The organism is Kitasatospora sp. NPDC088346, from assembly GCF_044740765.1.
Lineage (GTDB): Bacteria > Actinomycetota > Actinomycetes > Streptomycetales > Streptomycetaceae > Kitasatospora.
Genome location: NZ_JBIURH010000009.1, coordinates 170,035 through 225,032, shown reverse-complemented (window position 1 = coordinate 225,032; position 54,998 = coordinate 170,035). Strand labels below are relative to the sequence as shown.

56 protein-coding genes and 1 pseudogene (2 of these 57 only partly in view) are annotated in these 54,998 nt (G+C 74.0%); 38 read left to right on the top strand and 19 right to left on the bottom strand.

All coding sequences use genetic code 11. The annotated features are described in order from the left end of the window. The 5 genes from ACIOFR_RS15625 to ACIOFR_RS15605 form a co-directional block, all read left to right on the top strand. A protein-coding gene (locus ACIOFR_RS15625) for a zf-HC2 domain-containing protein (protein ID WP_400996903.1) crosses the window boundary here: on the top strand, nt 1-247 show its final stretch. It extends 584 nt beyond the left edge of the window; the window shows 247 of its 831 coding nt (coding positions 585-831); its start codon lies beyond the left edge, outside the window; it ends in the stop codon at nt 245-247. A 32-nt stretch (nt 248-279) separates the two neighbouring features. Then, nucleotides 280-1,089 carry an ABC transporter ATP-binding protein gene (locus ACIOFR_RS15620; RefSeq protein ID WP_400996901.1) on the top strand — a complete coding sequence of 270 codons (810 nt, stop codon included), beginning with the start codon at nt 280-282 and terminating at the stop codon, nt 1,087-1,089. Then, the gene (locus ACIOFR_RS15615) at nt 1,086-2,486 is read left to right on the top strand and encodes a hypothetical protein (protein ID WP_400996898.1); all 1,401 of its coding nucleotides are present in this window, start codon (nt 1,086-1,088) and stop codon (nt 2,484-2,486) included. Before ACIOFR_RS15620 ends, ACIOFR_RS15615 begins: the two co-directional genes overlap by 4 nt. After that, nucleotides 2,483-3,049, top strand: a complete 567-nt coding sequence (locus ACIOFR_RS15610) for a hypothetical protein (RefSeq protein ID WP_400996895.1) — start codon at nt 2,483-2,485, stop codon at nt 3,047-3,049. The genes ACIOFR_RS15615 and ACIOFR_RS15610 overlap by 4 nt, the downstream gene beginning before the upstream one ends. A gap of 199 nt (nt 3,050-3,248) precedes the next feature. Beyond that, nucleotides 3,249-4,187, top strand: a complete 939-nt coding sequence (locus tag ACIOFR_RS15605) for a phospholipase (RefSeq protein WP_400996893.1) — start codon at nt 3,249-3,251, stop codon at nt 4,185-4,187. 93 nt (nt 4,188-4,280) lie between these two features. Here the strand turns inward: ACIOFR_RS15605 and ACIOFR_RS15600 are convergent, their stop codons facing one another. The 4 genes from ACIOFR_RS15600 to ACIOFR_RS15585 form a co-directional block, all read right to left on the bottom strand. Continuing rightward, complete coding sequence (locus ACIOFR_RS15600) at nt 4,281-4,502, bottom strand: helix-turn-helix transcriptional regulator (protein WP_345704599.1); 222 nt, start codon at nt 4,500-4,502, stop codon at nt 4,281-4,283. Then, nucleotides 4,502-4,987 (bottom strand): DUF2975 domain-containing protein, encoded by a 486-nt coding sequence (locus ACIOFR_RS15595; RefSeq protein ID WP_400996890.1) that lies wholly within the window; start codon nt 4,985-4,987, stop codon nt 4,502-4,504. Before ACIOFR_RS15595 ends, ACIOFR_RS15600 begins: the two co-directional genes overlap by 1 nt. A gap of 144 nt (nt 4,988-5,131) precedes the next feature. Continuing rightward, nucleotides 5,132-5,497 (bottom strand): darcynin family protein, encoded by a 366-nt coding sequence (locus ACIOFR_RS15590; protein WP_400996888.1) that lies wholly within the window; start codon nt 5,495-5,497, stop codon nt 5,132-5,134. Between the two features lie 38 nt (nt 5,498-5,535). Then, nucleotides 5,536-6,429, bottom strand: coding sequence for an NAD(P)H-binding protein (locus ACIOFR_RS15585; protein WP_400996885.1), 894 nt, complete (start codon nt 6,427-6,429; stop codon nt 5,536-5,538). A 103-nt stretch (nt 6,430-6,532) separates the two neighbouring features. Between ACIOFR_RS15585 and ACIOFR_RS15580 the strand changes: the two genes are divergently transcribed. After that, nucleotides 6,533-7,510, top strand: coding sequence for a LysR family transcriptional regulator (locus ACIOFR_RS15580; protein WP_400996883.1), 978 nt, complete (start codon nt 6,533-6,535; stop codon nt 7,508-7,510). A gap of 288 nt (nt 7,511-7,798) precedes the next feature. On the opposite strand, the gene ACIOFR_RS15575 is transcribed toward ACIOFR_RS15580, so the two are convergent. Further along, a complete protein-coding gene (locus tag ACIOFR_RS15575) occupies nt 7,799-8,161 on the bottom strand; it encodes a hypothetical protein (RefSeq protein WP_400996880.1) in 363 nt (120 codons plus the stop codon). 547 nt (nt 8,162-8,708) lie between these two features. Beyond that, nucleotides 8,709-9,092, bottom strand: a pseudogene (locus ACIOFR_RS15570) (serine/threonine protein kinase); the annotation flags it as partial. Between the two features lie 325 nt (nt 9,093-9,417). Here ACIOFR_RS15570 and ACIOFR_RS15565 point away from each other — a divergent pair. The 3 genes from ACIOFR_RS15565 to ACIOFR_RS15555 all read left to right on the top strand — a co-directional run bounded on the left by ACIOFR_RS15565 (nt 9,418) and on the right by ACIOFR_RS15555 (nt 12,724). Beyond that, a complete protein-coding gene (locus ACIOFR_RS15565; RefSeq protein ID WP_400996877.1) occupies nt 9,418-9,996 on the top strand; it encodes a TetR/AcrR family transcriptional regulator in 579 nt (192 codons plus the stop codon). A gap of 318 nt (nt 9,997-10,314) precedes the next feature. Next, entirely contained in the window at nt 10,315-11,502 is a 1,188-nt protein-coding gene (locus ACIOFR_RS15560) for an agmatine/peptidylarginine deiminase (protein ID WP_400996874.1), read from the top strand. Between the two features lie 100 nt (nt 11,503-11,602). Beyond that, the gene (locus tag ACIOFR_RS15555) at nt 11,603-12,724 is read left to right on the top strand and encodes an agmatine/peptidylarginine deiminase (protein ID WP_400996967.1); all 1,122 of its coding nucleotides are present in this window, start codon (nt 11,603-11,605) and stop codon (nt 12,722-12,724) included. Nucleotides 12,725-12,795: 71 nt separating this feature from the next. Here ACIOFR_RS15555 and ACIOFR_RS15550 read toward each other — a convergent pair whose 3' ends face one another. After that, complete coding sequence (locus ACIOFR_RS15550; RefSeq protein WP_400996871.1) at nt 12,796-13,389, bottom strand: TetR/AcrR family transcriptional regulator; 594 nt, start codon at nt 13,387-13,389, stop codon at nt 12,796-12,798. Between the two features lie 259 nt (nt 13,390-13,648). Here ACIOFR_RS15550 and ACIOFR_RS15545 point away from each other — a divergent pair, with 259 nt between their 5' ends. From ACIOFR_RS15545 to ACIOFR_RS15510, 8 genes are all read left to right on the top strand, one after another. Continuing rightward, on the top strand, nt 13,649-14,839 hold the full coding sequence (locus tag ACIOFR_RS15545; protein ID WP_400996869.1) for an agmatine deiminase family protein: 1,191 nt from the start codon (nt 13,649-13,651) through the stop codon (nt 14,837-14,839). Between the two features lie 84 nt (nt 14,840-14,923). Then, on the top strand, nt 14,924-15,937 hold the full coding sequence (locus ACIOFR_RS15540) for an agmatine/peptidylarginine deiminase (RefSeq protein ID WP_400996867.1): 1,014 nt from the start codon (nt 14,924-14,926) through the stop codon (nt 15,935-15,937). A 76-nt stretch (nt 15,938-16,013) separates the two neighbouring features. Beyond that, nucleotides 16,014-17,672, top strand: a complete 1,659-nt coding sequence (locus ACIOFR_RS15535; protein WP_400996864.1) for an ABC transporter substrate-binding protein — start codon at nt 16,014-16,016, stop codon at nt 17,670-17,672. Beyond that, nucleotides 17,669-18,628, top strand: coding sequence for an ABC transporter permease (locus ACIOFR_RS15530; protein WP_400996862.1), 960 nt, complete (start codon nt 17,669-17,671; stop codon nt 18,626-18,628). Before ACIOFR_RS15535 ends, ACIOFR_RS15530 begins: the two co-directional genes overlap by 4 nt. Beyond that, on the top strand, nt 18,625-19,479 hold the full coding sequence (locus tag ACIOFR_RS15525; protein ID WP_400996860.1) for an ABC transporter permease: 855 nt from the start codon (nt 18,625-18,627) through the stop codon (nt 19,477-19,479). The genes ACIOFR_RS15530 and ACIOFR_RS15525 overlap by 4 nt, the downstream gene beginning before the upstream one ends. Then, a complete protein-coding gene (locus ACIOFR_RS15520) occupies nt 19,476-20,528 on the top strand; it encodes an ABC transporter ATP-binding protein (protein WP_400996858.1) in 1,053 nt (350 codons plus the stop codon). The genes ACIOFR_RS15525 and ACIOFR_RS15520 overlap by 4 nt, the downstream gene beginning before the upstream one ends. Continuing rightward, nucleotides 20,521-21,351 (top strand): ABC transporter ATP-binding protein, encoded by an 831-nt coding sequence (locus ACIOFR_RS15515; RefSeq protein ID WP_400996856.1) that lies wholly within the window; start codon nt 20,521-20,523, stop codon nt 21,349-21,351. The genes ACIOFR_RS15520 and ACIOFR_RS15515 overlap by 8 nt, the downstream gene beginning before the upstream one ends. Before the next feature lie 177 nt (nt 21,352-21,528). Continuing rightward, nucleotides 21,529-22,716 (top strand): agmatine deiminase family protein, encoded by a 1,188-nt coding sequence (locus tag ACIOFR_RS15510; RefSeq protein ID WP_400996854.1) that lies wholly within the window; start codon nt 21,529-21,531, stop codon nt 22,714-22,716. A gap of 69 nt (nt 22,717-22,785) precedes the next feature. On the opposite strand, the gene ACIOFR_RS15505 is transcribed toward ACIOFR_RS15510, so the two are convergent. Continuing rightward, nucleotides 22,786-23,421, bottom strand: a complete 636-nt coding sequence (locus ACIOFR_RS15505) for a TetR/AcrR family transcriptional regulator (protein WP_400996852.1) — start codon at nt 23,419-23,421, stop codon at nt 22,786-22,788. A gap of 219 nt (nt 23,422-23,640) precedes the next feature. Here ACIOFR_RS15505 and ACIOFR_RS15500 point away from each other — a divergent pair, with 219 nt between their 5' ends. Continuing rightward, the gene (locus tag ACIOFR_RS15500) at nt 23,641-24,816 is read left to right on the top strand and encodes an agmatine/peptidylarginine deiminase (protein WP_400996849.1); all 1,176 of its coding nucleotides are present in this window, start codon (nt 23,641-23,643) and stop codon (nt 24,814-24,816) included. A 109-nt stretch (nt 24,817-24,925) separates the two neighbouring features. On the opposite strand, the gene ACIOFR_RS15495 is transcribed toward ACIOFR_RS15500, so the two are convergent. The 4 genes from ACIOFR_RS15495 to ACIOFR_RS15480 form a co-directional block, all read right to left on the bottom strand. Beyond that, nucleotides 24,926-26,611 carry a SulP family inorganic anion transporter gene (locus tag ACIOFR_RS15495; protein ID WP_400996965.1) on the bottom strand — a complete coding sequence of 562 codons (1,686 nt, stop codon included), beginning with the start codon at nt 26,609-26,611 and terminating at the stop codon, nt 24,926-24,928. Between the two features lie 136 nt (nt 26,612-26,747). Next, nucleotides 26,748-27,512, bottom strand: coding sequence for a response regulator (locus ACIOFR_RS15490; RefSeq protein WP_400996847.1), 765 nt, complete (start codon nt 27,510-27,512; stop codon nt 26,748-26,750). Next, nucleotides 27,509-28,738 carry a sensor histidine kinase gene (locus ACIOFR_RS15485; RefSeq protein ID WP_400996845.1) on the bottom strand — a complete coding sequence of 410 codons (1,230 nt, stop codon included), beginning with the start codon at nt 28,736-28,738 and terminating at the stop codon, nt 27,509-27,511. Before ACIOFR_RS15485 ends, ACIOFR_RS15490 begins: the two co-directional genes overlap by 4 nt. A 70-nt stretch (nt 28,739-28,808) precedes the next feature. After that, nucleotides 28,809-29,120: a hypothetical protein gene (locus tag ACIOFR_RS15480; RefSeq protein ID WP_400996843.1), complete on the bottom strand. Its 312-nt coding sequence runs from the start codon at nt 29,118-29,120 to the stop codon at nt 28,809-28,811. A gap of 281 nt (nt 29,121-29,401) precedes the next feature. On the opposite strand from ACIOFR_RS15480, the gene ACIOFR_RS15475 reads away from it, so the two are divergent. The 3 genes from ACIOFR_RS15475 (at nt 29,402) to ACIOFR_RS15465 (ending at nt 31,612) form a co-directional block, all read left to right on the top strand. Further along, complete coding sequence (locus tag ACIOFR_RS15475) at nt 29,402-29,941, top strand: hypothetical protein (RefSeq protein WP_400996840.1); 540 nt, start codon at nt 29,402-29,404, stop codon at nt 29,939-29,941. Next, entirely contained in the window at nt 29,848-30,564 is a 717-nt protein-coding gene (locus tag ACIOFR_RS15470; RefSeq protein ID WP_400996838.1) for a hypothetical protein, read from the top strand. The genes ACIOFR_RS15475 and ACIOFR_RS15470 overlap by 94 nt, the downstream gene beginning before the upstream one ends. A gap of 112 nt (nt 30,565-30,676) precedes the next feature. Then, nucleotides 30,677-31,612, top strand: a complete 936-nt coding sequence (locus ACIOFR_RS15465) for an oxygenase MpaB family protein (protein ID WP_400996835.1) — start codon at nt 30,677-30,679, stop codon at nt 31,610-31,612. A 33-nt stretch (nt 31,613-31,645) separates the two neighbouring features. On the opposite strand, the gene ACIOFR_RS15460 is transcribed toward ACIOFR_RS15465, so the two are convergent. Then, entirely contained in the window at nt 31,646-32,656 is a 1,011-nt protein-coding gene (locus ACIOFR_RS15460) for a helix-turn-helix domain-containing protein (protein WP_400996833.1), read from the bottom strand. Nucleotides 32,657-32,962: 306 nt separating this feature from the next. Between ACIOFR_RS15460 and ACIOFR_RS15455 the strand changes: the two genes are divergently transcribed. The 5 genes from ACIOFR_RS15455 (at nt 32,963) to ACIOFR_RS15435 (ending at nt 38,150) form a co-directional block, all read left to right on the top strand. Continuing rightward, nucleotides 32,963-34,240 (top strand): S8 family serine peptidase, encoded by a 1,278-nt coding sequence (locus ACIOFR_RS15455; protein WP_400996831.1) that lies wholly within the window; start codon nt 32,963-32,965, stop codon nt 34,238-34,240. Between the two features lie 143 nt (nt 34,241-34,383). Further along, nucleotides 34,384-34,533: a hypothetical protein gene (locus ACIOFR_RS15450; RefSeq protein WP_400996829.1), complete on the top strand. Its 150-nt coding sequence runs from the start codon at nt 34,384-34,386 to the stop codon at nt 34,531-34,533. A gap of 370 nt (nt 34,534-34,903) precedes the next feature. Continuing rightward, complete coding sequence (locus ACIOFR_RS15445) at nt 34,904-35,818, top strand: alkaline phosphatase family protein (protein WP_400996827.1); 915 nt, start codon at nt 34,904-34,906, stop codon at nt 35,816-35,818. Nucleotides 35,819-35,820: 2 nt separating this feature from the next. Further along, a complete protein-coding gene (locus tag ACIOFR_RS15440; RefSeq protein WP_400996824.1) occupies nt 35,821-37,128 on the top strand; it encodes an MFS transporter in 1,308 nt (435 codons plus the stop codon). Continuing rightward, on the top strand, nt 37,125-38,150 hold the full coding sequence (locus ACIOFR_RS15435; RefSeq protein ID WP_400996821.1) for a TolB-like translocation protein: 1,026 nt from the start codon (nt 37,125-37,127) through the stop codon (nt 38,148-38,150). Before ACIOFR_RS15440 ends, ACIOFR_RS15435 begins: the two co-directional genes overlap by 4 nt. Here ACIOFR_RS15435 and ACIOFR_RS15430 read toward each other — a convergent pair. The 3 genes from ACIOFR_RS15430 to ACIOFR_RS15420 all read right to left on the bottom strand — a co-directional run bounded on the left by ACIOFR_RS15430 (nt 38,143) and on the right by ACIOFR_RS15420 (nt 41,029). Further along, nucleotides 38,143-39,141 (bottom strand): hypothetical protein, encoded by a 999-nt coding sequence (locus ACIOFR_RS15430; RefSeq protein ID WP_400996819.1) that lies wholly within the window; start codon nt 39,139-39,141, stop codon nt 38,143-38,145. The two genes, ACIOFR_RS15435 and ACIOFR_RS15430, sit on opposite strands and share 8 nt — an antisense overlap. 194 nt (nt 39,142-39,335) lie before the next feature. Beyond that, nucleotides 39,336-40,145, bottom strand: coding sequence for a hypothetical protein (locus ACIOFR_RS15425; protein WP_400996817.1), 810 nt, complete (start codon nt 40,143-40,145; stop codon nt 39,336-39,338). Next, on the bottom strand, nt 40,142-41,029 hold the full coding sequence (locus ACIOFR_RS15420) for a hypothetical protein (RefSeq protein ID WP_400996815.1): 888 nt from the start codon (nt 41,027-41,029) through the stop codon (nt 40,142-40,144). The genes ACIOFR_RS15425 and ACIOFR_RS15420 overlap by 4 nt, the downstream gene beginning before the upstream one ends. A 97-nt stretch (nt 41,030-41,126) precedes the next feature. Between ACIOFR_RS15420 and ACIOFR_RS15415 the strand changes: the two genes are divergently transcribed. From ACIOFR_RS15415 to ACIOFR_RS15400, 4 genes are all read left to right on the top strand, one after another. Continuing rightward, entirely contained in the window at nt 41,127-42,410 is a 1,284-nt protein-coding gene (locus tag ACIOFR_RS15415) for an MFS transporter (protein ID WP_400996813.1), read from the top strand. A 161-nt stretch (nt 42,411-42,571) separates the two neighbouring features. Beyond that, nucleotides 42,572-43,867, top strand: coding sequence for an extracellular solute-binding protein (locus tag ACIOFR_RS15410; protein WP_400996811.1), 1,296 nt, complete (start codon nt 42,572-42,574; stop codon nt 43,865-43,867). Between the two features lie 63 nt (nt 43,868-43,930). Next, nucleotides 43,931-44,863 carry a carbohydrate ABC transporter permease gene (locus ACIOFR_RS15405; protein ID WP_400996809.1) on the top strand — a complete coding sequence of 311 codons (933 nt, stop codon included), beginning with the start codon at nt 43,931-43,933 and terminating at the stop codon, nt 44,861-44,863. Then, on the top strand, nt 44,860-45,711 hold the full coding sequence (locus tag ACIOFR_RS15400) for a carbohydrate ABC transporter permease (protein ID WP_400996807.1): 852 nt from the start codon (nt 44,860-44,862) through the stop codon (nt 45,709-45,711). The genes ACIOFR_RS15405 and ACIOFR_RS15400 overlap by 4 nt, the downstream gene beginning before the upstream one ends. Nucleotides 45,712-45,741: 30 nt before the next feature. Here ACIOFR_RS15400 and ACIOFR_RS15395 read toward each other — a convergent pair whose 3' ends face one another. The 3 genes from ACIOFR_RS15395 to ACIOFR_RS15385 all read right to left on the bottom strand — a co-directional run bounded on the left by ACIOFR_RS15395 (nt 45,742) and on the right by ACIOFR_RS15385 (nt 47,574). Continuing rightward, nucleotides 45,742-46,032: a PRC-barrel domain containing protein gene (locus tag ACIOFR_RS15395; RefSeq protein WP_400996804.1), complete on the bottom strand. Its 291-nt coding sequence runs from the start codon at nt 46,030-46,032 to the stop codon at nt 45,742-45,744. A gap of 167 nt (nt 46,033-46,199) precedes the next feature. Then, complete coding sequence (locus tag ACIOFR_RS15390; RefSeq protein WP_400996802.1) at nt 46,200-46,721, bottom strand: hypothetical protein; 522 nt, start codon at nt 46,719-46,721, stop codon at nt 46,200-46,202. Between the two features lie 157 nt (nt 46,722-46,878). After that, complete coding sequence (locus tag ACIOFR_RS15385) at nt 46,879-47,574, bottom strand: alpha/beta fold hydrolase (protein ID WP_400996799.1); 696 nt, start codon at nt 47,572-47,574, stop codon at nt 46,879-46,881. A gap of 525 nt (nt 47,575-48,099) precedes the next feature. On the opposite strand from ACIOFR_RS15385, the gene ACIOFR_RS15380 reads away from it, so the two are divergent. The 8 genes in view from ACIOFR_RS15380 to ACIOFR_RS15345 are tightly spaced (at most 3 nt apart) and all read left to right on the top strand, a layout consistent with a single transcriptional unit that may run on beyond the window. After that, nucleotides 48,100-49,050 carry a SagB/ThcOx family dehydrogenase gene (locus ACIOFR_RS15380; RefSeq protein ID WP_400996797.1) on the top strand — a complete coding sequence of 317 codons (951 nt, stop codon included), beginning with the start codon at nt 48,100-48,102 and terminating at the stop codon, nt 49,048-49,050. A 3-nt stretch (nt 49,051-49,053) separates the two neighbouring features. Then, nucleotides 49,054-50,142, top strand: coding sequence for a hypothetical protein (locus ACIOFR_RS15375; protein WP_400996794.1), 1,089 nt, complete (start codon nt 49,054-49,056; stop codon nt 50,140-50,142). Beyond that, complete coding sequence (locus ACIOFR_RS15370; protein ID WP_400996792.1) at nt 50,139-51,503, top strand: YcaO-like family protein; 1,365 nt, start codon at nt 50,139-50,141, stop codon at nt 51,501-51,503. Before ACIOFR_RS15375 ends, ACIOFR_RS15370 begins: the two co-directional genes overlap by 4 nt. Beyond that, on the top strand, nt 51,478-52,239 hold the full coding sequence (locus ACIOFR_RS15365) for a type II CAAX prenyl endopeptidase Rce1 family protein (RefSeq protein ID WP_400996789.1): 762 nt from the start codon (nt 51,478-51,480) through the stop codon (nt 52,237-52,239). The genes ACIOFR_RS15370 and ACIOFR_RS15365 overlap by 26 nt, the downstream gene beginning before the upstream one ends. After that, nucleotides 52,236-52,997 (top strand): type II CAAX prenyl endopeptidase Rce1 family protein, encoded by a 762-nt coding sequence (locus ACIOFR_RS15360; protein ID WP_400996786.1) that lies wholly within the window; start codon nt 52,236-52,238, stop codon nt 52,995-52,997. The genes ACIOFR_RS15365 and ACIOFR_RS15360 overlap by 4 nt, the downstream gene beginning before the upstream one ends. Then, nucleotides 52,994-53,986: an ABC transporter ATP-binding protein gene (locus ACIOFR_RS15355; protein WP_400996784.1), complete on the top strand. Its 993-nt coding sequence runs from the start codon at nt 52,994-52,996 to the stop codon at nt 53,984-53,986. The genes ACIOFR_RS15360 and ACIOFR_RS15355 overlap by 4 nt, the downstream gene beginning before the upstream one ends. Before the next feature lies 1 nt (nt 53,987). Beyond that, nucleotides 53,988-54,737, top strand: coding sequence for an ABC transporter permease (locus ACIOFR_RS15350; RefSeq protein WP_400996782.1), 750 nt, complete (start codon nt 53,988-53,990; stop codon nt 54,735-54,737). Continuing rightward, nucleotides 54,728-54,998, top strand: the 5' portion of a protein-coding gene (locus ACIOFR_RS15345) for a class I SAM-dependent methyltransferase (protein ID WP_400996780.1). The gene runs 566 nt beyond the window's last position; 271 of the gene's 837 nt are visible here — the first part of the coding sequence; its start codon is at nt 54,728-54,730; the stop codon falls past the right edge of the window. The genes ACIOFR_RS15350 and ACIOFR_RS15345 overlap by 10 nt, the downstream gene beginning before the upstream one ends.

Genomic DNA, 54,998 nt, shown 5'->3' with positions numbered 1-54,998 from the left:
CCTGCCCTCCCTGGCCTTCACCTCCACCGCCCTGGCCCTGGGCAGCGTGTTCGGCGTGACCCGCGCCGCCGCCGGGCTGGCGCTCGCCTGGGGCGTCGTCGTGGTGGCCCCCGGGTGGGTCACCGGCCGCGTCCCGTCGGCCCTCACCTACCTCCTGCAACCGGACCAACTGCCCCTGTGGGGCCTGCTCCTCGCGCTCGGCACCGGCGCCGTGATCGCCCGCCGGGACGCGTACTCGACGCTGTGAAACCATCCCCGACCCCCGAGAGGGACCACCGCATGACACCCATGACGAGCGCGGCCGACACCGCGCCGAAGACCTACGCCTGGGAGATCCGGGCCGACGGCCTGAGAGTACGGGTCGGACGCAGGAAGATGGCCGTCGACGGGCTCGACCTCTCCCTGGGCCGCGGCGCCCACGGCCTGCTGGGGCCCAACGGCGCGGGGAAGACCTCACTGATCCGGGCACTGGCGACCGTGCTGCGACCGGCCGACGGCGAACTGGAGCTGCTCGGCACCTCCGTGCGCACGCTGGGCGACCACCGGGCCCTGCGCCGTCGGATCGGCTACCTGCCGCAGGACTTCGGCTACTACAAGCGCTTCACCGTGCGCGAGTTCGTCGAGTACATGGCCTGGCTGAAGGAGGTCCCCAAGGCCGACGTCCCCGCAGCCGTCCAACGGGCCGTGGAACGGGTGGGACTGGCCGACCGCGCCGACCACCGGATGAAGACCCTGTCCGGGGGCATGGTGCGGCGGGCCGGCATCGCCCAGGCGATCGTCAACGACCCCGAACTGCTGCTGCTGGACGAGCCGACGGCCGGCCTCGACCCGGCGCAGCGGCTGCGCTTCCGTGAACTGCTGCAGGAACTTGGCCGCGACACCTGCGTGGTGGTCTCCACCCACCTGGTCGAGGACGTCGCGGCCGCCTGCTCCGACGTGGTGCTCTTCGCCGAGGGCCGCCTGGTCTTCCAGGGCACGCCGGACGACCTCGCCGCCGCGGGCGGCCCCGAGTTCCCCGGCGACAGCCCCCTGGAGCGCGGATACTCGGCGCTGCTCCGCACCTCCGGGCAGCAGGGGGGCACCTGGTGAACTCCCGTGTGCTGCGCATCGAACTGAGGCGCTCGGTCGCCCCGTGGGCCGGTGTCGTCGTGCTGGGCGGCAGCCTGGCGGTGTTCTGCCTGATCGACGGCATCTGGTGGAAGGGCACCGCGGGCTGGTCGGCCCAGTGGACCACCATGGCCATGTGGACCCGCTACCTGCTGGCCTTCTGGTGGCCGCTCACGGTGGGCCTGGGGGCGGTGTACGGGCTGCGCGAATCCCGTTCCCGCACAACCGAGTTGCTGGCGACCACACCGTTGCCGGCCTGGCGTCGCGCGGCGCTGCCGGCCGGGGCGGCGGCGCTCTCGCTGGCGGCAGGCTTCGGCCTCCTGGTCCTGGTGGGCGGGGTCCAGGTGGCGCTCGGCCCGACCACCTACACGTCCCTCGGCTGGCTGCCGATCTCGCTGGTCGCGGCGCTGGCCCTGGTCGCGGGGGCGGTGTTCGGCATGGGCGTCGCGCGGACCCTGCCGTCCGTGCTCACCCCGCCGGCCCTGGTGGTGTTCTTCCTGATGCTGACCAGTCTCCTCCTGCGGGAGAACAGCGACGGGGCCCTGCCGTCGAGCGTCGCGCCGAACCGGCTTGCCCAGCTGTCCCCGGTGACCACGGAGCCCCGGGAGATGCTGCTGACGCTGTCCGGTTCCGTGCACGTCGGTCAGACGCTCTGGCTGCTCGGCCTGCTCGCCACCGGCTTCGCCCTGCTGGCGGCCACGACCCCGCGGGCCCGGCTGCTCGCCGTGGTCCCGGTGCTGGCCGGCGCGTTGCTGGCCCTGCTGGTCCTGCCGGCGGCGGCGCGCGACACCTATGTGGTCGACAGGGCCGCCGCGGCCCCGGTCTGCGACGGACCGGTGTGCGTGACGCGGGCGAACGGCGCCCGCCTGCCCGAGCTCGCGACGCGCGGCAAGGACGCGCTGCGCGTGCTGCACGACGTCCTGGGCGGCGACGCACCGGCCTCGGTGCGGGAGGACACCGTGCTGCGCGCACTCGGCGGGGAACGCTCGCTCTCCGGGGACGTTGTCCTGGTGGACTTCGACGAACGGCTGTTCGTCGACGCGACGGGCGAGCGGCTGACCCGCGCGCTGATCGGCCAGGGGCTGGTCCCGAACTGCTACGGGAACAGCGACCGGGAGGGCGGCGGGCAGGGCACGGTCGCCTCCCAGAGCATCGCCGTGAGCTGGGCCTTGCATGATTCCCGGCTCCAGCCGCTGCAGGACAAGGGCAGCGACACGTACTCGCTGCAGACCTGGGCGGCCGCCGAGGTGGGCTGGCAGCGGCTGACTGCGCTGCCACCGGCCGAGCAGCGGGCCCGGATCGCCGCCGTGCACGACGCCGCGCTCGCCTGCTCGGTGGGCGACGGGCTGCTGGCGCCGGCGGGGGAGGGGCCGCGATGAAATGGCTGACCCTGTACGCCCGTTCACGGCAGGTGCCGGTCTCGGCCGTCGCGGTCGCGCTCGTCGCGCTGGCGGTGTGGGTCTTCGACGGCCCGGGCCCGGAGGACCTGGCGACCGCCGTCCTGGTCCTCACCGCGAGCGTGGCGGCGGCCTCCGTGGGACTCGGCGGTCCGGACGTCGTGCTGGAGCGGACGGCCGCGATCCGGTGGCTGCCCCGCCGGGCGGCGCACGTGCTGCTGATCGGGGTGTGCGCCGGTGCGGCGCTGCTGACGGTCCAGGCGGCGGGAGCGGAGCTCGCCCCGTCCGGGGTCGTCGTCCGGGACAGCGCAGGCCTGGTCGGCCTGGCCGCGCTGGGCGCCACGGTGTTCGGGGCGCAGTTCGCCTGGACCCTGCCGACGGGCTGGCTCGCGGTCACCCTCGTCGTCCCGACGCCGGGCGGCAGGGTGGGAGAGGTGGTCAACTGGATGATCTTTCCCTCGGACACGACGGCGTCCGGCGCGGTCGCGTGGGCCCTGCTGGCGGCCGGCACCGTGGTGTACGCCGTGGCCGGCCCGAGGCGGTGACGGGCGCGCCCCGATGGTCATCTTCGGTCCCTGTCACGGAAGTTAGGGGTTGGACGGGGACTGGATGGCATGTTCATTACTCGTGTGCCGACGTACAGTTGGTCCATTCCACTGTCCGCTCAGCGGACATCGTCCAGGAGGAGTGCTCTTGTCGACCACGCAGCACAAGCGGGGCGCCGGACGGGTGTTATCGGCGCTGATGGCGGCGGTGTGCGGGATCATCACCGCCGTCGCGCTCGGCACCACCCCCGCGGCGGCCGCCGACCAGCGCCACGCGATCTACGCGATCGCCCACCGCGTCGACACCCTGGCCGGTGTCGACGCCGCGCTCGGCCACGGCGCCAACGCCATCGAGATCGACGTCTGCGCCTGGTGGAACCCGAACGAATGGCGCGCGTACCACGACTGTTCCTCGGCCGGTGACAACAGGCTGGGGCCGAGCTTCGACAGCATGATCGACCGGATTGTCTCCAACGCCAACTCCGGACGCCGGCTGGCCCTGGTCTGGCTGGACATCAAGGACCCCAACTACTGTGGGGAGCAGGAGAACCGCGGGTGCAGCGTCGCCGGACTGCGTGACAAGGCGCAGCGGCTGACCGCCGCCGGGATCCAGGTCCTCTACGGCTTCTACGAGTACCACGGCGGCAACACGCCGGACGTCGGCGGCCGGGGCTGGAAGAGCCTGGAAGGCAGGCTCGGCGCCCTGGAGGGCATCACCACGACCGGCAGCCGCGACCAGGTCCGGGGTGCCTTCAACCGCTCCGGTTCCGGATTCCCCAACGGCCGCCGGGTGATGGACTACGGCGACAGTGACATCACCAAGGGCTTCGGCAACTGCACGGAGGCCGGCCGCAACACGTGCGCCGAGCTGAAGAAGGGCGCCGCCGACCGCGCCGCCGGACAGCTCGCCGCCACGCTCTCCTGGACGACCACCTACAACGACCCGTGGTACGTCGACAAGCTGCTCGGCGACGCCCGCGTGGACGGCATCATCGCCGGCTACGGTGCGTTCACCGGGGTGCGCGAGTACGACAACGGCTGGCAGTGTGCCAACGCCGTCAATCTCGTCCGCGACTGGGTGAACCGCCACAGCGGCACGCACCGCATGGCCACCAGCGGCGACCGTCTGTTCAGGTGACGGACCGCCCCGCCCCCGGCATCGCGGGGGCGGGGCGTCCTCCGCGTCCCGGTCGCCGGGTGCGTGTTCCACGCCCGGCGCCGGGTACGGGCGTCATCCGCTCGCGGCGTCGTCGGCCTCCCAGCGCAGCAGGTCGCCCGGCTGGCACTTGAGCACCTCGCAGAGGGCGGCGAGCGTCGCGAAGCGCACCGCCTTGGCGCGGCCGTTCTTGAGGACGGCCAGGTTGGCCGGGGTGATCCCGACGCGGTCGGCGAGCTCGCCCACGGACATCTTGCGCCTGGCGAGCATCACGTCGATGTCGACGGTGATCGGCATCAGATCACCTCGTCCAACTCGGCCTTCAGCTGGGCCGCTTCGGTGTCGCGCGCGACGGCCTGGGCGAGCAGCATCCGCAGCACGAGCACGATGAGCGCGACCCCCAGGATGGCCACTGCGATGCCGGCCATGATGACGGTGACGCCCGGGTCCTCCCGCTGGCCCGGCGCGTTGACGGCGGTGACCGCGAACCACAGCAGGGCGATCGCCACGATCGAGCCGATCACGCCGTCCACGTACCGGAAGGCGGCGTGGGAGAACACGGTTCCGCGCCGCACCATCGCCACCAGCCGCCAGACGCAGACCAGTGCGACCTGGGCCGACACCATCCCCAGGATCGTGATCACCCGCAGCGAGGTCAGCGGCAGCGACCCGTCCTCCGGATCGGTGGCCAGGGCCCACACCAGGCCCGCCTGCACGAACACGGTGCCGGCGAGCACCACCACGAGCACGGCGCGCAGCGCGCGCACTGTCAGTCTTCCCACGGCCCATCCCTCCATCGAGTTGCGATGGGAATCTATCGAATTTCGATAGGCCGGGCAAGCGCGGACGTGCTTCCGTGCCGCTGCCCTCCGGCGGTCGTCCGCGGGAGGGCAGCAGCGCACGGACCCGGGCGGGCCAGGGGCCGGTCAGGTGGTGATGGTGGCGACGGGTTCGAGACCGTACGTCCGGGCGTAGCCGTTCTCGGTGCCGACCAGGAGGTCGACGACCTCGAAGTAGCGGTCCCAGAAGGGGGTTTCGCGCAGGGCGTCGACGAGGAGCCGGTAGGCCCGGTGGTCGTCCGCCTCCCAGACCCAGACGTCGGTGACGCGGGCGGAGTAGAACTCCGTGTCGTAGAAGCGCGAGCGGACACCGGTGGTCCGGGCCTTGATGACCGGCAGGACCTGGGTGGTGAAGGCGTGCGCGCGTTCCTGGACGGTCAGGGCGAGCCACTCGGGTGTGGTCTTGACCAGCATGAACGCCGTGACCGGCGGTTCGGTGAGGTCCGTGGGCATCGGGGTGCCTCCAAGGGGCGGGTGGTGGTCCGCGGGCTTCAGGAGAGGACGGCGGGCTTGAGGGTCTCGGCGCACCACTGCGCGAAGCCGGTAGGTGAGCCGGTGGCCGGGGTGCGGGCGACGCCGGCGTCGAGGCCCGCGTCCTTGGCCCGCTTCATGTCGACGAGGGCCTGCACGAACTCCTCGTTCAGGCCGTAGCCGACGAGGGTGGTGTACATCTCGTCGAGCGGCTCGCGTTCGTAGCGGACCGGGCGGCCGAACTGTTCGGTCATGATGCGGGCCAGGTCGTTCGGGGACAGGTCCTGCGGCCCGAGGACCGGGACGCTGCCCGTGCCGGTCCACGAACGGTCCAGCAGCAGGCGGGCGGCCGCGGCCGCGATGTCGGCGACCGCGACCAGGGGGGCCTTGCGGTCGGCGTCGACGACATCGGTGAAGACACCCCGCTCGCGGATCGACTCGGCCTCCTCCAGCAGGTTCTCGAAGAACGACGGGTTGGCCAGGGCCCGGTAGGCGACGCCGCTGCCGGCGATCAGGTCGTCCATGGCGAGGGACGCGGTGACGAGACCGGCCCGGTCGGCGAACGGGGTGCCGCGGCCGAGCGCGGAGACGCCGACGACATGGCCGACGCGGTGGGTGGCGAGCGCCTCGACGGCGGGGCGGGTGAAACCGCTGAAGCCCTCCTCCGGAGTGAGGGACGCGTCCGGGGGGACGAGCCAGAAGACGGCGTCCGCACCCTCGAAGGCCCGGTCGAGGACCCCGGCGTCGCCGTGCGAGCCGGTGACCACCTCGACGCGGCCCCGCGCCGCGTCCGGGAGCCGGGCGGGATCGCGCACGATCACCCGCAGGTCCTCACCCGCGGCGGGGGCGGACTCCAGGAGCCGGGAGAGCAGATGACGGCCGATGTTCCCGGTGGGAGCAGTGATGACGATCATGAAAACCTCGTGGGTCGTGCCGGTTCGGTATGACCTCATCCTGCTGAGAACCTCCGTGCTGCCACAATGGGAACTTCAGCACGGAATCATTGACGGAAATGGAATGATGCTGGTGAGCAGCCCGGATCCGATCATCGACGCCAATCTCGCCATCGCGCTGGACGCCCTGCTGGCCGAGCACAGCGTCACGCGCGCCGCGGCGCGCCTGCACACCTCGCCCGCCGCCATGAGCCGCACCCTCGCCCGGCTGCGCCGCGTCCTCCAGGACCCGGTCCTCGTCCGGGCCGGACAGACCATGGTCCCCACCCCGCGCGCCCAGGCCCTGCGCGAGGAGGCCGCCTCGGTGGTACGCAGCCTCGCGGCGCTGCTCAGCCCCGGCGCGAGCGTGGACCCCGCCAGCCTCCGCAGCACCTTCACCCTCCAGGCCGCCGACCTGGTCGGCGCGGCCCTGGCCCCCGGGCTGCTGGACCTGGCCGGGCACGAGGCGCCCGGGGTCTCGTTCCGGATCCGGGCCGAGGAACTGGAGGCCGGCCCGGCCCTGCGCGACGGCCGGATCGACCTGGAGATCGGATGCATCGACCACGTGGACCCCGAGACCCAGGTCGAGGAACTGGTCAGCCTCCGCATGGTGGCGGCCGTCCGGCCCGGCCATCCGCTCACCGAAGGGCCGCTGACCCCGGCCCGGTTGGCCGCCGCCCGGCACGTCGCGGTCAGCCGCCGCGGCCGGTTCACCGGCCCCCTCGACGCCGCCCTGGCCGAGCACGACCTCCACCGGCGGGTCAGCGTCGTCCTCCCCAGCCACCTGGCCGCGATGACCCTCGCCGCCCGCAGCGACATCGTCTGCCTCGTCCCCGCCGCACCCCCCGGCGCCGCCCCCTCACCGCTCTCCCACGACGCCGACGCCCTCGGGCTGCACCTCCTCGACATCCCGCTCACCCTGCCACCGCTGACCATCGGCATGGCCTGGCACCCCCGGCACACGGCCGACGGTGGGCACCGCTGGCTCCGTGACGCCGTCCGCCGGACCCTCTGCCCACCGGCGGAGCAGCCAACTCACCGACCGGCAGGGGGAGGTGGGTGATCGTGCCCGCGACGGTCGCCGGCCTCGCCTTCACCCGGCCGACCGTCGACTGGGTGCTGTGCCTCCTCGGCATCGCCGGGTTCTGCGACGTCGGACACCTGGCGGGCGCTGGCGATGACGGTGAGCGGCCTGTTCGTCCTGTGGGGCCCGCTGGTGCTCGACCAGGCGGAACCGCAGGCCGCGCCCGCGGAGCTGCCACCCCCGCGCACCGGGAACGCCCGGGCCCACGCCGCCCCCGCCCACGTCCACGTCCGAGCCCACCCCGACGCCTCCGTCCGGCACGGTCGGTCAGTTCCCGCTCCGGCGGTAGTAGTCGACGGAGACCCTGACCGGGCCGTCGCCCGGTGCGGCGGAGAGCAGGCGGACGACGGCGAGGTCCCGGCCGTCCTGGCCGCGGACGCAGAAGGCGCGGCCGGCGAGGTCGGCGAAGCCGAGGCGGGTGGTGGGCCGGGTCTCCAGGCCCTTGAGGCAGTCGGCCGTGCCCAGGCGGGTGTCCTGGCCGAGGTGGGCGTCGTTGTTGTCGGCGACCAGGAACTCACCGGCGGTGCGGCTGACGTACCAGGTGGCGGTCTCCTCCGGGGTGACCGTCCCCGATGCCAGATCGAACTCGTAGCCGTGGTCGGGCGAGACGAGTTCCCGCCCGGTGTACACCGCCGTGTAGCCAAGGGCGGCCGCCGGTGTGCTGGGGGCCGGTGACGGCCCGCCGGTGGGGGTCGGCGCGGGTGTGCCGCCGGTGGCCGGTGCGCTCGCGGCCGTCGGGGCCTCGGCCGGGTACGCGTCGTCCGCGCCGTCGTCGGATCCGTCGGGGGGCAGCGCGTAGGTCCCGGCGATCCCGAGGAGCAGGGCCAGGGCGGCGATCACGGCGAGGGCGGCGGTCGGCTGCCGGGAGCCGGGAGCCGCGGCGGGCCGAACGCCGGTCGGCGCGGGACGCCGGCGTCGTCGGCCGCGCCTGCTCGGCCGCTTCGAGGCGGGTCGGGGTGGGGAGCACGGCGGTGAGTGCTTCGGCGGGGGCCTGCGGGAGGTCGGTGCGCCGGCGGATCTCGGCGCGGACGTGCTGCGGCAGCCAGCCGTCGGTGAAGCGGGGCTGCCCGCCGAGGGCGGGGTGCCGGTGGATCGCCTCGATCAGCTGGGCGGTGGTGGGACGGTCCTCGGGCCGCTTCGCGAGGCAGCGCCGGACGAGGTCGACCAGGCCGGGCGGGAGGACGGTCTGTTCGGGCAGCGGACCGTGCCGGTGCACCACCTCGTGGAGGGAGGGGCCGGGGACGTACGCGGTGGCGAGCCACGGCACGGCGTCGTCCGGGCCGGCGTCGACGACCTGGGCGGTGTAGAGGCCGTGGATGAGGCGGGCGCTGGCCACCTCCTGGGCGAAGCGCTGCCGGAACTCGGGGTCCTCGGCGAGTTCGGGCCGGACGACCTTGAGCGCCACGGGACGGCCGCCGCGGGTGTGGGACAGGTACACCCGTCCCATCCCGCCCGCCCCGAGACGCGCGGCCAGGCGGAATCCGCCGACCTCGGCGGGGTCGTCGGCGGTCAGGGGCTGGAAGGCGGCGGCGGGTGCGGTGCCGGCTCGGTGTGGGTGCATGCGGTGCTCTCTCGGCAGGATCGGGGTGGGGCGGCCGGGGAGGACCCCGCCGCCGGGAGGGCGGTCCCGCCGGACGCTCCTCGCGTCCGACCGCCGGGGTGGGGTGCGGTGTGCGGCGGTGGCCGGATGTCACGGCAGTTTATAGACGGCGTCAGGAATTTCGACCACCACCTCGCGTCGAGCGCGGCTGGATTGGAGTGGTCGCCGGGCGGTTGTGCCACAAACGTCCTGGTCGGGTGGTCGGAACAGGGTAGCAAGGTTACTGACGAAACGATCAGATCACGGCGGGGACAGTGGCCGGCGCGGCCGAGTAGGGTGGTGGGCCGTGGCCAGTCGCAGAACATCAATCCTGGAAGCCTCCGCGCGGGTGATCGCGCGCCGCGGTGTCCGCGGCCTGCGGGTCGAGGAACTCGCCGCCGAGGCCGGCGTGTCGACCGCGCTGATCTACTACCACTTCAAGGACCGCACGGGGATCCTCCGCCAGACGCTGGAGTTCATCAACGACCGGGCGGAGCGCTACACCACCGAGCGCGATCCGGGTGCGCCGCCGCTGACCGCGCGCGAGGAGCTCGACCGGACGCTCCTGCTGGAGTTCCAGGACTCGCCGGAGGTGCGGGAGAACAGCACCGCCTGGGGCGAGCTCCGGGCCAGCGCCGTCTTCGAGGACTCGCTGCGCGAGGACCTCGCCAGGGCGAGCCTGGTCTGGGTGCAGGAGGTCGCCGAGCTGCTGGGCCAGGTGCGGCCGATGACCCCGGCCACCGCGCTGGCCTCCTCGGCGGAGCGGCTGACGGCACTGGTGGAGGGCCTGAGTGTGCGGTGGCTCAGCGGCAGCCTGCCGCTGACCCACGCGCGCGCGCTGATGGCCGAGGCGATCGAGGTCGAGGTGGAGCGGCTGGGCCGCTGACCGCGGCCGGTGAGGTGCGCCCGGGTTGCCGACCGCGTCGGCGGCCCGGGCGTTCGGCTGTGTCGGGACATCGAGCTTGACTGATTTTTCAGTCAGTGCGACGCTGAGGCCATGAGCAGGGACGGCAGCCGCTCGGCGCCCTCCCGTCGGCCCCGGGCCGTCCGGCACCGCGTGACGGGTGCCCCGGCCTCCCGGCTTCGCCCCCGCCTGCGCTCCCGGCCCGGCCCGGTCTCCCGACCGCCGGGCCGGGAGCCGCGGCCCCGCGGCCCCCGAGGGCGGCGCGGGCCCGGCGAAGCGACACTTGATCTGGAGAACCCGATGACCGATCACCGCGGCGAGCACTCGCTCGCCGACCGCCTGCTCGGGGCGCTGACCTCCCGCCGTAGCGTCCTGGGTGCGGCCGGCCTCGGTGCGGCCGGCATCGCGCTGGGCGCGCAGACGCTCGCCGCGACCGCCGCGACCGCCGCGACCGCCGCGCCCACCGGCCCCGGACCGGGCGGCGGACGGCCCTGGGTGCCCGCGGACGACGTCCCGCACGCCCGCACCTGGATGTCCTGGCCGTCCCGCAAGTCGGTCTGGGGCCGGCAGCTGTCCGGCGTGCAGGAGGACATCGCCCTCATCGCACGGACCGTCGCGCAGTACGAGCCCGTGGTGATGTGCGTACCCGACGAGTACAGCGCCCGGCAGGCCCGAGGGCGGTGCGGGACGGCGGTGGAGGTGACCACCGCGATCCCCACCGACGACCTGTGGATGCGCGACATCGCCCCGGTGTTCCGCCGCGACGGCCACGGCGGGCTCGACGCGGTCGGCCTGAACTTCAACGGCTGGGGCAACAAGCAGGTCCACTACGACGACGCCCGGGTGGCCGAGCTCGTCGCCCGCCGGCGCGGCCTGCGGCTGACCCACGCGGACCTGGTCGGCGAGGGCGGCGCGGTGGAGACCGACGGGGACGGCACCGTGATGGCCACCGAGAGCAGCCTGGTCAACAAGAACCGCAACCGGGGCATGAGCCGCGACGAGATCGAGGACGCCGTCCTGGACGCGTACGGCGCGGACCGGATGATCTGGCTGCCCGGCGTCCGGGGCGAGGACATCACCGACGACCACGTCGACGTCACCTCCCGGTTCGTCCGGCCCGGCGTGGTCATGGTCCAGCTGCCGCCGCAGGACCGCGACGACGCGTGGGCGCGCGACGCCCGCGAGCAGTTCGCCGTCCTCTCCCGGGCGACCGACGCACGAGGCCGGCGCCTCCAGGTGATCCGGGTCGACGGTCCGGACACCGTCCGCTCCAGGAACTCGACGTTCGTCGATTCCTACCTCAACTTCCACCTGGTCAACGGTGCCGTGATCACCGCGCAGTTCGGTGACCGGGCCAAGGACGAGGCCGCCGCGCGGACGCTCGCCGCGGCGTTCCCGGGGCGCGCGGTCGTCCAACTCGACGTCGACCGCCTGATGGGCGGAGGCGGTGGCATCCACTGCTCGACCATGCACGAGCCGCTGCCCTGAGGGGCGCTGCTCCGACCCGAGCCGCCCCGGCCGGCCCACCCCCGACCACCCGCCCCGCACCGGAGGACCCGTGCCCCTGCCCACCCTGTCCCGCCGTACGATGCTGCGCTCCCTCGCGGGTGCCGGCGTGCTCGCCCTCGGACCGACCGCCTGCACCGACCCGGACGACCCCGGCGACGAGGCGTCCCCGGCTCCGGCCGCCGGCGGCGGGAACGGTCGCCGGTTCGGCGCGGAGTGGGAGAAGCACACCCGTACCTACATGGCCTGGCCCGCCTCGGAGAACGTCTGGGGCGACCAACTCCCGGACGTCCGCAAGGACATCGCCGCGCTCGCGGCCGCCATCGGCGCGCACGAGCCGGTGGTGCTGCTGGCCCGGCCCGAGCAGCAGGAGCAGGCGCAGAAGGCGTGCGGCGGTGACGTCGAGGTGGTCCCGCTCGCCGTCGACGACCTGTGGGCCCGCGACACGGTGCCGGTCTTCGTGGAGGAGGGCGGCCGGGTCAAGGGCGTCGACTTCAACTTCAGCGGGTGGGGTGACAAGCAGGAGCACGGCAACGACGGCAAGGTGGCGCGGACCCTGCTGGCCTCCTACGGCATCGAGCGGATCGAGACGCCGGTCGTCGCCGAGGGCGGTTCCTTCGAGACCGACGGCCTCGGCACCCTGGTGCTCACCGAGAGCTCCGTCGTCAACGCCAACCGCAACCCGGGGATGAGCCGGGACCGGATCGAGGAGGAGCTCAGGAAGGCCCTCGGCGTGACCCGGGTGATCTGGCTCGCCGGCGTCCGCGGCGAGGACATCACCGACGCGCACGTGGACTGCCTGATGCGGTTCGTGGCGCCGGGGGTCGTGCTCCTGGACAAGGCCTTCCCGGGCTCGCCGGCGGACGTCTGGTCCCGTTCGGCCGACCAGGCGAAGTCCGTCCTCAAGGACGCCACCGACGCGCGCGGCAAGCAGATCGAGGTCATCGAACTCCCGCAGCCCGATCCGGACCGGATCACCGGGCGCGGTGACGCCTTCGTCTCCTCGTACATGAACTTCTACCTCGGCAGCAACGGCGTCTACCTGCCGAAGTTCGGCGACACCAGGGCCGACGACCGCGCCCGGCAGCTGATGAAGGAACACTTCCCCGACCGTGAGGTCGTCTCCGTGAGGATCGACGCGATCGCCGGGGGCGGCGGCGGCATCCACTGCGCCACCCACGACCTGCCCGCGGTCGGCGGCTGATCCCGGCGCCCGCCGCGTCCCGAGCCCGCCGTCGGCGTCCCGCCGATGACTGACGGTCCGGTCGGTGCGGATCAGTCGGCCCGTCCGCCGCGGCCCGCGTGGGCCGTCTCCACGTCGATCGCCTCCCGGAGCAGGCGGCGCGCGTGCGCCAGCGGCAGGGATCCGCTGAGCCAGCGGACGCTGAGGCCTTCCAGCAGCGCGGTCAGCCGCTCGGCGGCGGCCGCGTGCGCCGGCGCGGTGCCGGCCGGGTCGGCCCGGCCGAGCAGCTCCGCGATCTCGTGCACCCAGGTGTGGGTGGCGCGGGCGAGGTCGTCGCGGAGCTCGGGCTCGAAGACCGCACTGGCCCTCAACTCGCCCCAGGCCGTGCTGTTCTCGCGCACCTCGGTGACGTCCTGGAGCTCCAGCAGGAGGATCTGCTCCAGGTCGCGTCGGGGGTCGGTCGGGCCGTCCTGGGGGGCCGGTCCGGTGGTGTAGCGGTCGGCCCGGTCGCTGATGAACTCCAGGGTGCGGTGGAGGATCCCGGCGCGGTCGTTGAAGTGGTAGTAGATCAGCGACGTGGAGACCCCCGCCTCTGCTGCCAGTTCCTCCACGCGCAGTCCGCGCACGCCCCGGCGGGCGATGACGCGGGTCGCGGCCCTGAGTATCTCTGTTCGACGATCCGACATGGGCGCTCACTCTACCCGGATCCGCGCGCGTGCGAGCGATTTCCTGATGGAATTATCAGCATGCGGTCCCTGCGTGCTCATGGCCAGAAGGCCTGATCAGCCTGGGTCGATGGTCGTCCGGGCAGGTCGGCCTTCCGGTCATGTGGTCCATCCCTGATGCTCCGGGCGATCCGATCCGGTCGAAGCCTTGACTGAATTTTCAGTTCAGTGGAGGATGTGCGGCACCCCACACCTCCCGCCCCACCCGAGGGAGATCCCGATGACCCACCCCGAAAGCTCCCGGCGCAGCCTCCTCAAGCTCGGCGCGGCGGCCCTCCCCGCACTCGCCCTCGGCGCGGCCCTCCCCACGACGGCCCGCGCCGCCACCGCCACCCCTGCTGCCGCGCCCGCCGTCACCCCCTCCGGCGTCCAGCTGCGGATGCCGGCCGAGGACGGCCGCCACGTACGGACCTTCATGGCCTGGCCGGCGCTCTCCTCGGTCTGGGGGAGGAGCCTGTCGGGCGTCCGCGGCGACATCGCCCGCGTCGCCCACCAGATCTCGCGCTACGAGCCGGTCGTCGTGCTCGCCCGGCCCGAGCAGGCAGCCGACGCGAGGTACGGCTGCGGCTACGGCGCGTCCTACGACATCACCGTCCTGGAGATCGCCAACGACGACCTGTGGATCCGCGACTTCGGCCCGACCTTCGTCACCGGCCCCGGGGCGATCGCCGGCGTGGACACCAACTTCAACGGCTGGGGCAAGCGCGGGACCTCCTACGACCAGCCGTACGCCAACGACGCCGCGGCGGCCGCGACGCTGCTCGCGGAGTACGGGGTCGACCGCGTCCGCGCGTCGTTCACCGGCGAGGGCGGATCGCTGGAGACCGACGGCGAGGGCACGCTGCTGGCCACCGTGAGCTCGCTGGTGAACGGCAACCGCAACCCCGGGAGGTCGCAGGCGCAGGTCGAGCAGGCGGTCAGGTCGGCCCTCGGCATCGACAAGGTGATCTGGGTGCCGGGCCTGGCCGGCCAGGACATCACGGACTGTCACATCGACTGCCTGGCACGGTTCATCGCGCCCGGCCGGGTCATGCTGGACCAGCCCGGGCCCGGCACCGACGCCCGGTGGGTCGCCGTCTACGACGCGACGAAGAAGGCCCTGCGGAGCGCCACCGACGCCCAGGGGCGCCCGCTCGCCATCACCGAACTCCCCGGCCCCGACCGCCGCCTGATCCGCGGTACGGGCAAGGAGTTCCTCTCCAGCTACACCAACTACTACACCGCCAACGGGGCCGTCTTCGTGCCGCAGTTCGGCGACGACCACTCGGACGGCACGGCCTACGCCGTCCTCCAGGCCGCCTACCCGGGCCGCGACATCGTCCAGATCGACATCGACAACATCGCCGACGGCGGTGGCGGCATCCACTGCTCGACCCAGTCGCAGCCGGTGGTCCCGCCGGCCGTCCGCTGAGGCCGAACCCCCGGGTACCCGGCCGCGGCCGACCGCCGCGCCGTGACGAACCACCACCCACCGTGTCAATCGAAGGGATCCGTTGTGACGTTCCGAATGCCTGCCGAGTGGACCGAGCACGAGGGCTGCCTGATGGCCTGGCCCGTCCGCCCCGACCTCTGGGGCGACGTCCTGGCGGAGGCCAAGCAGGAGTACGCCGACGTGGCGCGCGCCATCGCCGAGTTCGAGCCGGTGACCATGGTCGCGCCACCCGGCCACGGCGACGAGGCCCGCGCGGCCTGCGGGGACCACGGCATCACGGTGATCGAACTGCCGATGGACGACTCCTGGTTCCGCGACTCCGCGCCGATCTTCGTCCTGGACGAGCAGGGCCGCCGGGCCGGCGTCGACTTCCGCTTCAACTCCTGGGGCCACAAGCACTTCCCGTGGAACGCGGACGACCGGGTCGCCGCCCTGCTGCTGGACCACCTCGGGGTCGAGGCGATCCGCTCCGACATGATCCTCGAAGGCGGTGCGATCACCGTGGACGGCGAGGGCACCCTGATCACCACCGAACAGTGCCTGCTGCACCCCAACCGCAACCCCGGTCTGAGCCGCGAGCAGATCGAGGACGAGCTGAAGGCCCGCCTGGGCGTCACCAAGGTGATCTGGCTGCCGTACGGCGGACTGCTGGACACCGAGACCGACGGGCACGTGGACGGCGTGTGCGCCTTCGCGGCCCCCGGCAAGGTCGTGGTGCAGCTGCCGTCGGACCCGGCCCACCCCGACCACGTCCGGATGCGGGCCAACCGCACCGTGCTGGAGCACTCCACCGACGCCCAGGGCCGGCCGTTCGAGATCGTCGAGATCCCGCAGGCCGCGTTCGTCGAGGTCGACGGCAAGCACACCGAGGTCGGCTACCTCAACTACTACATCGCCAACGGCGGCATCGTCGTCCCCGTCGCCGACCACCCCGAGGACGAGGGGGCCCTCGCCGCCCTCGCCGCCGCGTACCCCGGCCGGAAGGTCGTCGGCGTGCGGGCCCGGGCCGTCGCGTTCGGCGGCGGCGGCATCCACTGCATCACCCAGCAGATCCCGGCCGCCCGCGTCTCCGGGTGACCCACCGCGTCTCCGTGTGACCCAGCCACGCCGACCCCGGGTCGGCCACCCGACGCCTCATCACGGGAGTAGCCCGATGCCCCCCACCGCATCCTCCGCACCCTCCGCACCAAGACGCGGCCGCCTCGCCCTCGCCACCGCCGCCCTGTCCGCCCTCGCCCTGGTCGCCGCCTGCTCCGGCCCACCGGGGACCGGCGGATCCGGTGCCGGGAGCGGCGTCCAGCTGTCGGCGACCACCCCGCCGGCCGCGGGCGACATCGACTCGTTCACCTGGGCCCTGTACGCCGAACCGCTCACGCTGGACTACACCGTGGCGTTCGACTACCCGCAGAACACCATCCTGTCCAACGTGTGCGAGAGCCTCATGCGGTGGACGCCGCAGCTCACCCTGGCCCCGGGCCTCGCCGAGAAGGCGTCCAACCCGGACCCGACCACCTGGGTGTACGACCTGCGCCCCGGCGTGAAGTTCCACGACGGCTCGGTGATGACCGCCGACGACGTGGTGTTCAGCCTCGGCCGGCAGACGAACCCGGAGAACGCCGCCGCCTGGGCCCAGGTGTTCCAGAACGTCGACACCGTCAACGCCACCGGCCCGCTCCAGGTCACCGTCAAGCTCAAGCAGCCCGACTCGCAGTTCCCGCAGTACATGGCCACCGCCGCCGGCGTGGTGGCGGCCAGGGCGGGCGTGGAGGCGGCCGGCAAGGACTACGGCACGTCCGGCAGCCTCGACTGCACCGGCCCGTACCGGCTCGGCGCCTGGAACAAGGGCCAGTCGATCGAGCTCCAGCGCTTCGACGGCTACTGGGGCACCCGGGCAAAGTCCGCGAAGGCCGTGTTCAGCTTCCTCACCGACCCCTCGGCGCGCACCAACGCGATGCTCAGCGGCGAGGTCGACGGCGGCTACCTCGTCCCCACCGAGAGCTACGACCGGCTCAGGAAGAGCGGCGTCGGCTCGCTGTACTTCGGCGAGGGCCTGAGCACCGTCAACATGAACGTCACCAGCATGCAGGGCGTGCTCGGCGACGTGCGGGTGCGGCGGGCGCTGTCGCTCGCCCTCGACCGGTCCGGCTTCGTCAAGGCCGGTCTCGGCGGCGCGGGCACCGTCACCGGATCCCTCACCACCAGGGCGGTGTGGGCCGGTTACCCGGACACCGTCCGCACCGACGCCTTCACCGGCCTGACCCCGACCGCCCAGGACATCGAGCAGGCCAAGGCCCTGGTCGAGGAGGCCGGCGCGGTCGGCCGGACCCTCACCGTCGCCACCAGCACCATCGGCCAGGACGTGTCCCTGCTCGCCACCGCCGTCCAGAACGCCGGGACGAGGATCGGGCTGAACGTCCAGCTCAGGACCATCGCCCCGAACGCCTTCAGCTCGCTGTTCACCGACCCCTCGGCGCGCGAGGGCCTGGACATGTTCCCGGAGACGTACTACGACTCCGTCACCGACCCGCTGGACCTGCTGACCAACTTCCGCACCGGCGCCTACCAGAACTACGCCGGCTTCAGCGACCGGGCCTACGACGACCTGGTGGACCGGGCCGCGGCCGAGTACGACCCGGCCAAGCGCGGTGCGATCGAGGCCCGACTGCAGCGGACCGCCTCCGAGCAGCTGCTCTGGATCCCGGTCGCCGAGTGGCCGACCGCGGTGTTCCTGAACAAGCGGATCACCGGCGCGCCGACCACCATCGCCTACCTCTACTACCCGTGGGCCGCGGACGTCGGGGCCGCACGGTGAACTTCCTGAGATTCGCCGCACGGCGGCTGCTGGAGATGGCCGTCACCCTGCTCGGCGCCTCGTTCGTGGTCTTCGGCGCGATGTACCTGGCGCCCGGCAGTCCGGCGGGTTTCCTCCTGTCGGGGCGGTCGGCCTCACCGGCCGCCCTGCAGGCGATCAACGAGCAGTACCACCTGGACGACCCGTTCCTCGTCCGGTACCTCCGCTGGCTCGGCCAGGTGCTCCAGGGCGACTTCGAACGCTCCATCACCTACCGCACCGACGTCTCGGACCTGCTCGCGGACCGGCTGCCCGCCACCCTGCTGCTGGTCGCCATGGCCCTGGTGGTCGTGGTGGTCGTGGGCCTGGCGCTCGGCTGGATCGGCGCGGTGCGCGGCGGCGCGGCCGACTCGGCGATCCTGGTCTCCACCACCTTCGCCGTCGGCACCCCGTCCTTCGTCGCGGCCGTCCTGCTCCAGGGCCTGTTCTCGGTGAAGCTGGGCTGGTTCCCGAGCAGTGGCGGGGGAGCGGGCCTCGGCGACATGCTGTGGCACCTGACGCTGCCGTCGATCGCGCTCGCCCTGTACCTGATCGGCCTGCTGGCCCGGGTCACCCGCTCCACGATGCTGGAGGCCCTCGACAGCGAGCACGTCTCGGTCGCCCGCAGCCGCGGGGTGCCCGAGCGGCAGGTGATCCGCCGCCACGTGTTCCGCAACTCGCTGGGCACCGTGCTGACCACCGGCGGCCTGATCGTCTCCACCCTGCTGGTCTGCACCGTCCTGGTGGAGTCCGCGTTCAGCATCGGCGGCATCGGCCAGCTCCTCGAACTCTCCACCACCACCAAGGACTTCCCGACCGTCCAGGCCATCTCCCTGCTCATCGTCGCCCTGTTCATGGTGGTGAACCTCGTCGTCGACCTGCTGCACCCGCTCGTCGACCCGCGGGTCACCCTCGGATCGAGGAGGTCCGACGCATGAGTGTCGCCCTCACCCGCCGGCCCGGCCTCGCCCGCCTCCGGGCCGCCTCCGCACCGCTCCACCTGGTCTGCCTCACCGTCGTCCTGCTGGTGGTCCTGGCCGCGCTGCTCGCCCCGTGGCTCGCGCCGCACGACCCCAACGAGGTCGATCTCGGCAGCGCCCTCGCCGCCCCCTCCGCCGACCACCTCCTCGGCGTGGACGCGGCCGGCCGCGACACCCTATCCCGGCTGCTGCTCGGCGCCCGCACCTCGCTGCTCGGCCCGCTCGGCGTCGTGGCCTTCTCCACGGTCACCGGCATCGCGGTCGGCGCCACCGCGGCGTGGCGCGGCGGCTGGCTCGACTCGGTGCTCTCCCGCTCCACCGAGCTGGTCTTCGCGTTCCCCGGCATGCTGCTCGCCATCCTGATCGTCTCGGTGTACGGGGAGGGCCTGCTCGCCCCCGTCGTCGCCCTCGCCGTCGCCTACCTGCCGTACGTCTCCCGCCTCACCCGTTCCCTGGTGCTGGCCGAACGCACCAGGCCCTATGTCGCCGCGTACCAGGTCCAGGGCCACTCCGCCCTCCAGATCTGCCTGCGGCACGTCGTCCCCAACATCGCCCCCGTCGTCCTCGCCCAGTCCACCGTCAACTTCGGCTACGCCCTGATGGACCTCGCCGGCCTCTCCTTCCTCGGACTCGGCGTCCCCGCGCTGACCCCCGACTGGGGCCGCATGGTCTTCGACGGCCAGACCGCGATCCAGCACGGCTACCCGCTCTCCGCGATCCTGCCCTGCGCCCTCATCGTGCTGACCGTCGTCGCCTTCAACGTCGTCGGCGAGCGCTGGGCCGACCAGGTCGCCGGGAGGGACCGATGAACGCACTCGACATCCGGAGCCTCACGCTCCACCTGCCCGGGACCGCCAGGCCCGTCCTCGACCGCGTCGACCTCACCGTCGCGCCCGGCGAGACCGTCGCCCTCGTCGGCGAGTCCGGCTCCGGCAAGACCCTCACCTCCCGCAGCGCGCTGCGGCTGCTCCCGCCCGGAGCCACCGCCGAGGGCCGGGTCCTGGTCAACGGCGAGGACGTCCTGACCATGAGCGCCGAACGGCTGCGCGCCCTGCGCACCCGCGAGGCCGCCATGATCTTCCAGGACCCGCGGGCCGCCACCAACCCGCTGCGCCGCATCGGCGACTTCCTCACCGAGAGCGTCGTGCTGACCGGGGCGATGAGCCGGGCGGACGCCACCGCGCGGGCCACCGAACTCCTGGACGCCGTCGGCCTCGGCGCCCACGTCCTGACCCGGCGCCCCGGCGAGCTGTCCGGCGGCATGCTCCAGCGCGTCATGATCGCGGCAGCCCTGATGGGCGACCCCGCCCTGCTGCTCGCCGACGAGCCCACCACCGCGCTCGACGTCACCACCCAGGCCGAGGCCGTCGCCCTGCTGGACCGGTTGCGCGAACGCTTCGGCACCGGCCTGCTCTTCGTCACCCACGACCTCGGCCTCGCCGCCGCCATCAGCGACCGCGTCTACGTCATGTACGCCGGCCGGATCGCCGAGTCCGGCCCGGCCGGGACGATCTTCGCCCACCCCCGCCATCCCTACACCGCCGCCCTCCTCGCCTCCACCCCCCGCCTGGAGACCCCCGGCCTGGAGACCCCCGGCCTGGAGACCCCCGGCCGGGGAACCCCCGGCCGGGGAACCCCCGGGCCGGGAACCCCGCGCGGCCGGCTCGCCACCATCGACGGCCGGCCGCCGGACCTGCGCCGGGAACTGACCGGCTGCGCGTTCGCCGAGCGCTGCCACCACACCACCGACCTCTGCCGCGAACGGGAACCCGCGCCGACCCCGGCCGCCGCCGACCCCGGGCACCGGGCCGCCTGCCACCACAGCGACCGGCTCGAAGGGAGCACCACCCATGCGTAGGACCGCGCCCGCGACCGGAACCCCGGCCGGCGGCACCGTGCTGGAGGCCGTGGGACTGTGCCGTACCTTCGGCGAGGTCCGGGCCGTCGACGACGTCTCGTTCACCCTGGCCGCGGGCGGATCGCTCGGCATCGTCGGCGAGTCCGGCTCCGGCAAGACCACCACCGCCCGCATCGTCGTCGGACTCGAACAGGCCGATGAGGGGCGGGTCACCGTCCAGGGCAGGGCGCGTACCGGCCGCGCCCGGGGGCGGGCCGAACGCCTGGCCCGCGCCCGCGAGGTCCAGATGGTCTTCCAGGACCCGTACCTCTCCCTCGACCCGAGGACCAGCGTCGAGGCGGTGCTGCGCGAGACCCTGCGCCTGCACTTCCCCGATGCCGACCACCGCCGCCGGACCACCGAACTCCTCGACCAGGTCGGCCTCGGCAGCCGCGCCGCCACCGCGCTGCCCCGGCAGCTCTCCGGCGGCCAGCGCCAGCGCGTCGCGATCGCCCGGGCGCTGGCCGTCGAACCGGCCGTGATGGTCCTGGACGAGGCGGTCGCCGCGCTGGACGTCTCCGTCCAGGCCCAGGTGCTCAACCTGCTCGCCGACATCCGCGAGCAGACCGGCATCGGCTACCTGTTCATCACCCACGACCTGGGCGTGGTCCGGTGCGTCACGGACGACGTGATCGTCATGCGGCACGGACGGGTCGTCGAGGCCGGCCCGACCACCGAGGTCCTGGCCGACCCCCGGCACCCCTACACCCGGCTCCTGCTGGAGTCGGTGCCGCGGCCCGGCTGGGATCCCGACGCGATCGCCGCGGCGCGCCGCGCCCTGTAGACCGCCGCGCCCCGGCGGAGCGGCGGTCTCCCCGCCGGGGCGCGGCACCCACGGTGCGGTGGGCACGGCCCGGAGGGGATTCGCCCGGACGGCGTCGTGCGCCGCACCGAAGCCCGACCGGCCGGTCAGTATCGTCCGGAGCCACGCCCCCGAAGCACAGACCGGAACGAGGCCGCCATGGTCGCCCGAACGCCGTCCCGCCGCTCGCTCCTGCGCTCCGGAACGGCCCTGGCCGCCCTCGCCCTGATCGAGGGCTGCACCTCGTCCGGCGGCGAGGAGCCCCCGGGCCCGGCGGCCACCACGGGCGCCTCGGCGCCCGCCGGAACGCCGGGCCCGTCGTCGGCGCCGCGGGCGATGCCCGCGGAGTCCGGCCCGCACACCCGCACCTTCATGGCCTGGCCGGCCCTGGAGGAGGTGTGGGGCGACCAGCTCCCGGGCGTCCGGGAGGACATCGCCCAACTGGCCAGGACGGTCGCCGGTTTCGAGCCGGTGGTCCTGCTGGCCCGGCCCGAACAGGCCTCCGTGGCCCGGCAGATGTGCGGATCCTCGGTCGAGGTGATCGAGCTGCCGGTCGACGACCTGTGGGCCCGTGACACCGGCCCGACCTTCGTCACCGGGCCGGCCGGCCTCGCGGGTGTCGACCTCGACTTCAACGGCTGGGGCGACAAGCAGACCCACGCCGAGGACGGCCAGGTCGCCCGCCGGCTCCTGGAACGGTACGCCGTCCCCCGGATCCAGGCACCCGTCACCGGTGAGGGCGGCGGCCTCGAAGTGGACGGCGAGGGAACCCTCATGGCCACCGAGAGCTCCTGGGTCAACGACAACCGCAACCCCGGGATGTCCCGCGACCGGATCGAGGCGAGCCTGAAGGAACTGCTGGGGGTCGGCGAGGTGCTGTGGGTGAAGGGCGTGGCCGGGCAGGACATCACCGACTGCCACATCGACGCCCTGGCGCGCTTCGCCGAACCCGGCACCGTCGTCCTCCACCGGCCCGCCCCCGACACCCCGCCGGACATCTGGACCACCGCCTCCGACCAGGCGCTCCAGGTGCTGCGGTCGACCACCGACGCCAAGGGGCGCACCCTCGCCGTGGTCGAGATCGAGGAACCGGACTTCAGCCTGATCGAGGGCCACGGCAAGGACTTCCTGGCGACCTACCTCAACTACTACGTCGTCAACGGCGGCGTCGTCGTCCCGCGTTTCGGGGATCGGGCGGCGGACGACCGCGCCGCCGGCATCCTCGCCGACCTGCACCCCGGGAGGAGGATCACCCAGGTGACCATCAACAACATCGCCGCGGGCGGCGGCGGCATCCACTGTTCCACCCGGCAGCAGCCCGCGGTACCGGGCGCCACCGGCCCGTGACGTCCGCGCCCCGCGGCCCGCACCCCGCGCGGCCCCCGTGTTCGGGCCCGGTGGCGGCGCGGGCCGGGCTCAGACAGGGTCGGCCGAGAGCGCGGCCATCAGCGTCCGCAGGACGGCCTCGGTGTCCACCGCGGAGCCGAGGGACCCGATCGCGGCGAGCCCGTCCACGGCCGCCGCGAACGCCTCGGCGAGCGGACGCGGGTCCGTCGCGCCCGGCCGCTCGTCCGCCAGCACCTGGAACAGCCGGACGAAGCAGGACCGCCAGCGCCCGTACTCCGCCTCCAGGCCGGCCCGCACGCGCTCGTCGTTGAGGGCGAGCCAGTGGAGGGCGGAGTGCAGGTGGGCCAGGTCCGGGCTCTCCGGACGGGTCAGCAGGCCGACGACCCGTTCGGCGCGGTCCGCGAAGGTGCCGGGCCCGTCCACGGCCTCCTCCAGCGGGGTGATCCACTCCGGCCGGATGTCCTCGATCACCGCCACGATGAGGTCCGTGCGGTCCTGGAAGTGGTAGTGGCACATCCCGTGCGACACCCCGCAGAGGGCGGCGACGTTGCGCGTGGTGAACCGCCCGGCGGTGTCGCCGGCGAGCAGTGTCCGCGCGGCGGCGATCAGCCGGGCCCGGGTCTGCTCGCCCTTGGCCGCACGGGTGCGCGCCGCGGGCCGGGTCTCGGGGGCGTGGGTGCTCAGGTCGGTCGCGCGGGTCGCCATGGCGCAACTGTATCGGCCGCTCCGGGGCGTGTCCGGGGTGCGCCGGTGGCGATCGCCGTGCCGTGGTGGGCGGCCGGCGGGGTGGGTCCGATCGGCCGGTGCGTCGGGTGGTGAATCGGCCGGGAGGAGTCCTGCGCAAGTAATTGACCGAGCGCTTGGTCAGTTATACCGTTCGGCTCAACCCCGTTACCCCGACGGGCAGTTGACTGGAGATTCAGGATGAACCCCCACGCTCCTGAGGGAAGATCCCTGGGCCGGCGGCAGTTCCTCGCGGCCGCCGGACTGGCCGCCGCCGGCGCGGCCGTGACCGCGGCGACCGGATCCTCGGCCCTCGCCGCGACCCGCGAGGGCGCCCGGCAGGACGCGGCACCGGCCGCGTCCGCCGCAGGTGCCTTCGTCGTCCCGGGCGAGGACGTCCGGCACACCCGCACCTGGATGGCCTGGCCCGACAGCAGCGCGATCTGGCGCACCAAGCTCAGCGGTGTCCAGTCCAACATCGCGCTGATCGCCAAGACCGTCGCCAGGTACGAGCCGGTCATCATGTGCGCCAACCCCGCCAGCGCGGCCAAGGCCCGCTCGATGTGCGGCTCCGCCGTCACCGTCATCACCACGATCCCGGTCGACGACTGCTGGATGCGCGACACCGGGGCGGTCTTCCGCACCGACGGATCCGGCGGCCTGGACGCGGTCGGCCTCAACTTCAACGGCTGGGGCAACAAGCAGACCCACGCCAACGACGCGCTCGTCGCCCGGCGGATCGCCGCCTACGCGGGCGTGCCGTTCACCGCGGCCGGCCTGGTCGCCGAGGGCGGCGCCATCGAGCAGGACGGCGCCGGCACCCTGCTCGCCACCCGCAGCAGCATCATCAACGGCAACCGCAACCCCAACCGGACCCAGGCCCAGATCGAGGCCGCGATGTGCGCCGCGTACGGCGCCTCCAAGGTGATCTGGTTCGCCGGCATCACGGGCCAGGACATCACCGACGACCACGTCGACGCGACCACCCGCTTCCTCGCCGGCGGCGCCGGTACGGTCCAGATGCCGCTCGCCGGCGACAACGACGTCTGGGCCCAGGACGCCCGCAAGCAGTACCAGACCCTGTCCACCTCGACGAACGCCGCCGGCGGTCCGATCGGCGTGACCAGGATCCAGGGGCCCGACTACAACCGGATCCGCTCCACCAGCGCCGACTTCGTCGCGTCCTACGCCAACTACTACGTCTGCAACGGCGCGGTGATCTCGGCGCAGTTCGGCGACACCTCGGCGGACAGCGCGGCCAGGGCGACGCTCGCGCGGCTGTTCCCCGGCCGCACCGTCGAGCAGCTCAACATCGACTACCTGGGCGCGGGCGGCGGCGGCATCCACTGCGTCACCCAGCAGCAGCCGGCCGTCTGACGGTCCGTACCGCCGCACCCCGGTGCCGGTCGCACGCCGGCCGCGATCGGCGCCGGGCCCTGGGCCGTACCCGGGCGGCCGTCCGCACGGGCCGCCCGCACGGGCCGTCTCATCCGGCCGGCGGCCCGGAGGCCGCATACGCCCGGATGGCGTCGATCAGGTTGCCGAAGACGTACTCGGGCGGGATCCGCTGCCACAGCTCGTAGACCTTCAGGGTCTTCACCAGCGCGGCGTCGGGACGCGCCAGGACGAACGTCATGCCGCGGGCGGCGAGGAAGTCGAGGAGGCCGTGCAGGCGGATCCCGGCGGAGTAGTCGACGTCGGCGATCCCCGCAGCGTCGAGCACCAGCCAGCGCACCGGGTCGGGGGCGCCGTCGACCAGCGCCCTGACCTCGTCGGCGAACCGGCCCGCGTTCGCGTAGAACAGCTCCGCGTTGAAGCGGAAGACGATCAGACCGGGAGCGCTCTGGATCCCGGGCCCGGCGACCGTGTACGTCGGCTCGCCCTCGGTGGTGACCCCGACCACGAAGTCCTTGGGCCGGTACTCCCGGCGGATCACCTCGAACAGCGACAGCGCGAGGGCCAGCAGGACGCCCTGCTCGACGCCGAGGCCGAACACCGCGAAGGCGGTCAGGATTGCGACCACGAACTCGTTGCGGCGCCGGGCGCGGATCCGTCGCAGGCCCCGGGCGTCGACGAGGCCGAGGGCGACCAGGAACACGATCCCGGCCAGCACCGCGAGTGGCATGTCGGCCAGCAGGTCGGTGAAGACCAGCGCGACCAGCAGGGAGAGGAACGCCATCGTCAGGTGGGCGACCTGCGTCCGGCCGTGCTGCTGGTCCAGCACCTCCGTCTTGGTGGGGGAGCCGTTGACGACGAACGTCCCGCTCAGGCCGGCCGCGAGGTTGGCGACGGAGAGGCCGACCAGGTCGCGGTCGACGTCGACCCGGTCGCCGTGCCGCGTCGCGAAGCTGTGCGAGGTCGCGGCGCTCTGCGCCAGGATCAGGACGACGCAGGACAGCGCCACGGTGAAGACCAGGGAGACGTCCCCGGGGGTCAGACCGGACGGCAGACCGATCGGGGGCGGCCCGCCCTCGACGGCGCCGACGACCGCGACCCCGTGGCCGGCCGCGTCGGTCGCCGCGGAGACGGCGATCAGTGCGACCACCGCGACGACCGAGCCGGGGAAGGCCGGCAGGACCCGCTTGAGGACCAGGATGATCACGATCGTGGCCGCGCCGTAGGCGAACGTCCGCCACGACACCTGATCGAGGCGGCTCAGCCAGGACCACTGCTGCTGGAACCAGTTGCCGCGCCCCCGGGGGAGACCGAGCAGCTCGGGGATCTGAGCGGTCGCCACCTGGACGCCGACCCCGGTCAGGAACCCGATCAGGACGGCCGCCGACAGGAAGTCGGCGAGGAAACCGAGCCGGAGCAGCCGCGCGGCGGCCAGGATGACGCCCGACAACAGCGCGACCAGTCCGGCCAGCGCGACCCACCGAGGCGAACCCGGAACGAGGCCGGTGACCCCCAGCCCCAGCAGTCCGGCGGTGAGGATCGCCGCGGTGGCCGAGTCCGCGCCGACGACCAGCAGTTTCGACGACCCCAGCAGCGCGAACGCGACCGCCGGGAGGATCAGCGTGTACAGCCCGGTGACGATGGGCATCCCGGCGATCGACGCGTAGCCCATGACCTCCGGGATCGCGACCGCGGACAGCGCCACCCCGGCCAGCACGTCCCGCCCGAGCCACGCTCGCCGGTACCCGCGCAGCGACGCCGGGACGAGCCTTGTCATGCCGCTCACGCGGGCACCTCACTCACTGCCGCCGGGGATGCGTACGCCCCCATGGTGGCCCCCGGACGGGCGCCACCCCGGGAACGCGGGCGGTGCGTCCCGCGGCCGGACCGGTCCGGTGGCGGCGGCCGGCCGGTCAGAGCAGACCGTGGTCGCGGGCGTACAGCGCGGCCTGGGTGCGGTCGCGCAGGGCGAGGCGGCCGAGGATGCGGCTGATGTGGTTCTTGACGGTGCCTTGGCTGAGGTGGAGCCGGGCCGCGATCTCCCGGTTGGTCGAGCCGGCCGCGATCAGGCGCAGCACGTCCACCTCGCGTCCGGTCAGGGCGTCGGCCGGACCGGCGGCCGCAGGTCCGGCGGCGGCTCGCGGGACGACCGTCGGCGGGACGGTGGCCGGTGGGGCGGTGACCGGCGGGCCGGGTTCGGGCGCGGGAGCGGCCAGTGCGGTGGCGAGGCGGCCGAGGACCGTGGCGTCGAGCTGCGCGACGCCGGCGTGGACGAGGCGTACGGAGCGGGCCAGTTCGGCGGAGGGCAGGTTCTTCAGCAGGTAGCCGACGGCCCCGGCCCGGAGCGCCCGGGCGACGTACTCCTGGTCGTCGAAGGTGGTCAGCATGACGATCCGGCAGGACGGCACCCGTGCGCCGAGCACCTCGGTGGTCTCGATCCCGTCCATGCCGGGCATCCGGACGTCGATCAGGGCGACGTCCGGCCGCAGGGCGACGGCGGCCTCGACCGCCCGGCGGCCGTCGGGGGCGGTCCCCACCACGGTCACACCCGGCTGGATGCCCAGCAGCGAGGCGATCCCCTCCCGGACCAGTTCCTGGTCGTCGACGACCAGGACCCGCACCGGTGCCCCGGTGCCGCTGCCGGCCACCGGTCGCTCGTTCGGCGGCGGCGGGTTCACCGGGTGCTCCCCGCCGGCAGCGGGCCTCGGGGGACCGTCACGGTGACGACCGCGCCGGCCGTCGGGCGGGTGGCCGGGCGGTCCTCGATCTCGACGTGCCCGCCGAGGAGTTCGACCCGCTCCCGCATGCCCCGGATACCGAAGCCGGTACCGCTCGGGGCCGCGGCCGGTGCGGCGCCGAAGCCCCGGCCGTTGTCGGCGACCACCAGCCGGGCCGCCGACTCGCCGTAGGCCGCGGTGACCTCGATGCGGGTGGCCCGCCCGTGGCGGCGGGCGTTGGTGAGCGCCTCCTGGGCGGCGCGGTAGAGGGCGGTCAGCGATGCGGCGTCGTAGCCGGCCTCCTCGCCGGTGACGTCGAGGGTCACCGTCAGCCGGTCGTCCCCGAGATGGCGGACCAGGTCGGCGAGCGCACGGGTGAGCGAGAACGGACGGGCGCCGCGCAGCGCGCTCACCGACTCGCGGACCTCGGTCAGCGCGCGCCCGGCCGACCAGCGGGCGTCGGACACCGCCTCGGCGGAGGCCACCGGGTCGAGTTCGCGGAACGCCTCGGCCTTCTCCAACTGGACGGCGACGGCGGTGAGATGGTGGCCGAGGCTGTCGTGGATCTCCCGGGCGACCCGGACGCGCTCGCCCGCCGCGGACAGCTCGGCCACCCGCAGGGCGTAGTCGGACAGCCGCGAGTGGGCCCGCTCCAGCTCGGCCAGCACGCCCTCCAGCCGGGCCCGGCCGTCCTGCTCGCGCACCGCCACTGCGGCCATCGACAGCGCCAGGGCCAGGCCGAGCGCGAACATCAGCAGGTCGGACACGTAGGCCGCCCGCACCCACCACCGCGGCACCCACACCGCGTAGCCGGCGACCAGCAGGGCGACGCAGGCGGCCCCCGAGAGCAGCCCGGCCCGCCGGCCGAAGGCCAGACAGGCCGTGAAGGGAACCAGGACGAACAGCGCCCGCGAGACACCCGAGCCGTCCGCGACGGCGACCGCCGAGAACAGCACCACCCGCACGGCCAGCAGGACGGCCGCGGCGCGGGCGGGGGTGCTCGGTGACCAGCGGCGGCGTTCCAGCAGTTCGAGGGCGAGCAGCAGGACCAGCCCCGCCGCGAACCCTGCGGTGCGCCCCCGGTGCACGGGGCCGTCCGCGACGGCGGCGTGGTAGGTCCCGCCGACCAGAACAGCCGTGTACAGCACGGGCGGTATCCACGGTACGGCGGTCGGTGGCGAGGCCATCTGCTGCTCTTTCTCGCGAGGTCTTGTCCGGTCGGTCTCGCGGGCCCGGCAAGACCGGCCTGACAGGGCCCTAGCTTCCGGTCCGGCGGGCGCGGAGCCGGGTGACGACCCGGTGGACGGCGGCGGCCTCCGCCCAGGCGAGGACCACCACCAGGGCCAGGAACGGGCCCCGGTCGAGCGCGGCTCCGGCGCCGGAGAGGATCAGGGGGAGCACCGACGGCAGCGCGACCAGCCCGAGTGCCAGGGACGGCAGGGCGTTCGACGTGTCGAAGGGGTCGCCGCCGAGCGGCGCGGCGTCGACCCAGACCGCCAGGGCGGCGACCAACAGCCCGTAGTACAGCGGGGCGAGCCCACCTCCGCCGATCCGTCGTCGGTTGCGCATCGGGTGCGCCCTCCGCTCCCTCGTCCCCGCGGCCGGCTGCCGTGGTCGTCGCCGGCCCGTTCACCAGGGACGATACGGCAGGGCGACGGAGCGGGGGAGGGCCGCCCCGAAGTGTGGCCACAGGTCATGTGCCGATCGGCAGGGAGGGGACGCGAGCCGGGCGACGGGTGCCGCGGGAGTGGCCGTCCGGCACTGCTGGCGGCCCCGCCCGGCGGCCTACGGTCGCCCTGTTGCGTGTTCACCGCACGTCTCGTCCCCATCATCCGAGGAGTGTTCACCCCATGTTCCGACGTTGGCGTTCACTGACGGCCCTCGTCCCGGCCGTGTTGGCGCTGGGCCTGCTCCCCGTGGCCGGCGCGGGCGCGGCCGGCGCGGCCTGCGAGGGGCAGCGGCCGCGCGTTCCCGGCGCGGAGCGCCTGGTCAGCCACTGCCTGGACGACCTGACCACGGCCGGCCTCCCGGCCGGACTCACCGACGCGGAGGACACCAAGGGCCTCCAGGCGGTCGGCACCGTCAACCCGTCGCACGTCCCCGGCGTGCAGCTGGACGGGTACTTCCCGGACACCTCCACCACCAACGCCCTCCACGGCTGGAACCACGACAGCCAGTTCGTGATCCGGCTGCCCGAGCACTGGAACGGCGGCCTGGTCGTCGCCGGCCCGCCCGGCACTACGGCAGGGCGCCGACCCGGACGTACGCCGCCGGTCTCTCCGCGGCCGGCTACCTGGTGCGCTGGCAGCTGGAGCACGTCCCGCAGCTGTACACCGGCGGCATCGACTGGAACGGCCTGCTGCTCACCCGGGACGCGCCCAACCTGCTGACCAACCTGCCGCCCGCGCTGCGCGCCTACCCCCGCTTCGCGAACCACGAGCCCGGCGCGGCGGAGGCGATGTACGCCGAGGGGTACCCGGAGGGCTCCGAGGACCTCTGGAAGGGCCACTACGCCTTCCTGTGGGACTCCCTCCAGCGCACCGTCCGCGAGGAGCTCGACCCCGACTACGACGGCGCCACCCAGGGCGGGACCCCGTTCTGCCCCGAAGGGACGGGCGCCGGCTGCGACACCGACTACGACTACGCCTCCCGGCCCGCCGCCGTCCACGACGCGGTCGAGCGGGTCTCGCTGACCGGCCGGATCTCCAGGCCGCTGATCACCCTCCAGGGAACCTACGACGTCCTGCTCCCGATCACCCGGACCGGGGACGTCTACGACCGGATGGTCGCCGACGCCGGCCGCGGCGACCTGCACAGGTACTACCGGATCGAGAAGGGCACCCACACCGACGGATTCCACGACATCGCGCCGAAGGTGGTCCGCCCGATGCAGGACTGCTTCACGTCGGCCTTCGACGACCTGGTGGCCTGGACCCGCGACGGCGTCACCCCGCCGCCCAGCCGCACCGTGCCGGCACCGGCCGGCAACACCACCACCGGCTGCACCCCCTGACCCGGGCGGCTCCGGGCGCCGACCCCGCCGCGGGGTCGGCGCCCTGCCCACCGGCCCGTGCGGTCGGTAGGGTGGTCGGCCGGACGGCACAAGGGCGAGGAGGAGGGGCGGGATGAGGCCGGACACCGGTGTCACCGGGTGGCGCACACCGCTCGCCGCGCTGCGCGCCCGGCTGCTGGCGGAGATCAACGCGACCGTGCACGGACAGGACCTGCACCTGGAGCGCTACGACCGCCCGGCCGGCGACCAGGGCCTGTTCGGCCCCGACAGCGTGGTGTGGCGGGTGCACGGACACCCGGCCGGCATGCTGGTCGGCGGTTTCGCCGCACTGCTCCTGCAGTCCCTGCACCCGCTGGCCATGGCCGCCGTCGACGCCCACTCCGACTTCCGGGTCGACCCGACCGGGCGGCTCAACCGGACGGCCCGCTTCGTCACCACCACCACGCTCGGCTCGACGGCCGCCGCCGAGCAGGCCATCGCGGGCGTGCGCAGGATCCACCCGCGGATCCGCGGCACCGCACCGGACGGCCGTCCCTACCGGGCCGACGACCCCGCGCTGCTCACCTGGGTGCACACCGCCGAGGTGTCCTGCTTCCTGACCGGCTACCAGGCGCTGGCCGTCACCCCGCTGACCGCCGCCGAGTGCGACGACTACTACGCGCGGGCGGCGCTCGTCGCCGAACGGCTGGGCGCCGCCGAGGTCCCGAAGTCCCGCGCCGCGGTGGCGGCGTACCTGGCCCGGGTGCGGCCCGACCTGCGGGTGACGCCGCCGGCCCTGGACGTGCTGCGGCTGCTGCGCGGGTTCGGCCGCAGCCGCCGCGAACGCCTCGCCGTCCGGCTCCTGACGAACGCCTCGATCGGTCTGCTGCCCCCCTGGGCGAGGGCCGAACTCGGCGTCCGCCGGCCGCTGGTGGTCCGGGCGGCCTGGGACCGTCCGCTGGCACGGACCGGCGGGCGGATCATGGTCTGGGCCTGCGGCCCCTCCCCGATCCGGGCCGCCGCCCAGGCCCGCGCCGCCGCCGCGCCCGGGCCTGCGGCCACCCCGTGACCCGCGGCCACCTCGTGACCCGCGGCCGCCCGCTCAGATCCACCCGCTGCGCGCCGCGTACAGCGCCATCTGGAAGCGGGTGAGCGAGCCGGCACGGGTGTTGAGCTGCTCCAGCTGGCGGGACAGGGTGCGGCGGCTGATGCCGAGGAGCTCGGCGATGGTCTCGTCGGTGACGCCGGTGGCCAGCAGTTCCAGGATCCGGCGGTGGACGGGGCTGAGCGCCGGCGGGACGCGGTCGCTGCGGTGCATCGGCAGGGCCGTCCGCCACGCGGTCTCGAAGAGTCCGGTCAGCGCGGACAGCAGGCTCGACGGATGGACGACCAGCAGCGAGTCGTTGACCTCCGCCTCGACGAAGGACATCGACACGATCGCCAGCCGCCGGTCGAAGACGGTCAGCTTGACCGGCACGGTCGGCAGCACCCGGGCCTGCTCCCCGGCGGCTATGCAGGGCTGGATGTTGACGCTGTAGTAGGCGGGGTTCTGCACGGCGGACTTGGAGTAGACGACGCGGTACTCCACGCCCTGCCGGAGCTTCTCGACCTCGACCGGGTTCGCGGCTCCGTCGGTGTGGTACGGCGGCGAGTCGAAGCGCAGGACCTCGGACTCGGCGGCCTCCTCGATGTTCCAGATGCGTTCCACGATGGACGGGCCGGTCACCACCTCGACCAGGTCCTCCGTCGCCTGGGGGCTGACGGTGCGCCGGTAGCCGCGGTAGGCGGAGACGGCGGCCTGGTGCGCCTGGCGGAGCTCGGCGGTACGGGCGTGCGCCAGGTACTCCAGCGCGATGGTCGGCTCGACCGGGACGTGTTCGCGCCCGTCCGCCCCCGAGGTGGTGATCAGGCCCAGTCTGCGCAACTGCGCCAGGAGCCGGTCCAGTTCCCCGGCGTGGGACGGGTCCTCCTCGTCGATGCCGTGGTGGCCGAGTTCGCCGGCCAGATCGCTCCGGCCGCAGGGGCCGATCGCCAGCAGGGCCAGGTAGGTCTGGGCCTGCCGGTCCGTCAGGCCCAGGCGGAGCAGGTGCGTCGGCAGGTCGTCGTCGGTCATCGAGGGCCTCTCAGTGCGGACGGCGGTGAGCCGTCTACCGGTGCGCAAGCAGCACAGACCCGCCGTTGCGGGCACAGCCCGCCGGTGGGGGGCATGGTGGCACGTTTCACCCGCACGGCACCAGGGCGGCCCGAACCCGGAGCCGGTCCGGGCCGGTCCGGCCGGTCCGTGTCGTCACGGCGGAGGGACCCCGGCCGCCCGTCCGCGCCACTGGCGACCGGGCGCCACCGCGGGCGACACGCTCCGGGTAGACCGGTTCCGCCCTGGACGGTCCAGGGCCACGAACCCCTCTCTCCGGAGGCCACCATGTCATCGCATCAGCTCCCACGGCACGCCCGCAGGAAGAAGTACGGCGTCGCGGTGGCGGCCGCGACCGTCGTCGCCTCGGCCACCGCCGTGCTGGTGATCGCCCCCGCGAACGCCGCCGCCCCGCCCGCCACCGGCGGTGTCCGTGCCGCCGCCGAACCGATCGCCGGCCGCTACCTGGTGATATTCAAGGACACCGACACCGACGCCGCCGCACCGGCCACCGCCGCGGCGGCGGCCGAGCAGCGTTCGGCGGTGGCCGCCACGGCGGCACGGCTCGCGGGTGCGCACGGCGGCGCCGTGCGCACCGTCTTCGACACCGCGCTGCACGGCTACGCCGCGGAGATGACGCCGGCCCAGGCGAGACTGGTCGCCGCGGACCCGGCGGTCTCCTACGTCGAGCAGGACGGCGTGCAGCGCCACTCGTCCACCCAGCCGTCCCCGCCCTCCTGGGGGCTGGACCGGATCGACCAGCGCGACCTGCCGTTGGACAGGTCCTACACCTACTCCGGCACCGCCTCCAACGTCACCGTCTACCTGGTCGACAGCGGCCTGCGCACCACGCACAGCCAGTTCCAGGGCCGGGCGAGCATCGGGGTGGACCTGGTCGGCGACGGCCGCGACGGCGGCGACTGCGTGGGCCACGGCACCCACGTCGCCGGGACCGTCGGCGGCAAGGACTACGGCGTCGCGAAGGGCGTGAAGCTGGTCTCCGTGCGGGTCACCCCGTGCAACGACTCGATCCCCACCTCGTCGATCATCTCGGCCGCCGACTGGATCACCAGGAACGCGGTCAAGCCGGCCGTGGTCAACATGAGCATCAACGGCGGCGTCAGCGCCTCCGAGGACAAGGCGATCAAGCGTTCCATCGCGTCGGGGGTGACCTGGGTGGTCTCCTCGGGCAACGGCAACGCCGACGCCTGCAAGAACTCGCCCGGTGACGTCGCCGAGGCGATCGTGGTCAACAACGCCACCTCCGGCGACGTCCGCCGGTCCGACTCCAACTACGGCTCCTGCACCGACCTGTTCGCGCCGGGGACGGGCATCCCCTCGGCCTGGAACTCCGGCGACGAGGACACCCACGTGCTGACCGGCACGTCGATGGCCGCCCCGCACGTCGCCGGTGCCGCAGCGCTGTACCTGTCGGCCCACCCCCAGGCGACCCCGGCCGAGGTGCAGAGCGCCCTGGTCAACGCCGCGACCCCCGGCAGGATCGGCAGCGCCGGCCGGGGCAGCCCGAACCGCCTGCTGTACGTCGGCGGCCTGTCCGCCCGCTGACGCCCCCTCGCGTGCGGCGGCCGGAGCGCACCCCCACGGTGCTCCGGCCGCCGACCCGTCCTCACCGGCCCCGCCCCCGACCTTGCCTCACCGGCCCTCCCTCACCGGCCCTTCCTCGCCGACCCGACGACCGTGGAGCCCCTGTGATCAGCACCGTCGACCTCTTCAACAACGGCGTCGGCCCGTCCGGCCCGCACACCGTGGCCCCGCTGCTCGGCCTGACCGGGGAGCGGCCCGAGACCGTCGAGGAGACGGCGCGCGGCGGGCTCGCGCTCGCCCGTCCCCGGTGCTGACGGGGTAGTTCCCGAACCAGCACGAGCACCGGTGCGGCCCGTGGCCGCTACCGGTGCTTCCGCACGTCCGGAACCGGGACGGCGGGCCCCGCGCACGCTCGCACACCACCCCGTCGCCACAAGCGCGGTGACGAATCCACAGTTTTGGACAGCACCGCCGGCCTGCGGCGGAGCGCAGCGCCTGTCCCGCAAGGGGTGCGCCGTCCACGGAATTGGACGGGTCATCAACAGGAAGAACCGGACGGCCGCACCGGACCTTGACGCACTCCCGGCGGGTGAGGGAGCGTCAATCCCTGTCCGCAGCAGCGGGACGGCGCACCAGGCCTCCCGTACCGGGCGAATCCCCCCACCTCATCACCTGGAGACAGGAATGACCTCCGCGACCCCCCACCGCCACCGGCGCAGCCGCAGGAAGCTCGCGATCGCCGTGACGGTGCCCGCGACCCTCGTCACCGGCCTCGCCGTCACGCTCACCGGTGTCGGCTCCGCGTCGGCCGGTGTCACCACCCCCTCGGCCGCCGGGCTCCCCAAGCCGGACCACATCGTCGTGGTCATGATGGAGAACCACGCCTTCTCGCAGATCATCGGCAGCAAGGACGCCCCGTACCTCAACTCGCTGGCCGAGAACGGCGCCCTGCTCACCAACTCGTACGGCATCACCCACCCCAGCCAGCCGAACTACTTCGCGGTCTTCTCCGGCTCCACCCAGAAGATCACCGGTGACGGCTGCTACAAGGTCGGCTCGATGACCGCGGCGAACCTCGCCTCCGAGCTGATCGCGGCGAAGAAGACCTGGGGCAGCTACAACGAGTCGCTCCCCAAGGAGGGCTCCACCACCTGCAAGGACGGCAAGTACGCCCAGAAGCACAACCCCTGGTTCGCCTTCAAGAACGTCCCCGCCGACTCCGGGCACACCTTCGCGCAGTTCCCCACCGACTTCGCGCAGCTGCCCGCCGTCTCGTTCGTCGTGCCCAACCTCTGCAGCGACATGCACGACTGCTCGGTCGGCACCGGTGACGGCTGGATCAAGAAGAACCTCGACGGCTACGCCACCTGGGCCAAGACCCACAACAGCCTGCTGATCGTCACCTACGACGAGGACAACAAGCAGAGCGGCAACCACATCCCGACCCTCGTGTTCGGGCAGCCCGTCAAGGCCGGCAGCACCTCCTCCGCGTCCTACAACCACTATGACGTCCTGCGCACCGTGGAGGACCTGGCCGGCCTGTCGACGCACGCCGGCAAGGCGGCCCAGGCCACGGACGTCACCGGTATCTGGAACTGACCGTGTACCTCGCGGACAGCCGCCGCCCCACGGCGTCCGACGCCGCCCCGGCCGACCGGCCGGGGCGGTCGCCGCGGATCGCCGGAACCGTCCTGGCGCTCGGGAGCGTCAGCCTCGTCACCGACGTCTCCTCGGAGATGGTCTCCGCCGTCCTGCCGCTCTACGTGGTCGCCGCGCTCGGGGTCTCCCCGCTCGGCTTCGGCCTGTTGGACGGCATTTACAACGGCGCCTCGGCCTTCGTCCGGCTGCTCGGCGGCCTGCTCGGCGACCGCGGCGGCCGCCACAAGTCGGTCGCCGCGGCCGGGTACGGGCTGTCGGCGCTCTGCAAGCCCGCCCTGCTGGTCGCCGGCACCATGCCGGTGCTCGGAGCCGTCCTCGCGGCCGACCGGGCCGGCAAGGGGCTGCGCACCGCGCCCCGCGACGCGCTGATCTCCCTGTCCACCCCGGCCGAGCAGCGCGGCCTGGCCTTCGGCGTGCACCGGGCGATGGACACCGCGGGCGCCCTCGCGGGCCCGCTGCTCGCCTTCCTGATCCTGCGGGCCGCGCCCGGCGGCTACCACGCCGTCTTCACGGTCAGTGCGTGCGTCGCCGCGCTCGGCGTGCTCGTGCTGGTGCTGTTCGTGCCCGGCCGCCGCGGCCCGTACGCCCTGCCGGCCGTTTTGCCGGCCGGCAATCGGCTGCGCGTCACCGCGCTGCTGCGCCTGGCCGGGCTGCGCCGGATCGCGCTGTGCTCCACGCTGCTCGGGCTCGCCACCGTCAGCGACTCGTTCCTGTACCTGCTGCTGCAACGGCGGCTCGGCCTGTCCGCCGGGTGGTTCCCGCTGCTGCCGCTCGGCACGGCGGCGGTGTACCTGCTGCTGGCCGTCCCGCTGGGCGCGGCTGGTGACCGGATCGGGCGGCGGCGCAGCTTCCTGCTCGGCCACCTGATGCTGCTGGCGGCGTACGCGCTCGTGCTGCTGCGGCCCGGTGGCGGTCTGCCGTTGGCCGCCGCCGTCCTCACCCTGCACGGGGTCTTCTACGCGGCGACCGACGGGCTGCTCGCCGCCGCCACCGCGAACACCGTGCCCGCCGCCCGGCGCGGCGCCGGTCTCGCCCTGGTCGGCACGGGCCAGGCCCTCGGACGGTTCGTCTGCTCGCTCGCGGTGGGCGCGCTGTGGACCCGCTGGGGGGACACCACCGCCCTCGCCGTGATGGCGGCCGCGCTCGCGCTCGCCGTCGGCGCGGCGGCCCGCCTGCTGGGCCCCGCCGCCGACCACCCCGCCGCCGACCGGCCCGCCGCCCCCGACTCCGCCGCACAGGAGACCGTATGACCCTCGGCCGCCGCCTGCTCGTCCTGCTCACCGTTGTCGCCGTGCTCGCCACGGCCGGCGCCTGGGCCGTCCTGCACGCCGCCGACGCGGCGCCGGGCAACAGGAGGCCGGCGGCCGACGACCCGCGCGGCGAACCCGGCCCCGTCCGGCTCGGCCCGCAGCCGGACGGGGCCCGGCTGGTGTTCCGCAGCATGACGTGGGGCGACCGGCGCGACCAGCTGGCCTCCGTCCCGCTGGCGCGGCCGGACACCACCCGGACCGTGTCGGCGCCGGCCTGCCTGCGCTTCCACGCCGCGGCCGGCACCGGCATCTGCCTCCAGGCCGTGCACGGCCTGGTCGAGGACACCTACCGCGCGGTGGTCCTCGACGCCGACCTGCACGAGGTGCGCCACTACGACGTGGCCGGCATCCCGACCCGCGACCGGGTCTCGCCCTCCGGGCACCTGGTCGCCTGGACGGTGTTCCTCAGCGGCGACTCCTACGCGGGCACCGCCTTCTCCACCCGCACCTCCGTCCTGGACACCCGCACCTGGACCCTCCAGGAGAACCTGGAGGACTTCGCGGTCACCCTGGACGGCCGGCCGTACCGGGCCTCGGACGTCAACATCTGGGGCGTGACCTTCGCCGACGACGAGCACTTCTACGCCACCCTGGCGACCCGCGGGCAGACCTACCTGGTCGCCGGTGACGTCGGCCGGCGCACCCTCACCACGCTGCACGGCAACGTGGAGTGCCCCTCGCTGTCCCCGGACGGGACGCGCGTCGCGTACAAGAAGCGCGTCGCCGGGCTCTCCGACGACGACCCCTGGCGGCTGTACGTCCTGGACCTGCGGACGATGGCCGAGACGGCCACCGCCGAGCAGCGCGGCATCGACGACCAGGCGCTGTGGATCGACGACCGCACCCTCGCCTACGCGATGCCCGGCGACAGCGGCTCCGACCTGTGGACCGTCCCCGCGGACGGCTCGGGCGGCGCGGCGCTGCTCGCCGCGGCCGCCCTCTCGCCGGCCGTGGTCAGATGACGGCCCGGTCCGGCCGGAGGTCGTCGCCCCACTCCCAGGACAGCCCGTAGACCCCCGGGAACGTCTCGGGGAGGACGGCGCAGGCGTGGCCCGCCGAGGAGATCCTGACGTCCTCGGCGGGCTGCGCCGGCGCGTCGTGGTTCGGCCGCCAGGAGAGCCGGCAGCTCACCGGCAGCGTCCGGCGGTCGAACCGGGCCCGCAGGACCAGGTTCTTGCCGGGGAAGTTCACCATCCGCTCGTACCGGGTGGCGGCCTCGGCCGAGGGATAGGCGTAGCTGTACTCGACGACCGCCGACTGCCCCGGGGTGAGCGGGAGGTCGAAGAGCAACTCGGTTGCGGCGAGGCCGTGTTCGGGGTCGGTGCGGCGGCGGCCGAGCCGGCAGCCGACCAGGTCGAACACACCGGGGCCGCTGTCGGGGCTGCGGTCCTGGCCGGTCTCCCGGTCGGCGCGGGTCAGCAGGATCAGCCGGTCCGCGCCGGCGGCGAGCGCCCGGACGAGCTGCACCACGTCGATCCGCCGCTCCTCCTGCCCGGCCCCGATGTGGATGTCGACCCTGGTGTGCAGGGTCTCCACCCGTCCGTTGGCCCGGGGGTCGAAGTCGGCGAGGACGCCCTCCACCGCGGGGTCGCCGACGGCGCTGACGTAGTCGAGCGAGCCGGGGACGTGGTCGACCCAGCGGCCCCGCGGCCGGCGCGGCCCGAGCAGCACGATCAGCGAGTCCGGCGGCAGCCCCAGCAGCGCTTCCAGTGCCCGGACGGCGGTCAGCGACTCGGCCCGCTCGGGTCTGCTGCGCCCGCGCTGCCAGTAGCTGAGGCTGGAGACGCTGACCTGGAGGCCCTGCCGGGTGAGCCGTCGCCGGATCCCGTCCAGGCTCAGCCCGCTGTCCCGGATCGCGGTGCGCAGCGCGAGGTCGAACGGACCCGACCGCAGCACCTGGGTGAGTTCGCCGGACAGCGTCGCGAACGGCCGGCTCGGTGATGGACGGCTCACAGCGCACCTGCCTCGCACCGGGACCGCTCCGCAGCGCGGTCGCCTCCGCATGGGAGGAATCTACTGGCGCACCGGTCGGTAGACCAGGGACTCCGGCCGCGCGGTTGCGGTGTTTCCGTAGCGGTTCGTGTGCCGTCCCGGGGTTCGGTGAGGAGGTGGGGCGGCAGAGGGGTGGAGAGTGTGGTGACGGTGCGTCAGTCGCCTTGCGCGGGGCGCCCTTCCGCCGGCCGGGGCGGTTCCTCGCGCCGTCCGGGCGGCTCCTGGTCGAGCAGGTCGGCGAGCGTGTCGCGCACGCTCCTGCCGCGTCCGGTCCGCGCCGTCAGACGGGCGGGGTCGGCCGGGTCGCGGACGAAGGCGTGCAGCCGCTCCTTCCGGCGGGCCAGGACGACGTCCGTGCTCTCCCCGGCGACCTCCGCCGAGTCGACCGCCGTGTAGTGGACGGCGGTCAGCAGTGCGGAGCGTTCCGCCGACGCGAGGACGGTGTCGGCGTCCAGCGCCGGATCGGACGGGGCCCAAGGGCCCTGCGGCAGCCACTCGGCCACGATCCGGAGGGTCTCGTCGAGGGTGCGCAGCGAGAGTTCGTGGACCCCGAGCGCGTCGATGTGCACGATCAGGCAGATGCGCTCCGGCTGGGGCAGTACGAGGATCCGCCAGGCCTCGCCGGGCCGGGCTCCGGTGATCCGCGCGTCCAGCACCCTCCGGGCGCGCCGCTGGAACGCCACCGCGATGCCGAGGTCGCCGCGGACCTGGATCTGGTCCTCGCCGGCTCCGGGGACCAGGAGGTGTCGCGCGGCGAGTGAGCGGACCGCCTCGGCCAGCACCTCGTCCGAGGGGCGGGCCTCCAGGAAGTCCACGACCGCGTCCACGACGGTCAGTTCGGCGCTGGTGTAGGCGCCGAGCGGTACGGCTCCGGTGTGCACCAGGCCCACCACCGAGGTGACCAGCCCTTCCGGGATCGAGACGGATCCGTCGGCCTGCGGCCCGCGGCCCTCGGCCGTGCTCACCGGGCCGCCCCGATCCAGCGGGTGCCGGGCGGTTGGTTCCCGGCGGCGGACAGGATCCGGGCGGCGGGCGGCAGCGGCGCCTCGGTGATCCACACCTGCGAGTTGCCGAAGAGTCCGCGTCCGGCGCGGCCGGACAGCGTCCCGCCGAGCTCGTCCGACGGGTCGGCCCGTTCGGGCGGGGGGAAGCGGCCGGCCAGGTCCGCGGAGGCCGAGGTGGTGTCGTCCTCGGTCTCGATCCGCCGCAGTTCGGCGGCCAGGGAGCGGGAGACGGCCGATGACAGCGCCGTGGGCACGGCGACCGCGGGGGACAGGTACATCGGCCGCCGTTCGGTGACCCGGGACAGGCCCCACGGGCCGACGTTGCTGCGGGTGACCCGGTAGACGACGTAGTCCATCAGGTGCCGCACGTCGTCCAGGGTCGGCAGCCGGCGGCTTCCGAACGCGGCCGGGGTCTTCTCCAGTTGGAGCCAGGTGCCGCCGGCGGTCCGGCCGTGCAGCTTCTCGCGCACCACCTGGCCGCGCATGCCGATGTCCGGGTAGCGCGACTTGTCGATGTCGCGGTGGTGGCTGGACAGCCGGTGGTGGCTCACCTCGGGGAAGAGCCACGCGTCGTACAGCTCCCGGTCGTCGACCAGGACGTGGCCGCCGCACAGCACGTCGTGCAGCTGCGGGACCTGGAGGCCGTGGCCCTCCAGGTCCGCCAGGATGGTCGCCTCCTGCGGGCTGAGTCCCGCGGCGGCGGCGAGCAGTCCCTTGCGGTAGGTGCCGTTGTGGGCGGTCAGTTCGATCAGCAGCCGTACCCGGGTGCGGGTCTCCTGCGTGCGGCGTTCGCGCTCCGCCCGCTCGGCGCGCCGCCTGCGGCGGCGTCCCTGTCCACTGGCCATACGAGCCAGTACAGCACCGTGGGGGCGGCCCCGCGCCCGGGGACGTGCGCGCCGCCCCTTGGCAGCGCCCGGTCCGGCCCCTACACTCGCCCAGAACTTGAGCAAGGCTCGTCTTTCCCGGGGAGACGTCATCGGCGGAACCGAACCGCGCCCGGCCGCCCTGGCCGAGCCCGAGCACCGCGTCACGGCCGGCTGGACGGCCGCGCTCAGCCTCGCCTCGCTCGCCGTCTTCATGGGCTTCTTCACCCCGATCCAGATCCTGCTCCCGCTCCAGCTGGAGCGGCTCGACCCCGCCCGCAAGGCCGAACTGCTGGCCTGGGTCACCGGCGCCGGCGCCCTCGTCGCGATGGTGGTCAACCCGCTCGCCGGCGCCCTCTCCGACCGCACCGCCTCCCGCCACGGCCGCCGCCGCCCGTGGATCCTGGGCGGCGCCCTGCTCGGCGCCGCCGGCCTGCTGCTCACCGCCACCCGGCACGGCCTGCCCGGGATCACCGCCGGCTGGTGCCTCGCCCAGACCGGGCTCAACGCCATGCTGGCCGGCGTCACCGCGCCCGTCGCCGACCAGGTCCCGCTCGCCCAGCGCGCCCAGGTCTCCGCCTGGACGGGCATCAGCCAGTCGCTCGGCCTGGTGGTCGGCGCCCTGCTGGTCACCGTCGTGGTCACCGGCGTGCTGCCCGGGTACGCGCTCACGGCGGGCCTCGCCGTCCTGCTCGCCCTGCCGTTCGTGCTGCGTCACCCCGACCCCGTCCTGCCGCGCACCGCCCGCCCGCCGCTCGACCGGCGGACGCTGACCACCGGCTACTGGGTCAGCCCCCGCCGGTACCCGGACTTCGCCTGGGCCTTCGCCACCCGGTTCCTGATCAACCTGGGCAACGCGACCGGCACGCTCTACCTGCTCTACTACCTCACCGACGCCGTCCACCACCCCGCCCCCGAGAACGGCGTGCTGGTCCTCACCGCCGTCTACACCGCCGCCGCGCTGCTCACCGCCGTCCCGGCCGGCCTGGTCTCGGACCGCACCGGACGGCGGCGCGCGCCGGTGGCCCTCGCCTGCGTGGTGATGGCGGGCGCCGCACTGATCCTGGCGTTCTGCCCCACCTGGCCGGCCACCGTGCTGGCCGCGGCCGTGCTCGGCGCGGGCTTCGGCGTCTACCTCGCGGTCGACCAGGCCCTGGTCACCCAGGTCCTGCCGGCCGCCGCCGACCGGGCCAAGGACCTCGGCGTGATCAACATCGCCAACTCCGCCCCCCAGGTGCTCGCCCCCGCGCTGGCCGCCCCGGTCGTCGCCCACCTCGGCGGCTACCCGGGCCTGTACCTGGTGACCGCCGCGGTCACCCTGCTGGCGGGTGCCCTGGTCCACCGCATCCGCGGCGTCGCCTGACGCGTCCGCGTGCGCCCCGGCGGTTTCACCCCCGCCTCACTCGGCGCGCTTCCGCGACTGCGGGGCATGGGCGCGCTAGAGGTTCAGTGGCGGAGCCCGGCGTGCGGCGGTGGTGCCCGGCGCCGCCGCCCGCGCCACCCCCTCGCAGAACGGGACCACCCATGAGACGTCCGACCCCCGGCGCCCTGCTCGCCGTGCTGGCGCTCGCCGGCACGGCCGCCTGCGGAGGGCTCACCGGCGCCGGCGAGGCCCAGGAACCCGCCGACGCCGCCGGCACGCTGACGGTCTGGCTGCAGACGGACGCCCGGACCCTGTGGCCGAAGTCGGTCGAGGCCGCCACCGCGGAGTTCCACCGGGCGTACCCGAAGGTGCAGGTCAGCGTCGCCTACCAGGCCTGGACGGACCACCTGTCCAAGTTCGACGCGGCCGCCCAGGCCCGCCGCGTCCCCGACGTGATCGAGCTCGGCACCAGCGAGACCGCGCAGTACAACGCGGCCGGTGCCTTCCTCGACCTGGCGCCGCGCACCGCGGAGTTCGACAACTCCGCCGACTGGCAGAAGGGCCTCGCCGACGCCTGCCACCTCGACGGGAAGCTCTACTGCGTGCCCTACTACGGCGGCACCCGCGCGGTCGTCTACCGCAAGGACCTGCTCGCCGACGCCGGCGTGACCCGGCCCCCGGCGACCTGGGCCGAGCTGCGGTCCGCGGTGGCCGCCCTCGCCGAACGACACCGCGACGACCAGGGCTTCTCCCCGTTCTACCTGCCGGGCCAGCACCCCTACGGCGCCCTGCCGTTCGTCCTCGACGCGGGCGGGGCGATCGCCTCCCGCGGCCCCGACGGCCGGTGGCGGTCCGAGCTGTCCTCCCCGGCGGCGATCACCGGTCTGAAGAACTGGAAGTCCCTCGTCGACGCCGGCATGCGCGGCGACCGCACCGCCAACGACCTGGGCGCCGCACCGGCCCTGGCCGCGGGCACCGCGGCGATGTCCTTCAGCACCAACGGCCAGCTGGTGAAGGTCTTCGGCCCCGAGGGCGACCCGGCGCTCAAGGACCGCATCGGGTCCTTCCCGATGCCCAGCCCGGCCCGGACCGGACAGGTCGTCCCGCCGTACCTGGGCGGCTCGGTGCTCGCCGTCCCGGCCATGAGCCGGCACCGGCAGTGGGCCACCGAGTGGACCCGCCGGTTCACCGCCACCGCCCGCGAGAAGGAGTTCCTGGCCGGCGGCTTCCTCGCCAACACCACGACGCTCACCTCGGACGACCCGCAGCGCGCCGGCTACTTCCAGGGCCTGGAGCACAGCTGGAGCGTCCCGGCGGCCGAGAACTGGGCCGCCGTCGAGAAGGCCAACCTGGTCAAGCAGATGCTGGTCGCCATCGCGACCGGCCGGGCCACCCCCGAGGACGCCACCAGGGCGTACGGCAAGAAGATCGAGGCCCTCCTCAACACCCCCACCTGAGGCCGTCGCCCGCGCCCCCGCGCGGGCACCGCCCCCACCGGACGGATGGAACCCCAACCCGTGGTGACCACACCCGAAGCGCCGGCCCGGGCCCGCTCCCGCGCCGCCGCGGCGCCGTCCCGGCGCCGCACCGACCGCACCCCCTACCTCCTCGTCGCGCCCTCCGTACTGGTCCTGCTCGGCGTCCTCGCCTACCCGCTCGGCCGGGTGGTGGTGCTGTCCTTCCAGCACTGGGGCGTCCGGCAGATCTTCGGCGCGCACGGCCCCGACTTCGTCGGGACGGACAACTACACCGCCCTGCTGGCCGATCCGGTGTTCCGGACGGTACTGGTGCGCACCGTCGTGCTCACCGCGGCGATGGCCGGGATGTCGATGGCGGTCGGCCTGGGCGTCGCCCTGCTGATGCGGCGGCTGCCGGGCTGGTGCCGGGCGACCTTGACCTGCGCCCTGGTCCTCGCCTGGTCGGTGCCGACCTTCGTCTCCACCGAGATCTTCGCCTGGATGACCGAGTACAACTCCGGCGTCGTCAACCGGGCCCTCGGCATCAGCCCGCACAACTGGTACGCCGACGCCACCCAGGGCCTCGCGGTCGCCACCGCCGTGGTCGTCTGGGGCGCCGTCCCGCTGATCGCCGTCACCCTCTACGCCGGGCTGGCCCAGATCCCGGCCGAACTGCTGGAGGCGGCCAGGATGGACGGCGCCGGCGCCTGGCGGCTGCTGCGCTCGGTGGTCCTGCCGCTGCTCGCGCCGCTGCTCGCGCTGCTCACCACGCTCTCGGTGATCTGGGACTTCCAGGTGTTCAACCAGATCTGGATCCTGCGCCAGGGCGCGCCCGGCGAGGACTACTACACCCTCGGCATCTACTCCTACGTCAAGGCCTACGCCGGCCACGACTACGGGCTGGCCTCCGCGGCCGCCGTCCTGACCGTCCTGCTGCTGCTCGGCGTGATGGTCGCCCACCTGCGTCAGATCGCCAGGATCGGAGAAACCCCGTGAACCCCGTCCCGCGCCGGACGGCGGGCCGCCCGGCCCGGACGGCCGCACTCTGCGTGCTCGGGCTGGCCGTCGCCGCCGTCTGGGCGTTCCCGGTGTACTGGATGGCGCTCACCGCGTTCGAACCAGGTGCCGAGATCCGGGCCGCCACGCCCCGGTTCTGGCCGCGCCGGCCGACCTGGGAGCACTTCGCCCAGGTCACCGCCGACCCGCTGTTCTGGCACGCCGTCCGCAACAGCGCCGTGGTCACCGGCGCCACCGTGGTGCTGGCGATGGCCGTGGCGCTGGGTTCGGCGCTCGCCGTCGCCCGCTTCCGCTTCCGTGGCAGGGGGCTGTACGTGGCGGCCGTGATGCTGGTCCAGATGGTGCCGCACGTCGCCCTGGTGATCCCGATCTTCCTCACCCTCGGCGACGTCGGCCTGTCCGACAGCATCCCCGGGCTGGTCGTCACCTACCTGGCGTTCGTCCTGCCCTTCGCGGTCTGGACGCTGCGGGGCTTCGTCGCCGCCGTCCCGCGCGAGCTGGAGGAGGCCGCCATGGTCGACGGCTGCGGCCGGGCGGCCGTGTTCCGCCGGGTGGTGCTGCCGCTCGCCCTGCCCGGCCTGGTCGCCACCTCGGTGTACGCGATGGTGCTGGCCTGGAACGAGTACCTCTTCGCGTACTTCCTGCTCGGCACCCCCGACCAGCACACCGTCCCGCTGTGGCTGACCCACTTCGTGACCACCGAGGGCACCGACTACGGGGCGCTGATGGCCGGATCCACCATCGTCGCGCTGCCCGTCGTGGTGTTCTTCCTGCTCGTGCAGCGGCACCTGGCGGGCGGCCTGACCGCCGGGGCGGTCAAGGGGTAGGCCCTGCCGGGGAGCCGGGCGCCGGCCGGGTCAGCTCCCGGTGGGGAAGTAGGCCGCGGTCTGGTCCCGGTACAACTGTTCGAGCTGCTCCCTGGTCAGGTCCAGCCGTACCGTGCGGCCGTCCTCGTCCACGTCGGCGACGGCCGACATCGGCACGCTGATCTCCTTGCCGAACACCCAGACCCCGGTGTCCACCAGGATGTGCCGCTCGTCCAGGTACGCCGAGTGCCGGTCGACCCGGCCGGCGTGGCCGTCGACCGCGTCGACCCGGTACCCCACCAGGTCCACGTGCTGTTCCGTCCCGCCCTGCTGCTGGGCCACGTCCGCCTCCTCGCTCCGATGCCGTCGCACGGGGAACCTACCGTCCCCGCCCGCCCCGGCCGTTGGTGCCCCGGCTCCGTCTGCCCGCCCGGACGGCCTGTCATGCCTCCGCGGTCCGGCGAGGACCCGACGGGAGCCGCCCGGTGCGGGGGGTCGGTGCGGGGAGATCAGTGCACGCGGGACCCGCTCAGCTGGGCCGGGACGAGGTCCTCGATGCGTTCGACCTCGGCCACCGGCGTGGTGTTGTACTGCATCACCAACGCGCCGTCCGGGGCGCCGGGGCCGTGCCGCACCACGAGGTAGCTGCCGGCCTGGACGTGCTGCGCGTAGCCGGGCACGTGACGCTCGGCCAGGAAGTGCCCCAGCAGGGTGTCCAGTCCGCCCCCGCGGGCCGCGTCCTCGGCGGCGGCCACGGCACCGGCCGACAGCGGGCCGAGCACCAGCAGCGGCCCGACCTCCGGGACGAGCAGCAGCGCGGTGCCGCTCAGGACGCCGAACAGGCCGCCCGTCCAGCTGTCGCTGCCGTCGTCGGCGCAGACGAAGCCGTGCACCTCGGTCTGGCTCCGCAGCTCCTGGCCGATGACCGACAACTCACCGGCGGGGACTCCCTGTTCGAGCAGGATGCGGACGGCCTCCTCGGCGTCCCGCATCGATCCGTACACGCCGACCACACCGTTGACCTCGACCACGATCCACTCCTCGCTGTGCCGCCCGGGTTCCCGGGACCGGGCTTCCGGGGCCCGTCTGCCCCCGTTGCCGCAGGCCAAGCGGGGCGGACCGGGTGAATCCCCGAGACCGGTGTTGACGGGCACCCCCGCGGTACCCCCCGCGGCCCCCGCCGCGCGGTCAGAGGCCCAGCACCAGGTCCCGGACGGCGTCGGGCCGGGACAGGAACGGGTGGTGGCCGGCGTCCAGCTCGACGACGTGGCCGGCCCGGCGGGCGAACTCGCGCTGCCGCGCCGCCGGGGTGCCGCGGTCCCGGGCGCAGACGAGGTACGTCGAGGGCAGCCGCTGCCAGGCGGCCGCCCCGACCGGCTGCCCCGTCACCCGCACGCTCTGCCGGGCCAGGTGGTCCGCCGCCTGCAGCCGGACCTCGGCGGCGCAGTCCTGAAGGAAGGTGTCCACGAGCAGCTCGGGACGGACCCCGAAGGTGCCCGCCCCGGGGTCGACGTCGAGGAACGGGGCCGGGGTGCCGTCCCCGAAGTCCGACAGGCTCTGCCCGACCTCGGGCAGGTAGCTGGAGACCAGCAGCAGGTGACGGACCGACCCGACACCCGCGGCGGCCTCCGCGGTGACGATGCCGCCGTAGCTGTGGGCGACCACGACGGTCGGCTCGTCGCCGTCCAGCAGCACCCGCCGCACCGCGGCGACGTCCTCGGGCAGCCCCGGCCCGCCGGTGCCGCCGGGCCGGCCCGCCTCGCCACAGCTCGGCAGCGCCGGGGCCACGCTCGCCACCCCCCGCTCCCGCAGCAGCCCGGCGGTGCGGTGCCACCACCACGACCCGTCCCGCACGCACGCCCCGTGCACGAACACGACCCTCATCGCCACCTCCGCACGGCCCTCGACGGGCTACTCGCCCATGGTGCCGCACCGCACCCCCGCCGCACCGCCGAGCGACACGCGGACACCTGCTCCGCACCGGGACCGGCCGGGAACGATCCTCCCCGGTCAATAGGTAACACCTAGTCAACTCGGCTCTACCAGGGGGTAATTGAATCCCCGCACACCCGTTCCCCCGCCGCTGTGACGGCTGCTACGTTTTGAGCCGGCCAGCCGGCCGGATCCTCCTCCTCCACACCCTCGACGGGAGGTGAGGGAAAGATGTTGAGCTTCTCCAGCCAGGTCGGCAGCACCGCGACCGGCGGCGCGTTCGTCCAGGTGGCTCCGGGAGCCAGCACCACCTGTGGCGGCGGAAACTGCTGCTGCAGCTCGTGCTGCAGCTGGTAGTCGCACCAGGTCGGGCGGGGTCGCCCGACCCCGCCCGATGCCCGATGCCCGATGCCCGATGCCCGACCAACCGTGCAACCCGCCCTCGCGTGCGCCACCCCCGCCGAGCGAAAGGCCGAGATGTCACTGAAGGACTCGCAGGAAGCCGTCTCCGACCACCTGAGCCGCAACAGCCACCTGGCGACGGTGGCGGCCTTCGGCCAGCAGCACACCTCCGTGTCGATGTACAGCGCGACGACGGTGGTGCGGGCGCCCGAGTCGGTGGTGCGCGGCCGGTGGAATCCGGCCGTGCACGGTTTCGTGGGTGAGGAACTGCTGCTCAACCACCGCCGCAGCGGCCGGGACCTGGGGATGCAGCTGGGAGTGTCGAGGTTCTACGGCCACGACGCCGTCCTGTCCAGCGCGCACAACGACCTCCAGGAGCGGGTGGACGGGGCGATCGCCCTGCCCGTGCACCGAAGACTGCGCAGCGGCCTGACGGACACGGTCGCCACGCGGCGCAGCGGACGGCAGTTCTCGGGCCGGCCGGCCTCGCTCGTGGAGCTCGCCACGGTGCTGTGGCACGCCCAGGGGATCTCGGGCAGCCTGCCCGTGCCGACAGCCCAGGACGGCGACGCCGCGGTGGCGCTGCGCAACTCGCCCTCCGGGGGCGGGCTCTACCCGGTCCGGCTGGCGGTGCTGGCCCAGCACGTGAAGGGGCTGGCCCCCGGCGCGTACGAGTACCAGCCGCACAGTCACACCCTCTTCCCGTACCGGCCGGACCCGCAGCCGGTCGACCTGAGCCGGCAGCTGTGGACGGCGGACGTGGAGCTCGACAAGGTCGCCTTCGCCCTGGTCTACGTCTACGAGCTGTACGCCAACTCGCAGAAGTACGGCGACAGCGGGCTGGTGTTCGCGCTGATCGAGGTCGGCGGGATCTCGCAGAACGTGCACCTGGCCCGGACCTCGCTCGGCATGATCGGCTGCGACCAGGGCGGCTACGACAAGCAGACCCTGGAGAAGACCCTCGGCTGCGACGGCACGTCGCGCCACGTGGTGCACCTGACGCTCCTCGGACACGGAGAGGCCTGAGCCATGACCCTCGCACCCTCCGATCCGGGAGTGGTCCTCGCGACCTCGGTCCGCCTCCTCGCCGTCGAGCCGGGGGTCGTCCGGCTGCGCTGGGGGATCTGGAACTTCTCCGAGGTGAACGTCGACCTGCGGGCCGAGTCGCCCGCCGTCCGGGCCGCGATGACCGCCCTGTTCGAGACGCTGGCGGCCGGCAAGCCGGCCGACGGGACGTTCGCGGACGCGGCCGACCTGACCCCCGTCGAGCGGGCCAACCTGCAACTGGCCGTCAACGAGCTGCGGCAGGCCGGGTTCCTCGCCCTCGACCGGCCGTCCGCGCGCGGCGGGGAGATGGCCCGGGCCCTGCTCGGCAACCTGGACCTGTACGGCGCCGGCGAGTCCGCCGAGGCGACGGTCGCCTTCGCGGCCGACTCGCCCAGCGCCGCCGCCTACGTCAGCGGCCAGGCGCAGAGCCTGGGCCTGCCGCTGGAGCTCCTGCCGGCCGACTTCCTGGACGGGCTGCGCGGCGCCGACCTGACCTCCGGCATGGGCGGCCTGCCGGCGGCGGACGCGATGAAGCGGCTGAGCGCCGCCGTGGAGCACTGCGACTCGCTGGTCGTCCACCTCGGGCAGGGCTCGGTCCTGGCACTGCGCAATCTCAACCGGCTCGCCTGCCACCTGGAGAAGCCGGTGGTGGTCGGCCTGGTGGACGGCCCGTTCGCCACCGTCGTCGGCGCCGACAGCCCGCGCACCGGCTGCCTGGAGTGCTTCGAACAGCGCTCGCTGGCCCGGCTGGAGGACCACATCGGCTACCACGCCTTCGTCGGGGCCACCGCCGCCGGCGGCACCGGGCGGGCGAACGGCGTGGAGTCGCTGCTCTGCGCCCACCTGGTCAACGAGGCGGTGCTGCTGCGCTCGCTCGGCACCTCGCGCTTCCTCGGCCGGGCCCTGAGCATCTACCTGCCGACGTACGAGATCCAGGCACAGGACGTGCTGCGGATCGGGACCTGTCCGGCCTGCGGCCACGTCGCCCGGGACATCGTGCGGGAGATCAACTTCTCCAGCCGGGTCGTCGTCGACCGGCACGTGCGCGACGCGCTCGGAGGGGGCCGATGAGCGGCATCCCGCTCCTGGGCCACCCCGGGATGGCCGACGCGCTCGCCCGGTACGGCCGGATCGGCGGCAACCAGGGCGGCATCCTGCCCGGCATGCTGGTGTCGGTCGCCGCGGTCGAGGGCGAGCCCTACCTGCGCTCGGCCACCGCGGCGATGCCGCAGTACCACCGCCTGGCGCTCGACGACCCGCACATGCAGATGCAGTACCACCTGGCCGGCTACGGTGCGACCAACGAGGAGGCGCTGACCCGGCTCACCGGCGAGGCGGTGGAACGCTACGCGGCGATCATGGCGATGCCGCTGTTCGCCGACCGGATCGAGTACGCCTCCTACCGCACCCTGTCCTCGCGCCACCGCTGCCTGCCGCTGGAGCTGCTGGGCATCTTCGACGGCGAGCAGCAGCGTCGGATCGCCCGGATGATGCACCGCTACTCGCCGGAGCCGCCGACCGAGGACGACGTGATCGCGTGGATCGCCTGCCCGTCGCTCACCCGCCCGGGGGAGGAGGTCTACCTGCCGGCGCAACTGGTCTTCCTCGGCTTCCGCAGCGACGGCGGGGCGGGCGACCGGATGTTCACCCCGTCCTTCTCGACCGGGACGGCGGCCCACGTGTCGCTCGACAGGGCGCTGCTCGGCGCCCTCGTGGAGGCCGTGCAGATCGACGCGTTCATCCTCAACTGGTACACCGACGCCAAGGCGCCGCTCGTCGACCTGGACGCGGACGGCCGCGAACTCCTCGCGGCGGCCGGCCTCCCGCCCGACGGCCCGTACGAGGTCCGGGCGAGCCTGCTGACCCGGCCGGAGCTGCCGCTGCCGAACATCGGGGTGACCCTGGTGCGCCGGGACGGGAAGCTGCCGTACATCGCGTTCGGGCTCCAGGCCGACCCCGATCCGCGGCGGGCCCTGCTGCGCGGAGCGGCCGAGGCGACCGCGATCCTCGGCATCGGCATGTTCAGCACGGTCTTCGACCTGCCCAACGTGCACTTCGCGCAGAACGGTTCGGCGTACACGGACCTGGACACCAACGTGCTCTGGTTCGCCGCCCCCGGGGAGGCCGGGCGCAAGCTCGCCGCGGTGGAGAGCCGCGTGCACGGACGGGTCGGGTTCGCCGGAATCCCGGGTTACGCGGACGACGACACGGCGGCGATCCACCGGCTGCTGGCGGACCTGGGGGGCGTCAGCGAGTTCGCGGGCTACCTGGACTTCACCCCGCCGGAGCTGGCCGACACCCCCTGGCGGGTGGTGCGGGTGGTCGTCCCGGAGCTGCTCAGCATGTGCCTGCCCGGCTTCCCGCCCAAGGGCCACCCGCGGATGCTGAGCCATGGGGGCGTGACCCATGTGGTCCCACACCCGCTCCCTTGAGCTGCTGGTGCTGGTGGCCACCGTCGCGCCCGCCGAACTGATCCGCGTCGCGACGGCGTTCGGCCCGGCGGCCCGTGCGGGCGCGAGTACCGGAGCGGGCGTGGGTCCGGGTGCCGGAGCAGGCGCGGACCGGGGACGGGCGGCGCGGTGGGGGACGCTGGGCGCCCCCGCCGCGTACCTGGCGGTGACCGCGCTCGCCGTCGCCGTCGCGGCCGACGGCGGCTTCGTCCCGGACACGCTGACCGGCTGGCGGGCCGGCGCGCCCTGGCTGGCGGCGGCGGTGGTGGTCGGCGTCGCGCTGGTCGGTGCGGAGTTCGCGGTCGGCGCGGTGCCCCGGCTGCTGGACGGCACCGGCCTGCCGCGGCTCGCCGTGCACCGTGGCGCGGGCCCGGCCGGCGGCGGCTACGCGGCCGCCGTCCTGGTCACCGCGGCCGTGGAGGAAGTGCTGTACCGGGGCCTGTGGATCGGGGTCCTGCACGAGCGGCTGCGCCTGCCGGTCGCCGTCGCGGTCGGGGCGGCCGCCGTGGCGTACGCGGTCGGCCACCTGTTCTTCGGCGGCCTCGCGGTGGTGCAGAAGGCGGTGTCCGGGACGGTCTTCGGCCTGCTCGCGGTGGTGTCGGGCAGCCTCGCGGTGCCACTGGCGGCCCACCTCGCCCAGAACGGTGCGGTCGTCGCGCTGGCGCTCCGTCAGGAACGCGGCGGGCGCGCGACCGGCCGGCGGGCGGCGGCCGGATGAGCGTGCCCGCCTTCGCCGCGCTCAGCACCGCCGTCGTCGCCGGATGGCTGGCGCTGTACCGGCTGCCGTTCAACGACCCGGCGCGCCGCCGGCGGACGGCCCTGTGGCTCGCCGGCCGGACGGGCCTGCGCCCGGAGGCGGCCTTCGCGGTGTTCGGCACGGCGGTGTACCTGGTGCTGGGTGCCCTGGCCCTGACGGCGCTGCTGGCCGCCACACCGCTCGCGTTCCACCGGCTGTTCGCCCCGCCCGCGCCCGGGACGGCGCTCGCCCTGCTGCTGGCGGTGTTCGGCACCTCCAGCGCCAACATCCTGTGCGTGTCGCTGCTCTACCGGGCCGACCCGCGGGTGGACGTCCCCGGCGAGATCGCCCACATCCAGTGGATCGCCTCGATCCTCGCCCTGCCCCGGCACTACCGGTGGATCGTCCCGGCAGCCGCGGCACTCTTCGAGGAGGTGCTCTTCCGGGGCGTGGTCCTGCTGGGGCTCGGGGCGCTGGGCGGCGGCCCGGTCCTCGCCCTGGCCCTCAGCACCGGCCTGTTCGCGGCCGGGCAGGTCGCCCTGGTCTCCACCCGGGTGCAGGCGTACGTGCTGGGCGCCTCCAGCCTCACCCTCGGCGTGGTCGGCGGACTCCTCACCACCGCCACCGGCGGCGTGCTGCCCGCCCTGGTGCTGCACATGTCGTTCGCCGGCTTCTACACCAACCTCAGCGCCGCCTCCGCCCCCGGAGCGCGCACGACCTCCGGGAGGCTCAGCCTGTGACCACCAACCAGCCGTCCGCGGGCCCGGCGACGACGGAGCCGGAGTCCGATCCCGAGGCGGTGGTGCGCGTCGACCGGCTGACCGTCGCCTACGGCTCCTTCACCGCCGTCCGCGACGTCTCGTTCCGGATCCCTCCCGGGGAGGTGTTCGGGCTGGTCGGACCGAACGGCGCGGGCAAGACCTCCATCGTCGAGGCGGTGGGCGGCCTGCGGCCGGCCCGCAGCGGCACGATCGCCGTCTGCGGCCACGACCCCCGCCGCGACCGCGGCACGGTCACCCGCCTGGTCGGCATGCAGCTCCAGGAGTCGCAGTTCCCCAGCCGGGCCCGGGTCGGCGAACTGTGCGACCTGTACGAGGCGATCTACCGGGCACCCGGCTCCTCGGCCGCGCTGCTGGAGACCTTCGGCCTCGCCGACCGCCGCCGCAGCCAGGTCGCCGACCTCTCCGGAGGCCTGCGCCAGCGCCTCGCCCTGGCCCTGGCCCAGATCGGCGACGTCCGCCTGGTCGTCCTCGACGAGCTCACCACCGGCCTCGACCCGCACCAGCGCCGGGAGACCTGGCGCTCGGTGCTCGACCTGGCCGCCCGCGGCGTCGCGGTGCTGCTCACCTCGCACGCGATGGACGAGGTCGAGGCGCTGTGCGGCCGGGTCGGCGTGCTGCGGGCCGGGGAGATCGTCGCCCTCGACGCACCGGCACGGCTGACCGAGGCGCACGCGGGTCCGTCCACCTTCACGGTCGACCTCCCGGCCCCGGGCGGCGACCGGACCGCCGGCATCGAGGAACGGCTCGACGGCCTCGGCCTGACCCGGCTGCCCGGCGGGCCCGGCCGGCTGGAGCTCGCCGGGACCTTCCCCGCCGACTACGACCGCATCGTGCGCCTGGTCGCCGACGCCGGGCTCCCGCCGTCGGCGGTCGGCCGCCGCACCCCGACCTTCGAGGACGCCTATCTGCGGCTGGTCGGCGAAACCACCGAAACACCGGAGGCCTGAGATGGCGACGCTGTGGACGATCGTCCGGTTCGAGTGGCGGCGGATGATGCGGAACTTCGCCCCGGTGTTCTTCGCGCTCGCCTTCCCCGTGCTGATGCTCTGCATGTTCGGCGGGATCTACGGCAACGAGCCGTCCGAGAAGTTCGACGGCCGCGGGACGGTGGACATGTCGGTGCCCGCCTACCTGGTCCTGGTGGTCGCCGTGACCGGGCTGATGAGCTTTCCGCTCGGCCTCGCCGAGTACCGTGACCGCAAGGTGCTCAAGCGCTTCCGGGCGACGCCCGTCGACGCGTCCGCCTTCCTGGTCGCGCAGGGGCTGGTCAACATCGTGCTGAGCCTGCTCGGCGCCCTGTTGCTGGTGGCCGCCGGCTACCTCTTCTTCGACCTCCACCTGCCGTCCTCCGGCGCCGCGGCCGCCGCGACGGCCGGCGCGCTGCTGCTGGCGGCCCTCGCGATGTACGCGCTGGGGGGCGTGGTGGCCGCGGTCGCGCGTTCCGAGCGGGCGGCGGTGGCCATCGCCAACCTGGTCTACTTCCCGATGATCTTCCTCTCCGGGGCGACCGTCCCGCTGCAGATCTTCCCGCCGGCGATGAAGACCGTCAGCGACGCGCTGCCCGCGACCTACGCGGTCGAACTGCTCCAGCACGCCTGGCTGGACGGCACCGCCGACACCGCCCTCGACCTCGGCGTGCTCGCCGCCGTGGTCGTCCTCGGGACGGCCGTCGCGGTACGACTCTTCCGGTGGGAGTAGCGGTGCCGGCCGCCCACCCGCCGCTCGCCGGGCAGGTCCCCGCCACCGCCTTCCTCACCGCGCTCGCCCGGGCCGGTGCGACGGCCGTGCCGGACGGCGCCCTGCACGACCCGTACGCGGACCGCTTCGCCCGCCTCTGCCCGGACTCCGTCCGGCGCATCACCCGGCACACCGTCGGCCTGCCGGTCGTCGTCGCCCGCACCCTCGCCGTCGACCGCCTGCTGTCCGACCTGTTCGCGGCCGAGCCCTGGGAGGTCTGCG

Excerpts from the sequence above, each read along its gene's own strand:
- ACIOFR_RS15620 (WP_400996901.1), top strand. The coding sequence starts at position 280 with ATGACACCCATGACGAGCGCGGCCGACACCGCGCCGAAGACCTACGCC.
- ACIOFR_RS15610 (WP_400996895.1), top strand. The coding sequence starts at position 2,483 with ATGAAATGGCTGACCCTGTACGCCCGTTCACGGCAGGTGCCGGTCTCG.
- ACIOFR_RS15605 (WP_400996893.1), top strand. The coding sequence starts at position 3,249 with ATGGCGGCGGTGTGCGGGATCATCACCGCCGTCGCGCTCGGCACCACC.
- ACIOFR_RS15600 (WP_345704599.1), bottom strand. The coding sequence starts at position 4,502 with ATGCCGATCACCGTCGACATCGACGTGATGCTCGCCAGGCGCAAGATG.
- ACIOFR_RS15590 (WP_400996888.1), bottom strand. The coding sequence starts at position 5,497 with ATGCCCACGGACCTCACCGAACCGCCGGTCACGGCGTTCATGCTGGTC.
- ACIOFR_RS15585 (WP_400996885.1), bottom strand. The coding sequence starts at position 6,429 with ATGATCGTCATCACTGCTCCCACCGGGAACATCGGCCGTCATCTGCTC.
- ACIOFR_RS15580 (WP_400996883.1), top strand. The coding sequence starts at position 6,533 with ATGATGCTGGTGAGCAGCCCGGATCCGATCATCGACGCCAATCTCGCC.
- ACIOFR_RS15560 (WP_400996874.1), top strand. The coding sequence starts at position 10,315 with ATGACCGATCACCGCGGCGAGCACTCGCTCGCCGACCGCCTGCTCGGG.
- ACIOFR_RS15555 (WP_400996967.1), top strand. The coding sequence starts at position 11,603 with ATGCTGCGCTCCCTCGCGGGTGCCGGCGTGCTCGCCCTCGGACCGACC.
- ACIOFR_RS15550 (WP_400996871.1), bottom strand. The coding sequence starts at position 13,389 with ATGTCGGATCGTCGAACAGAGATACTCAGGGCCGCGACCCGCGTCATC.
- ACIOFR_RS15545 (WP_400996869.1), top strand. The coding sequence starts at position 13,649 with ATGACCCACCCCGAAAGCTCCCGGCGCAGCCTCCTCAAGCTCGGCGCG.
- ACIOFR_RS15535 (WP_400996864.1), top strand. The coding sequence starts at position 16,014 with ATGCCCCCCACCGCATCCTCCGCACCCTCCGCACCAAGACGCGGCCGC.
- ACIOFR_RS15525 (WP_400996860.1), top strand. The coding sequence starts at position 18,625 with ATGAGTGTCGCCCTCACCCGCCGGCCCGGCCTCGCCCGCCTCCGGGCC.
- ACIOFR_RS15520 (WP_400996858.1), top strand. The coding sequence starts at position 19,476 with ATGAACGCACTCGACATCCGGAGCCTCACGCTCCACCTGCCCGGGACC.
- ACIOFR_RS15515 (WP_400996856.1), top strand. The coding sequence starts at position 20,521 with ATGCGTAGGACCGCGCCCGCGACCGGAACCCCGGCCGGCGGCACCGTG.
- ACIOFR_RS15510 (WP_400996854.1), top strand. The coding sequence starts at position 21,529 with ATGGTCGCCCGAACGCCGTCCCGCCGCTCGCTCCTGCGCTCCGGAACG.
- ACIOFR_RS15505 (WP_400996852.1), bottom strand. The coding sequence starts at position 23,421 with ATGGCGACCCGCGCGACCGACCTGAGCACCCACGCCCCCGAGACCCGG.
- ACIOFR_RS15500 (WP_400996849.1), top strand. The coding sequence starts at position 23,641 with ATGAACCCCCACGCTCCTGAGGGAAGATCCCTGGGCCGGCGGCAGTTC.
- ACIOFR_RS15495 (WP_400996965.1), bottom strand. The coding sequence starts at position 26,611 with ATGACAAGGCTCGTCCCGGCGTCGCTGCGCGGGTACCGGCGAGCGTGG.
- ACIOFR_RS15485 (WP_400996845.1), bottom strand. The coding sequence starts at position 28,738 with ATGGCCTCGCCACCGACCGCCGTACCGTGGATACCGCCCGTGCTGTAC.
- ACIOFR_RS15480 (WP_400996843.1), bottom strand. The coding sequence starts at position 29,120 with ATGCGCAACCGACGACGGATCGGCGGAGGTGGGCTCGCCCCGCTGTAC.
- ACIOFR_RS15475 (WP_400996840.1), top strand. The coding sequence starts at position 29,402 with ATGTTCCGACGTTGGCGTTCACTGACGGCCCTCGTCCCGGCCGTGTTG.
- ACIOFR_RS15465 (WP_400996835.1), top strand. The coding sequence starts at position 30,677 with ATGAGGCCGGACACCGGTGTCACCGGGTGGCGCACACCGCTCGCCGCG.
- ACIOFR_RS15460 (WP_400996833.1), bottom strand. The coding sequence starts at position 32,656 with ATGACCGACGACGACCTGCCGACGCACCTGCTCCGCCTGGGCCTGACG.
- ACIOFR_RS15455 (WP_400996831.1), top strand. The coding sequence starts at position 32,963 with ATGTCATCGCATCAGCTCCCACGGCACGCCCGCAGGAAGAAGTACGGC.
- ACIOFR_RS15445 (WP_400996827.1), top strand. The coding sequence starts at position 34,904 with ATGACCTCCGCGACCCCCCACCGCCACCGGCGCAGCCGCAGGAAGCTC.
- ACIOFR_RS15435 (WP_400996821.1), top strand. The coding sequence starts at position 37,125 with ATGACCCTCGGCCGCCGCCTGCTCGTCCTGCTCACCGTTGTCGCCGTG.
- ACIOFR_RS15420 (WP_400996815.1), bottom strand. The coding sequence starts at position 41,029 with ATGGCCAGTGGACAGGGACGCCGCCGCAGGCGGCGCGCCGAGCGGGCG.
- ACIOFR_RS15410 (WP_400996811.1), top strand. The coding sequence starts at position 42,572 with ATGAGACGTCCGACCCCCGGCGCCCTGCTCGCCGTGCTGGCGCTCGCC.
- ACIOFR_RS15385 (WP_400996799.1), bottom strand. The coding sequence starts at position 47,574 with ATGAGGGTCGTGTTCGTGCACGGGGCGTGCGTGCGGGACGGGTCGTGG.
- ACIOFR_RS15380 (WP_400996797.1), top strand. The coding sequence starts at position 48,100 with ATGTCACTGAAGGACTCGCAGGAAGCCGTCTCCGACCACCTGAGCCGC.
- ACIOFR_RS15375 (WP_400996794.1), top strand. The coding sequence starts at position 49,054 with ATGACCCTCGCACCCTCCGATCCGGGAGTGGTCCTCGCGACCTCGGTC.
- ACIOFR_RS15370 (WP_400996792.1), top strand. The coding sequence starts at position 50,139 with ATGAGCGGCATCCCGCTCCTGGGCCACCCCGGGATGGCCGACGCGCTC.
- ACIOFR_RS15365 (WP_400996789.1), top strand. The coding sequence starts at position 51,478 with ATGTGGTCCCACACCCGCTCCCTTGAGCTGCTGGTGCTGGTGGCCACC.
- ACIOFR_RS15360 (WP_400996786.1), top strand. The coding sequence starts at position 52,236 with ATGAGCGTGCCCGCCTTCGCCGCGCTCAGCACCGCCGTCGTCGCCGGA.
- ACIOFR_RS15350 (WP_400996782.1), top strand. The coding sequence starts at position 53,988 with ATGGCGACGCTGTGGACGATCGTCCGGTTCGAGTGGCGGCGGATGATG.